This window comes from Okeania sp. SIO3I5 (assembly GCF_010672085.1).
In the GTDB taxonomy this organism is placed as follows: domain Bacteria; phylum Cyanobacteriota; class Cyanobacteriia; order Cyanobacteriales; family Microcoleaceae; genus Trichodesmium.
This window is the reverse complement of record NZ_JAAHHT010000025.1, coordinates 55,200-106,346: the sequence shown is the minus strand read 5'-3', so window position 1 is coordinate 106,346 and position 51,147 is coordinate 55,200. Positions and strand designations below refer to the sequence as shown.

General features: G+C 35.2%; 32 protein-coding genes, 1 tRNA gene and 1 pseudogene. 24 read left to right on the top strand and 10 right to left on the bottom strand.

Annotated elements, in window-relative coordinates:
- Positions 1-947: 947 nt before the first annotated feature.
- The 3 genes from F6K40_RS07945 to dnaK form a co-directional block, all read right to left on the bottom strand.
- On the bottom strand, positions 948-1,088 hold the full coding sequence (locus F6K40_RS07945; RefSeq protein ID WP_293133833.1) for a hypothetical protein: 141 nt from the start codon (positions 1,086-1,088) through the stop codon (positions 948-950).
- 838 nt (positions 1,089-1,926) lie between these two features.
- Positions 1,927-2,928 carry a DnaJ C-terminal domain-containing protein gene (locus F6K40_RS07940; RefSeq protein WP_293133830.1) on the bottom strand — a complete coding sequence of 334 codons (1,002 nt, stop codon included), beginning with the start codon at positions 2,926-2,928 and terminating at the stop codon, positions 1,927-1,929.
- 528 nt (positions 2,929-3,456) lie between these two features.
- Positions 3,457-5,463, bottom strand: coding sequence for a molecular chaperone DnaK (dnaK, locus tag F6K40_RS07935; protein ID WP_293133827.1), 2,007 nt, complete (start codon positions 5,461-5,463; stop codon positions 3,457-3,459).
- A gap of 894 nt (positions 5,464-6,357) precedes the next feature.
- Here dnaK and pds point away from each other — a divergent pair.
- Both pds and crtB read left to right on the top strand, forming a co-directional pair.
- Entirely contained in the window at positions 6,358-7,737 is a 1,380-nt protein-coding gene (pds, locus tag F6K40_RS07930; protein ID WP_293133824.1) for a 15-cis-phytoene desaturase, read from the top strand.
- Positions 7,738-7,799: 62 nt separating this feature from the next.
- Complete coding sequence (gene crtB, locus F6K40_RS07925; protein WP_293133868.1) at positions 7,800-8,738, top strand: 15-cis-phytoene synthase CrtB; 939 nt, start codon at positions 7,800-7,802, stop codon at positions 8,736-8,738.
- 594 nt (positions 8,739-9,332) lie between these two features.
- Here the strand turns inward: crtB and F6K40_RS07920 are convergent.
- The 4 genes from F6K40_RS07920 to F6K40_RS07905 all read right to left on the bottom strand — a co-directional run bounded on the left by F6K40_RS07920 (position 9,333) and on the right by F6K40_RS07905 (position 15,383).
- Entirely contained in the window at positions 9,333-9,809 is a 477-nt protein-coding gene (locus F6K40_RS07920) for an RNA recognition motif domain-containing protein (RefSeq protein WP_293133822.1), read from the bottom strand.
- A gap of 1,271 nt (positions 9,810-11,080) precedes the next feature.
- Positions 11,081-11,314: a hypothetical protein gene (locus tag F6K40_RS07915; protein WP_293133819.1), complete on the bottom strand. Its 234-nt coding sequence runs from the start codon at positions 11,312-11,314 to the stop codon at positions 11,081-11,083.
- 118 nt (positions 11,315-11,432) lie between these two features.
- Positions 11,433-14,183 carry a M48 family metalloprotease gene (locus tag F6K40_RS07910; RefSeq protein ID WP_293133816.1) on the bottom strand — a complete coding sequence of 917 codons (2,751 nt, stop codon included), beginning with the start codon at positions 14,181-14,183 and terminating at the stop codon, positions 11,433-11,435.
- Positions 14,184-14,570: 387 nt separating this feature from the next.
- On the bottom strand, positions 14,571-15,383 hold the full coding sequence (locus tag F6K40_RS07905; RefSeq protein WP_293133813.1) for a sulfotransferase family protein: 813 nt from the start codon (positions 15,381-15,383) through the stop codon (positions 14,571-14,573).
- Positions 15,384-16,214: 831 nt separating this feature from the next.
- On the opposite strand from F6K40_RS07905, the gene cysS reads away from it, so the two are divergent.
- From cysS to F6K40_RS07830, 15 genes are all read left to right on the top strand, one after another.
- The gene (gene cysS / locus F6K40_RS07900; RefSeq protein WP_293133810.1) at positions 16,215-17,684 is read left to right on the top strand and encodes a cysteine--tRNA ligase; all 1,470 of its coding nucleotides are present in this window, start codon (positions 16,215-16,217) and stop codon (positions 17,682-17,684) included.
- 1,421 nt (positions 17,685-19,105) lie between these two features.
- On the top strand, positions 19,106-20,215 hold the full coding sequence (locus F6K40_RS07895) for an AI-2E family transporter (RefSeq protein ID WP_293133807.1): 1,110 nt from the start codon (positions 19,106-19,108) through the stop codon (positions 20,213-20,215).
- A 473-nt stretch (positions 20,216-20,688) separates the two neighbouring features.
- The gene (locus F6K40_RS07890; RefSeq protein ID WP_293133804.1) at positions 20,689-21,066 is read left to right on the top strand and encodes a response regulator; all 378 of its coding nucleotides are present in this window, start codon (positions 20,689-20,691) and stop codon (positions 21,064-21,066) included.
- On the top strand, positions 21,063-22,121 hold the full coding sequence (locus tag F6K40_RS07885; RefSeq protein WP_293133801.1) for an adenylate/guanylate cyclase domain-containing protein: 1,059 nt from the start codon (positions 21,063-21,065) through the stop codon (positions 22,119-22,121). Before F6K40_RS07890 ends, F6K40_RS07885 begins: the two co-directional genes overlap by 4 nt.
- 834 nt (positions 22,122-22,955) lie before the next feature.
- A complete protein-coding gene (locus F6K40_RS07880; protein ID WP_293133798.1) occupies positions 22,956-23,486 on the top strand; it encodes a Ycf51 family protein in 531 nt (176 codons plus the stop codon).
- Between the two features lie 360 nt (positions 23,487-23,846).
- Positions 23,847-24,020, top strand: a complete 174-nt coding sequence (locus tag F6K40_RS07875) for a hypothetical protein (protein WP_293133795.1) — start codon at positions 23,847-23,849, stop codon at positions 24,018-24,020.
- 729 nt (positions 24,021-24,749) lie between these two features.
- Positions 24,750-26,066, top strand: coding sequence for a P-loop NTPase family protein (locus F6K40_RS07870; protein WP_293133792.1), 1,317 nt, complete (start codon positions 24,750-24,752; stop codon positions 26,064-26,066).
- Complete coding sequence (locus tag F6K40_RS07865; RefSeq protein WP_293133789.1) at positions 26,063-27,775, top strand: tetratricopeptide repeat protein; 1,713 nt, start codon at positions 26,063-26,065, stop codon at positions 27,773-27,775. Before F6K40_RS07870 ends, F6K40_RS07865 begins: the two co-directional genes overlap by 4 nt.
- A gap of 250 nt (positions 27,776-28,025) precedes the next feature.
- Entirely contained in the window at positions 28,026-28,205 is a 180-nt protein-coding gene (locus F6K40_RS07860) for a tetratricopeptide repeat protein (protein WP_293133786.1), read from the top strand.
- Positions 28,206-28,457: 252 nt separating this feature from the next.
- On the top strand, positions 28,458-29,123 hold the full coding sequence (locus F6K40_RS07855; RefSeq protein WP_293133784.1) for a tetratricopeptide repeat protein: 666 nt from the start codon (positions 28,458-28,460) through the stop codon (positions 29,121-29,123).
- Positions 29,101-29,457, top strand: coding sequence for a type II toxin-antitoxin system PemK/MazF family toxin (locus F6K40_RS07850; protein WP_293133782.1), 357 nt, complete (start codon positions 29,101-29,103; stop codon positions 29,455-29,457). Before F6K40_RS07855 ends, F6K40_RS07850 begins: the two co-directional genes overlap by 23 nt.
- Positions 29,458-29,642: 185 nt before the next feature.
- On the top strand, positions 29,643-30,323 hold the full coding sequence (locus tag F6K40_RS07845) for a tetratricopeptide repeat protein (protein ID WP_293133780.1): 681 nt from the start codon (positions 29,643-29,645) through the stop codon (positions 30,321-30,323).
- A 1,329-nt stretch (positions 30,324-31,652) separates the two neighbouring features.
- Positions 31,653-33,002, top strand: coding sequence for an ATP-binding protein (locus F6K40_RS07840; protein WP_293133778.1), 1,350 nt, complete (start codon positions 31,653-31,655; stop codon positions 33,000-33,002).
- A 154-nt stretch (positions 33,003-33,156) separates the two neighbouring features.
- The gene (locus F6K40_RS07835; protein ID WP_293133776.1) at positions 33,157-34,014 is read left to right on the top strand and encodes an RNA-guided endonuclease InsQ/TnpB family protein; all 858 of its coding nucleotides are present in this window, start codon (positions 33,157-33,159) and stop codon (positions 34,012-34,014) included.
- Positions 33,908-34,387 carry an RNA-guided endonuclease InsQ/TnpB family protein gene (locus F6K40_RS07830; protein ID WP_365670606.1) on the top strand — a complete coding sequence of 160 codons (480 nt, stop codon included), beginning with the start codon at positions 33,908-33,910 and terminating at the stop codon, positions 34,385-34,387. The genes F6K40_RS07835 and F6K40_RS07830 overlap by 107 nt, the downstream gene beginning before the upstream one ends.
- A 105-nt stretch (positions 34,388-34,492) precedes the next feature.
- Here the strand turns inward: F6K40_RS07830 and F6K40_RS07825 are convergent, their stop codons facing one another.
- Both F6K40_RS07825 and F6K40_RS07820 read right to left on the bottom strand, forming a co-directional pair.
- Positions 34,493-34,933, bottom strand: coding sequence for a hypothetical protein (locus F6K40_RS07825; RefSeq protein ID WP_293133772.1), 441 nt, complete (start codon positions 34,931-34,933; stop codon positions 34,493-34,495).
- 84 nt (positions 34,934-35,017) lie between these two features.
- Positions 35,018-35,173: pseudogene (locus F6K40_RS07820) on the bottom strand (Uma2 family endonuclease); the annotation flags it as partial.
- A gap of 624 nt (positions 35,174-35,797) precedes the next feature.
- Here F6K40_RS07820 and F6K40_RS07815 point away from each other — a divergent pair.
- The 7 genes from F6K40_RS07815 (at position 35,798) to F6K40_RS07785 (ending at position 48,529) form a co-directional block, all read left to right on the top strand.
- Complete coding sequence (locus F6K40_RS07815) at positions 35,798-38,341, top strand: tetratricopeptide repeat protein (RefSeq protein ID WP_293133770.1); 2,544 nt, start codon at positions 35,798-35,800, stop codon at positions 38,339-38,341.
- A 1,160-nt stretch (positions 38,342-39,501) separates the two neighbouring features.
- Positions 39,502-41,040: a carboxypeptidase M32 gene (locus F6K40_RS07810; protein WP_293133769.1), complete on the top strand. Its 1,539-nt coding sequence runs from the start codon at positions 39,502-39,504 to the stop codon at positions 41,038-41,040.
- 908 nt (positions 41,041-41,948) lie between these two features.
- A complete protein-coding gene (locus F6K40_RS07805) occupies positions 41,949-42,773 on the top strand; it encodes a peptidoglycan-binding domain-containing protein (protein ID WP_293133768.1) in 825 nt (274 codons plus the stop codon).
- Between the two features lie 1,093 nt (positions 42,774-43,866).
- The gene (locus F6K40_RS07800; protein WP_293133765.1) at positions 43,867-44,094 is read left to right on the top strand and encodes a hypothetical protein; all 228 of its coding nucleotides are present in this window, start codon (positions 43,867-43,869) and stop codon (positions 44,092-44,094) included.
- Positions 44,095-44,450: 356 nt separating this feature from the next.
- On the top strand, positions 44,451-48,077 hold the full coding sequence (gene amt / locus F6K40_RS07795) for an ammonium transporter (protein WP_293133762.1): 3,627 nt from the start codon (positions 44,451-44,453) through the stop codon (positions 48,075-48,077).
- A 21-nt stretch (positions 48,078-48,098) separates the two neighbouring features.
- Entirely contained in the window at positions 48,099-48,365 is a 267-nt protein-coding gene (locus tag F6K40_RS07790; RefSeq protein WP_293133759.1) for a hypothetical protein, read from the top strand.
- Between the two features lie 82 nt (positions 48,366-48,447).
- A tRNA-Leu gene (locus F6K40_RS07785) sits at positions 48,448-48,529 on the top strand.
- Positions 48,530-49,873: 1,344 nt separating this feature from the next.
- On the opposite strand, the gene F6K40_RS07780 is transcribed toward F6K40_RS07785, so the two are convergent.
- Positions 49,874-50,554: an SDR family oxidoreductase gene (locus F6K40_RS07780; protein WP_293133756.1), complete on the bottom strand. Its 681-nt coding sequence runs from the start codon at positions 50,552-50,554 to the stop codon at positions 49,874-49,876.
- Between the last annotated feature and the right edge of the window lie 593 nt (positions 50,555-51,147).

Below are 51,147 nucleotides of genomic sequence, written 5' to 3'. Positions count from 1 at the left end.
ACAAATTTCTCAATCTGCCAAATTTTTCAAATCTCAAATATCCTCTTTTCAACTTTCCAAATAACTTTGAGTTAGCACCTTGTGGTGAGTCGTGCTTTAGCAGTTTTCAGTGAGAGTCGGGTGCAAAATCTGGATGAGAAAGCAAAGGAAAATATATTCGGCGCTCGTCAGTTTCAGCAGTAATTAACTATTAGTTTTTCTTGGGTGGGTAAGTATTTTTCCACTCTCAAAAATTGTGTAGAGACTTTCCATGAAACTTCTCTACAAATATCATTCAGACTGCTAACTTTTCTCCACACAAATTTCTCAATCTGCCAAATTTTTCAAATCTCAAATATCCTCTTTTCAACTTTCCAAATAACTTTGAGTTAGCACCTTGTGGTGAGTCGTGCTTTAGCAGTTTTCAGTGAGAGTCGGGTGCAAAATCTGGATGAGAAAGCAAAGGAAAATATATTCGGCGCTCGTCAGTTTCAGCAGTAATTAACTATTAGTTTTTCTTGGGTGGGTAAGTATTTTTCCGCCCTCAAAAATTGTGTAGAGACTTTCCATGAAACTTCTCTACAAATATCATTCAGACTGCTAACTTTTCTCCACACAAATTTCTCAATCTACCAAATTTTTCAAATCTCAAATATCATCTTTTCAAATTTCCAAATAAAAGATTGAAAAATACTCCTTACTCCCTTACTCCCCTACTCCCCTACTCCTTGACTTTTAAGATTAGAATCAGATTTTTCCCATCATTAAATCTTTTCATCCATCGCTTCTGTGCAGAAAACCACAAACATTTTCATTCTCTGAAGCTCCTGAAAAAAATTCCCGCGTCACAGGAATTTCTCTTGCATCCTCACTTTAATTGTGATATCGTTAAGATTAACTGGGCTTATTCGCCTATACGCATGACTTTTTATTCAACTAAATTTTCTAGCTCAGAGAGCATCGAAGATTCAGGAATTTTCCCCAGGAGAAATACCAGAAATATTTTCATCAAGCGACGCTCCCATCGTAAATATATATGCGAGTTTTGGCTTCATCAAATCTTTCAATCCATCACTTCTGTGCAGAAAACCACAAACATTAAACCACAAACATTTTCATTCTCTGAAGCTCCTGAAAAAAATTCCCGCGTCACAGGAATTTCTCTTGCATCCTCACTTTAATTGTGATATCGTTAAGATTAACTGGGCTTATTCGCCTATACATATGATTTTTTATTCAACTAAATTTTCTAGCTCAGAGAGCATCGAATATTCAGGAATTTTCCCCAGGAGAAATACCAGAAATATTTTCATCAAAGGCTCCCATCATAAATATATATATGCTGGTTTTTGCTTCATCAAATCTTTCAATCCATCCCTTCTGTGCAGAAAACCACCAACATTTTCATTTTCTGAGAGCTAATGAAAAAATTCCCGCCTCAAAGGAATTTCCCTTGCATCCTCACTTTAATTGTGATATCGTAAATATTAAATGGGGTTACTCCCCTGAATGCATGACTTTTTGTTCAATCCCAAATAAATAGTATAGCTTCGAGAGCGATAGAACTTCTTTTAAAATCTCCCAGCTCCAAAGTAAGCGGATTTGATATTATCCGTAAACGCTTTAGCCTTTTTTCCCAGAAAAAACCCTCGCTCAAGCTCAAAAGGCTGACATTTTCAGCAGACAAAGGCGGAAAAATTTCAGATAATTCTTCATCCTACCTCCTTTGTAATTCCCAATTATCCCAATTACTAATTCCTATCCTGACCAAAATACTTTTTCAGCAAACCCTAGTTAGGTTGCATCCTCAAAAAAATTGTGATACTCTATTGATACGCTGGGGCTTACTCGTATATAAACATGACTTTTTATTCAATCAAGAAAATATAAATTCACAGATAAAGAGATTTATCTACCCTAAAGCAAATCGTGTAACTAGAAGCCAAATCAAACAGACAAATCTTTTCGTGGCTTAAAGCTTTCAAGCTCCCGTAACTTCTGATATATCTCCAACTCATCTTGACTAAGCTCCTTCGGAGTTACAATCTTAATCTCCACCAACTGATCTCCACGATCGCCCATCCCATCAGGATACCCCTTATTAGCAAGTCGTAAACGTTGACCAGAAATAACCCCCGCAGGCAACTTCATCTTCACCCAACCATCCAAAGTCGGGACCTCAATATCCCCGCCCAAAACAGCCTCCACAGGAGTAACAGGCAACTCACAAAAAATGTCCGCCCCCTCCAACTGATAAAAACCATGAGGAGCAACCGTAATCTTCAGATACAAATCTCCCCCAGCAATACCTTGATTTTTCAGACGAATTCTTTGACCACTAATCATAGCTGTAGGCATATTTACCTCTATCGAACGACCATCTTCCAAACGTATTTTCTCAATCCCTCCCACATAAGCCTTTTCCAAAGGCAAAGTCAATCTAGCCTCAATATCCTTTTTTGCTTCCCGTTCCGTTGCTTTATAAACCGCCTTTTTCTGGCCAGGGCGATAAACACTTGATGGCTGAGTTTTTGGTTTTGTTGCCGTTGCCGGAGTTCTAATTTCTCGACGACGACCCAACAATTGGTCTACAAAAGTATTAAAATCTGAAAAATCACTAACATCAACATCTTGCTCTGACTTAGCTCCATTTCCAGAAAAATTATCTGCCCAATTTCTCAGATCGGGAACTCGCACCCCCATCTTATTAGCAATTCCTTTTGGTTTCCAATATCGAATAAACTTATCGTACTCTACCCGTTTCTCTACATCTGATAAAATGTCGTAGGCTTCATTAATATCTTTAAACTTTTCTTCTGCTTCTTTACTGCCTGGATTTACATCTGGATGAAATTGTCGCGCCAGTCTCCTATACGCTTTCTTAATTTCATCCACGGAAGCATCTTTAGAAATATCTAGAATCTGATAATAATTCCGAAAGTTTTGCATCTACTAATTTAAACTTCTAAAAATAGTTTGAACTATAAACTATAAATATTTTATCTGACTCATTCAACCAAAATGGTAACAGATTTTATACCATTTCTCAAAAACTTTTCTACATTTTATTGAGCAGGGGAGTAGGGGAGTAGGGGAGTAAGGGAGAAATAAACAGAACAATAATTGATATTAACTTACTAAATTTAGGTAAAATATTCTTAAGCTAGTTTTAATTACTTAATAATTGAAGTGTTACCTAAGTATAGCATTAATGCATAGGAATTGGTATTAGACTTCTCTCTTGAGAGTCAAAGTATAGCAATCATAGCACTACGCAAATAGCTTAGGATATTGGTTAATCCTGTTTGCAGAGCATTTCAGTAGGAACTACTCACTCAGAGATTACTTTTGTGAATTTTGAATTACCTATAGGAAGACTATAGCAATTCAGTTAAGAATTTCTAAAGTTATAGTTACACCAAGAATTTCACTTCTCAATTCTCAATTCTCAATTCTCACTTCTCACTTCTCAATTACTTACAGCCAATCATCATCATCATCATCCCAATCTTTACTTTGATAATAACGATTAGGTCGGTTAGAACTAACTCGATCAGGAGGACGACTATAAACCCTACTATTATAATCATAACGTTCCCTGGGCCTACGCTCATCGCCAGATATTGTCCGGCGCACAGAGCCAAAGAAATCATCATCATCTTCTTCCGAGGTATAAATTGAAACCTCACGTTTCAGATCGTAGAGAGCATCTTGTAAATCAACCCCTATCTGATCGATACCCCGTTCATCATCCCGTTCCAAACTATCCCGCAACTCCCTAATCAACATCTCAATGCGTTGACGACTTCTAGCCGCAAACTGCATCCCATAATCCAAGGCCACCTCTCGCAGTTGTCGTTCCGCCTGAAAGGCCAAAGCCTCAGCCCGGTTACGCTTATCTACTCGCTGCCGTTTAAGTCGATCTGCCTCAGCAAACTTTTCCGCATCCCGAATCATCTGAGTAATTTCCTGCTGAGTTAAAGTAGAAGCCCCCTGAATCGTAATACTTTGAGACCTACCAGTAGTTTTATCCATTGCCGTCACCTGCAAAATACCATTGGCATCAACATCAAAAGATACTTGTACCTGGGGCACACCTCGTGGTGCAGGCGGAATACCAGTGAGCTTAAACTTTCCGAGAGACTTATTATCAGCAGCTATTTCTCTCTCTCCCTGAATAACATGAATCTCAACCAAAGTCTGATTATTTTCTGAAGTAGAAAAGATATCAGAACGTCGCACCGGAATAGTAGTATTCCGAGGAATGAGTTTTTTCATCACCCCCCCAATAGTTTCTAACCCCACAGACAATGGAGTCACATCCAAAAGTAGCACATCTCGCACATCACCAGCTAAAATACCAGCCTGAATAGCTGCCCCAACTGCTACAACTTCATCAGGATTCACTCCCTGATTTGGTTCTCTATCTATCAGAGAATAAACTAAGTCTTGGACAAAAGGAATCCGAGTTGAACCGCCCACTAATACTATCTCATCAATCATAGAGGGACTAATACCAGCATCTTTCAAAGCCATTTTTACAGGACGTTGGATTCTCGGAATTAAATCTCCACAAAGCCCTTCAAATTGGGATCTAGTCAGCCTAGTGTCCAGATGCTTAGGTCCATCTTCTGTGGCAGTAATAAAAGGAAGGTTAATTTCTGTTACCCCAACCCCAGATAATTCAATTTTGGCTTTTTCTGCAGCTTCAGTCAGCCGTTGTAGAGCTTGACGATCGCTCCTTAAATCTATTCCTTCTGCCTCTAGAAATTGTTCGGCTAACCAGTCAACTACTCGTTGGTCAAAATCGTTACCTCCTAGTTGGGTATCTCCACTGGTAGCCTTGACTTCAAATACTCCATCTCCTACTTCTAAAATTGAAACATCAAATGTACCTCCACCCAAGTCAAAAACCAGAATTACCTGATTTTCTGTATTTTCTAATCCATAAGCAAGAGATGCTGCCGTTGGTTCATTTAAAATACGCTTTACTTCTAAGCCAGCAATAGTCCCCGCATCACGAGTAGCTTGTCTTTGGGAGTCATTAAAATAAGCTGGTACGGTAATTACTGCTCCTGTTACTTCTTCTCCCAGATAGCGACTTGCTTCATCTGCTAGTTTCCGCAGTATCATAGCTGAGACTTCTTCTGGAGCAAAATCTCGTTTCATTCGAGGACATTTGATTTTGACGTTGCCATATTCATCCCGGCGAATCGTATAGGGAACGCGCTTTGACTCTGGGGATAGTTCAGAGTATTTACGTCCAATGTATCGTTTGATTCCGTAGAAAGTGTTCTGGGGATTCAGAACTGTTTGCCTTCTGGCCATTTGTCCAACTATTCGTTCACCTTCCTTAGTAAAGCCAACTACAGATGGTGTTGTCCGCATTCCTTCTGAATTAGCTATCACTATTGGTTTTCCCCCTTCCATGACGGAAACGACGGAATTTGTTGTACCCAGGTCTATGCCGACTACTTTGCCCATGCCTTAGTTTGTTTTTTCTGTCCTTTTATTTATTATTCTATCGTGCGTGTCGAATTCTTTGGTATTTTGAGGATTGCCTCACCATCTCAATAATTAACTCTCAATTGGCCTTTGGTTTGAGCCTATTTCTAGATACTATTAAATACTAATTTATCTACCAAGGCTTACAGAGAATAGGCAGTGGAGTAGGAGAACCGTCATATTGATGATGTCAGGTCAAAGGTACTAGGTGAAAAGTCACTCAAACTTTGAGTTTCATAACCTAAGCCTTCCCCAGAGTCTATCTATACTATCCCTTACTTATAAACATTTTTTTTCTTCTTAACATAAGACTTGACAAAAAATATGAGTTATGTATATTCGATTATGGATATTTTATAATAGTAAATGTATTTTAAAATCAGTTTTTTTTGATTCCTTAATTTGACAATTATTGTCTCCCTACTGCCACAACTTATGATATCCCTTATTATAAAATCGTTTCAGGAGTTCCTAACAATAGGATAGGGTGGATCGTAAGGAGGGAGTTGGGTATCTTTATTAAGTCCTAATTATCGTCACTCACTCTCTATTGCCAATTCTCTATCTTCTTGTTGAAGTTACAAATTTATTTTTTTTTAGAGTATCGCCTCTTTAACCTTTGTCTGTTACTCTTATTCTGTTGTTAATTATTCAACAGCTAACTCAAGCATTCTTACATTTTATTAAGATCCTACAACTCTATTACTAATTTCGCTGTAATATTACCACACTTACACTTTTTTGTCAAAACTAAGGACAGATTAGATAAATCAAAAATAACTTAATCTAGTATTGCTGAATTTTGTAACAAGTTGTAAAGTTATAATAATAAAAAAATAAGTAAATTTAATTTAAGAGGTTTTTACCAAGTAAATGCGAGTAGCGATCGCGGGAGCAGGTTTAGCAGGTCTTTCCTGTGCCAAATATTTGACAGATATGGGTCATACCCCTATAGTCCTGGAAAGAAGGGACGTTCTTGGAGGTAAAGTAGCAGCGTGGAAAGATGAGGAGGGAGACTGGTACGAAACTGGTCTACATATATTCTTTGGAGCCTATCCAAATATGCTGCAGCTATTCAAAGAATTGAATATAGAGGATAGACTGCAATGGAAAGACCATACAATGATTTTTAATCAGCCAGAAAAACCAGGAACATACTCTAGGTTTGATTTTCCCGATATTCCAGCACCAGTGAATGGTGTAGTGGCAATTCTGGGCAATAATGATATGTTAACCTGGCCAGAAAAAATTAGGTTTGGCATAGGTTTAGTTCCAGCTATGATTCAAGGCCAAAAATATGTAGAAAAAATGGACAAATACAGTTTTTCAGAATGGCTGAAAAAACAAAATGTCCCTCCCAGAGTGGAGAAAGAAGTATTCATCGCCATGTCAAAAGCGTTGAATTTTATAGGGCCAGAAGAAATATCTTCAACCGTAATTCTCACGGCTCTAAACCGTTTCCTCCAAGAAAAAAATGGCTCTAAAATGGCATTCTTAGATGGCTCGCCCACGGAGCGATTATGTCAACCCCTAGTAGAATATATTACTAACGGAGGAGGGGAAGTACAGTTAAATGCACCTATAAAGGAATTTTTGCTGAACGATGATGGCACAGTCAGTGGATTCCTAATCAGAGGATTAAATGGAGCAGAAGATCGAGTTCTGAGTGTTGATGCTTATGTGTCAGCAATGCCAGTCGATCCCCTAAAAGTAATGTTACCCAAACCTTGGCAGCAAATGGAATATTTCCAAAAGCTCAACGGTTTGGAAGGGGTACCAGTAATAAATTTACATCTGTGGTTCGATCGCAAGCTTACAGATATAGATCATTTGCTGTTTTCCAGATCGCCCCTACTAAGTGTCTATGCAGACATGAGTAACACTTGTCGCGAATATGCTAATCCCAACCGTTCCATGTTGGAATTGGTATTAGCACCAGCCAAAGATTGGATTAGTAAATCCGAACAAGAAATAGTCGCAGCAACAATGGCAGAGTTGGAAAAATTATTTCCAGCTCACTTTACAGGAGAATCTCCAGCTAAGTTGTTGAAATATCATGTTGTAAAAACGCCCCGCTCTGTATATAAAGCTACTCCTGGTCGCCAAGACTGTCGCCCTTCCCAAGTAACACCAATTAGAAATTTCTTCCTCACGGGAGACTATACAATGCAGCGCTATCTAGCTAGCATGGAAGGAGCCGTACTTTCTGGCAAGCTGACAGCGCAGGCGATCGCTCAACCAAAGCTCCCCTAAAGCTTCTATTCACCCTGAATCTTATGCAAACCTGCAACCAACAACTCCAAGGCCAGCAAAGAATGCTGCAACGGTCTAAATCTTCGCAACGCATGACTCGTTCATCCCTGATATCTTTAGAAGAGTCCTATGATCTCTGTCGTCAAATCACAGCTACCCATTCTAAAACTTTTTACATGGGTACTCAGTTAATGCCAGAGGCTAAAAGTAAGGCGATATGGGCAATTTATGTCTGGTGTCGTCGTACAGATGAACTGGTCGATGGACCTATGTCAAATACTACAACTACAGAAACTCTCCAAGAGTGGGAACAACATCTTGAATCTATATTTGCTGGCTATCCGTTAGAAGATGCAGATGTAGCATTGGTAGATACCTTATCTAAATTCCCCATAGATATACAACCATTCCGGGATATGATTGCAGGTCAACAAATGGATCTGTACCGCAGTCGCTACCAAACATTTGAGGAACTGAAACTTTACTGTTATCGAGTGGCAGGTACAGTTGGTTTAATGACTATGCCAGTTATGGGAGTAGAGACACCAAATTTTGCTGCTCCGTGGAATCGCAACCAACAAGTTCAGTCTCCTGTATCAGAGGCGATCGCCTTGGGAATTGCTAATCAACTTACAAATATTTTAAGAGATGTAGGAGAAGATGCTCGCCGGGGTAGAATTTATCTTCCTTTACAAGAATTAGCTTTATTTGATTATACCGAAGAGGATTTATTGAATGGTGTAATTGATGACCGTTGGCGAGAGTTGATGAAATTTCAGATTCACAGAGCGCGTAAGTTTTTTGTTGATGCAGAGAAAGGTATTAAGCGTTTGAGCACTGATATTCGTTGGCCTGTTTGGTCAGCTGCTATGCTTTATAGTAAGATTTTAGATGCTATTGAGCGTAATCAATATGATGTATTTAATCGTAGAGCTTACGTTTCTACTCCTCGCAAGTTGCTATGTTTGCCCATAGCATTTCTGAGGTCAAAAATCTTATAAGTTCTAGAATATTTGCTCAGAAAAAAACAGTAAGAGTTTAAAATATAAAATTGCTGGTTTGGGCAATTAATAAGATTAAATCCGGTAGCATTGGTATAATTTAGATAGTTAATTTAGTTAATTAGGAGTCAGGATTTAAGAGTTATATAATGTTAGGATAATCACTTATAATAAAGTTTTTCTTTGTAGTAGAGATTGAGCAATATCTACAGTTATTGCTCAATCTCTGCTACGAGCTTTAATTATAATAACTATTTGTTAGCGACAACTCTATTAAATAAAGCCGTCAGCGATCGCCACTCAGTTTCTCAAACGTTTGGAAGGAAATGTTTTACCCAGAAAAAATCATCTGGCAGAAATCAAGTCAGAGATTTAACCTCAGCTAAAAAAAAGCACTCAGACAACAACTTCTTAATAATAATTGCCCATCCCTAAATCCTGGTTACCTCCAGGATAATCTAGGAAAAGCTAATAGCTACTTAACTGTGGATTAAAACCTGCTCGTCGTTATTTAACTAGCGATTGAAACTAGCTACTAACTTCCTTCCATCCGTTTTTAGGTTGAGATTACCTCTTAGTTTATTTTGGTTAATTTTAAGAATTACTGGTAGCTGCCAAACGTTCCTTTAACTCTGTTAAAACATCAGCCCAACGGGGATCGGGTTGAACTGCTTCATTGCCACCAGAGCTATAACTACTCGCAGCTTTAGATGATCCTGCTTTATCCTTATCACGGCGAGATTTTTTACTCTTGCTAGTATTACTCTTGCTAACTGGTTTAGATTCAGCCTCACTATTTTCAGACTCACCCTTATTCTTAGCGCGAGGTAATGCTTTTTCCAGCTTTAAAGGAGTTTCTCTAAACTGATAACCGTTATACTTTTCAATAATTTGGTCAGCTTGTTCATCATTTTTAACTGTTACAAAGCCAAAACCACGACATTTACCAGTTTTACGATCTGTGATCAATTTAGTGGTGACACTATCACCTTCTTCTTCAAAAACTTCTTGTAGTTCTTCACGTTCCATTACGTCTTTAGGCAAATTACCAATATACAAACGAATTGACATAGGAAAATTCCTCCAAATGCTTGATTTTTACTTGTTTAAATTACAAAAAACGAAAACTTAGTCAACTGAGATTGGTTGAACATAAAAGAAGAGCAGACTCAAAAAAAACTGCTCCTGACTTTAAGATGTAAAGAACTTTGACAAATACCTATATTCACCTTTACTACAGATAAAATTATTTCCCATTTCCCATTTTGGTCAATTCTGGCAGATAATTTGATTTTGTCAGGTTCTTCTTTAAATTTTCTGGTCATCATTCAACTAACAAGACTATTAGGTATTGCTCAATTACTTATTTCATTGATATTGATTTAGTAAACTCTTATCGCCCCAACTTTTAAATATAACTTTAAAGCCTGCTAAACTCAAACAACCTAATTGCTAATTATGATATTAATTTCAAGTGTACTGTTTTATAAGACTGATATAAAACGTCACAATTAGTGATATTTTAATGTTGATTTTCTGCTTCTACTGAAATTGTTGCCAGCACTCCGTCCACAGACACCAACGATAAAGTCTACCACATTTTTAAAATTTATACTTGCATTCAGATCAGGTTCTATAGACAAAACTTTCTACTTGGTGAGTGCTCAAACTAATCTTAATATTTGACTTATTTTTCAACCAAACCAGAAATGCTTACAACTTATATTTACTTTGTTAACAGGCTAGTAATTTCTTAACTACTATAAACTTATCATAATCCTAAGTCAATATCTACTACTTTTCTAAAATTTCACTATTTATAGCGCTACGCACTAGGGAATAGGGAACAGGGAACAGGGAACAGGTACTGTCAAAGGGTTTTAGGATTTAGAAATGTCCTCACCTATTTGCGTAGTGCTATACATTTAAGTTGTTCAGTAATCCCTACTTTTTCGATCGCAAAATTTATGAATTGGTAAAAAAAACAGTCGGATATATAGAAATGGCGGAACTTGCTTTCTTGGGAGATTGACACTTGCCAACCAAAAAGTCGGATATGTTATGAGTTAGGTGGAGGTTTATTATATATCAATAAACTATATTTTCTCTGGTGATAGTTACTGTTGGCAGCATAGATTTATATTTTTAAACATCTGCAATCTATCTATATTCTTCATATCAGACTACACTTTTGAGCTAGACAAAACTATGAAGTCGCTTGGGTTAAGCTACTGAGCGTAAACGAGAATAACATAATTTGTTCGGGAATGCAACTTTTCTTGACAATATCTAATAGACTTATCCAAAAATGAAAAATAAAATCAATTATTATCCATAAATTATCAATTACTCCCCTCCTCGGAGCATTGCTCATTCTTTGTCGCCAGAGAATATTTAGGGAGAGGGTGGGGAGGATGGGGAGGATGGGGGGGATGGGGAGGATGAGGAGGATGAGGAGGATGAGGAGGATGGGGAGGATGGGGGGATGGGGAGGACAAGGTCTCGAAGTAAAGCCGCTGCATGAATAAAAGCGGACTTTTCTCCCACACGGACCACACGGACCACACAGACCACACCTCCCCACCCTATCCTACTTTTTTCTCTGATGACAATAAATTGACCCTGCCTCCTCGGAGGGGTTGGGAGTGGGTTACCTCTGTTCCCTGTACCCTATTTTCTGGAGATGTCTGATAATTAAAATCTGCCAGTATATACCATATAAGCTCCCCATATAGCAAGAGTAAAAGCTACAATTGTTGACCAGACAGGATGACCACTATGAATAGATTGACCATTTTCAGATTTTAGAGCATTGATATCTATCCAGGGAGTAGCTCCTCGCCTCCACCAACCAGTGACAGTTATAGACTTACCAACCAAATCGCTAGGACGATCAATCTTAGGCCATAAGTTACCAAGAGGACCAAAGTTATGAGAATAATGCAATCTGACCAGACCTTTTGTTGTTTTTACAACCAAATCTTGTCCCAACCAATTACTCATTCCGCTTTTACCAAGAAGTTTGCCTTTGAACTGAATTATTTGACTATCTAATGGCAAAGCTTTTAGATCGGTTAACAATTCTACCAAGTCAGGGTTTTGCGAAAGTTGAGTCTGTTTTATATCTGGAAAAAAATGATTAATTCTGATTAAAATACCAAGACTAAAACCTATAGTTAAACAACCAACTAAAATGGAAATATCTCCAAATAACCAATCTAAACGCCAAAGACCAATAGCAGATGAAATTACACCTATTAACCACAAAAAAATAGCAAAACCTAGACCTATTAATGTACAAAAAAATGGCGCTCCCTGAAGCAAAAGTTTTTGCCAATCAAGGTTTTGTGGAGTATAAATATTTTCTTCTTGAGTGCCACTTAATTGATTTTTTGCAGTTAAGTCAGCATTTATATTTCCTAAATTTAACTCTGTTTCTATTTTCCAGAAATTAGCGTATAAAGTTAATCTTTTTAAGCGATCGCCAAGCAAAGGATGACTATTATTAATTTCTAACCATTGACGATATGGGTTAACAATATCCCAGTTAAAAATAGATTCAAAACCACTATCTGAAAGAAAACTACCAGTAGTAATAGCTTGGTTTATTCCTACTGGCATTAATATTTCAAAACTCTCTAATAAATTCCTAATTTTGGTTTGATTTTTAACATCATTAGCCATACCAATTGTAATTTTCAGAATAGCTCGTGTGAGACCATTAGGATTACCAGTTAAATTACAAGCTAGGCGATCGCTATAATAAACTCGCCGACGAGATAACCATAAAATCGGCAATTTTAGTAACCAATATAAACCATAACTAAGAGTCGAAATTATTGCAGCGAATGCTCTAAAAACGGATACTAATATAGGCAAAAAAGATTTGATAAATTCTGGTAAAAAATCTGGTAATTGATGATTTATGAAATCTAATATCCAATCAGCCCAAAAAGTTAATTGCCAATAAATAGTGTAGGGAATTTGAAGCATTAAATTAGCCATAGACATTAATCGAAAATCTCCATTTTGAACATGACTAATTTCTCTGGCATAAATAGTAGCAATTTCATCTTCTGCGAGATTATCTAACAATCCTTGACTAACAACTATTCTGTAAAAACGAGGCAAGCATCCATAACTAAATGCTATTGGAACATCTATTGGTAAGATTTTCAATGTAATTCCTCGTATTTTTTGTTTTTTAGAAAAATTACGGAGTAGTTTATTTGCTTCTTTACTGTAATTAATTAGAGTTGTTGTTGGTAGAGTTTGGAGACCATAAGTAAGTATTAATAATCCATCAATTAACCAAGGAGAGAATATAAATAATCCGAGCAGAAAGATTATAAAATTTCGAGTTGGGTCTCGATAAAAAAGTTGAATTGGTCGAAAATGTGGGAGCCAAACTAGAAAATCATTGGTAGCATCTAAGCTAAACTTTAGTATTGTAAGACTTAGCCAAAATAGAGTAATAGCTACCACTATTTGTTCTAACCATAAAAGAGTTAAATTAGGAGATTTAAGGCGACGACCTCCTTTTGCTCTTCCTGCTTCGCGCCATTTTAATTTAGGTAAATTTTCTGGTTTGTCTGAAGTAATTTCTGTTGATGTTTGATGGGATTCATTTGTAGTTTTTGAATCTGAGTTATTTACTGTGCTTGATAAAGCTGGCGAGCTATTTTTATCTGCCTCTATATTATTTTTATTTGCCTGAGAATGCTGTACAATATCTGAAGTTTTACTAGAATTTTCTGGTTCATCTGAAGTAATCTCTGTTGATATTTGATGAGATTCATTTGTGTTTTTTAAATTTGACTTATTAACTATATTTGATAAATCAGGTAATTGATTTTTATTTGCCTCTATATCATTTTTATTTGGCTGAGAATGCTTTAGGGAATTTGAGGTTTGACTAGATTTTATTTCTGAGATATTTGGATTTTCTGCGATTGGTTGAAAACCTGTTTCTACAGATAAATCAATATTTTCTTTAGAGATGTCATTGCTATTTTTGGCAGACTTAGATTGATCTGAATTAGGATTAAAAGGAACAAATCCTGTTTCAATAGGTTGTTGATTTTGGGTAGATGTTTCTGAAGCTTTAGGAGGAGGAATTGTTGATTTTTTCAGATTATTGGGTGGATATTGCTTTAATAATTCCTTGAGATGACGATGAGCAAAACTTTGAACTTCACTATCAGAAATTTTAGTAAGATTACGACACAAAGAAATAGCTCGATCTACTTGTTTCGTTTTTTCATAAGCAATAACTAAACCCATCTGAGCTTTTAATTTTTGCTTGAGAGATTCTTGTTGAGCAATTATTTCTAAGTGAGCGATCGCTTGTGGATAATCTTTTTGCTTAAGAGCAAGTAATCCCGTTTTTAGAGATGGTTTTTCTGGCACATAGTTATCTGTGGCAGAGGATGTTTTATCTATCATTGACTCAATTTTTTATGTTGATATTTTTATGAATTAGTCATATAAAATTTTGTGGAATCAATATTATGAAAATTTAGGAAAAAGGAAGGAAAGGCAATTCGACGAAGGTTATAGAACTACGCTCAAAAAATTATATAATTTATGGTTCAACTCTCATCAATATTATCTGCTAAAATATTGAATCATTTTAATATTTCCTTATTTCCATACATCTTTTTAAATGAGGAATTCAGACTCTATACAGATCGGCATTTAAGTTAATTAAATAAGCTGCATTTTCTATATTAAGGGAAAAGCAATGCAAGATTTTAACAGGTTCAGTAAAAACATTAATAAAGTTAAATTTAGCATTCCATTCACTATGGAAAGGATACAATCTTGACTTTTTTATAGAGCTGTATAGCTATATTTCTGCATTACAGGTTGACAAATTGAATTAATTTTCTGTATTTCTTCAGAATTGAATTCTGCCTGTAAATTGTTAGCTCTTGCTGTATTAATTGCTCTATCTGTTCGCGTACCTCCTGCCAAACATTTACCTGGATTTTTTTTATAAAAATTGAGTAGATCGTCGCTCCATTCAATTTCCAAAAAATTAGTAATTTTCCCTAACATTTCTTTTTGGTTTTGGATTACTTCTTCATATTTAAACTCTAAAGCTTGAAATCCATTATTTTTTAGCCAAGTCGGATATTGGTTTTTATATAACCAATAAATTGCAGCCAACTCAATTTTAGATAACTTAGATAAATTCCTATTTTCTAACTCTTGACCAAAAAAAGGTTTGAGTCTTTCTATTTCTTGTATAACACATCGATCGATCCAATCCCCTTGTGAATTAACAAGACTCAGCATTGAAGAAATAGTGCTATGAGGATTTCTCAGAGGCCAAAGTATTTTGGCATGAGGATAAAATTTCTTTAAAAAATCAAGTTTATGGGAATGCTCTAGCATTTTAAAGCATAAATAATGATTAGTTATTTTATTAATAGCTAATCTTTGAGCGGAGGGAAAAGGATATGGACTAGGAAACTCTGTTTCATCTACACAAGTAATCTGGGGATGTGCATTAAGAATAGATAGTAACAAAGTTGTACCACTTCTTTGACAACCAAAAATAAGAAATAAATTCCCAGAAAATGTAGAGAAATATCTGAAAGTAATTAGATTTCTGAGATGATACTTGAATTGTTCAATCATATTTAACAGGAAGATTTACCAATATAATTTCACCAAGTAATTAAGGTTGAAAACCTATACACTTCAATAGAATAAAAAAGAAAAAAAATCTTTTTAGTCAATCCTCTTATTTTTAAGGAAAGGTAATCATAAAAGGAAGCATTCCGCAGGAAATGCTGAATGCTCTCGCTCATAAGCTTTTGAACGTAATAACTTGACTTCGGTTAGCTAATGACCAATTTCATTGATAATTTTAAATTTTCTTATGCGACTAATTCCTCATTCGGTGTAATAATGAGTTAATAATTTATAGCTGATAGCTGATCAGCTAATAGCTGACCGCTGAATGCTTACCTTCTGACAATTTTCAATATCATTTAATTAGGGATTAGGGAGTAGTATTCTTAGCTATAAATAGTATAACGATCCTAGAATCGTTCCCAACATTTTTATGACTTATTACTTAATAACTTAAGTATTGAATAAGGTCTTAGATTATTTTGGGGAATGATTTACCCAAAAATAATTTGATTTGATAATATCTTTGATTCCATAATAATTTGCTGGCTCAACAATTCTTAGTTGAATATATAGGAAAAAATAGCAATTCTTTTCTTTCTGTTGTTATAATCAAATTATTTAGTATTACTAGAAAAAAATTCAACAGAATTGTGAATATTAAAAGTTGATAATATAGCAATTACCATTACACCTATTGACTTATGGAATAGCTGAAACAATGGAGTATCAATAATCGAAACTTTTCCTTAATGCTATAAAATTAACGCCAAAGTAAAAAAAAACTTTTTTCCCTATAATGAAAATTAGAAAAAACTTGCTGAAATTAACTTTATGACTCTAAAACTGTACAATTCACTGACTCGTCAAGAAGAAAACTTTCAATCCCTAGAGCCTGGTAAAATTAAAATGTATACTTGTGGTGTTACAGTATACGACTATTGCCATTTAGGTCATGCCCGTTCTTATATTGTATGGGATACAATCCGCCGATATCTGATGTGGCAAGGTTATCAAGTACGGTATGTACAAAATTTTACTGATATAGATGATAAAATTCTCAATCGGGCCAGAGAAACAGGCACTTCGATGGAGTCGGTGGCCGAACGTTTCACAGAAACATACTTTGAGGATATGAAACGCTTAAATGTCCTAGAAGCAGATGAATATCCTCGGGCGACTCAGACAATAGATGGGATTAAACAGTTAATCCAGGATTTAGAAAAAAAAGGTTTTGCTTACCCTTCTGGAGGGGATGTTTATTATCAGGTGCGGAAATTTTCAGAATATGGGAAACTTTCAGGCCGTCGTTTGGAAGAAATGCAAGCTGGCGCAAGTGGTAGAGTAGAATCAGAAGATTTAGAGACTGCTAAAAAGAAAGATCCATTTGATTTTGCCCTCTGGAAAGCAGCAAAAACTGGGGAACCTGCATGGGACTCTCCCTGGGGCAAAGGAAGGCCAGGTTGGCATATTGAATGTTCGGCAATGGTAAGAGATTGTTTGGGAGAAACTATAGATATTCATACTGGGGGAGCAGACTTAATTTTTCCTCACCATGAAAATGAAATTGCTCAGTCGGAAGCTGCTACGGGAAAACCTTACGTAAGATATTGGCTCCATAATGGCTTTGTGACTATTAATGGAGAAAAAATGTCAAAGTCCCTAGGGAATTTTACCACAATTCGGGATTTATTGGCTCGACCTGTAGACCCAATGGCTGTCAGAATGTTTGTTTTAACGGCTCAATATCGGAAACCTATTGACTTTACTCAAGAGGCGATCGCTTCTGCCGAAAATGGTTGGAATACTATTAAGGAGGGTATATTATTTCCCAAGCAACATGGTTCTAAATTAGGATGGGAAATGCCAGAAAAAACCTTATTTGAACAGACAAAGTTATTAACTTCTCAAGTCGAAAAATTCCAGAAAGCAATGGATGATGATATTAATACTCCTAGTGCTTTAGCTGTTTTATTTGAATTAGCTAAAGAGTTACGTCGAGAGGGTAATATTTTAGTGCATGAAGGGAAAACTGAAACATCTTTAGAAGAGTTACAAAAACAATGGGTTACTCTGGTAAAGTTGTCACAAGTATTAGGTTTAGAAGTTCAAATAGAAGAAAAAATTAGCAATCAACCTGGAGGTTTAAGTGATGATGAAATAGAGTCTTTAATTCAGCAACGTTTAGAGGCAAAAAAAGCTAAGAATTATTCTGAAGCAGACCGCATTAGAGATGAGCTACAAAATCAAGGTATTAAACTAATAGATCGACCTGGAGGCATAACAAATTGGCATCTTCAATAATGAATAATGAATAATGAATAATGAATAATTGCCTCTTCTTTTGAAAAAGAGGATTGGTTAAAAGGATTTTTTTTATTCTCTTAGTTGATTGGATATGGCAATGAATAATGAATAATGAATAATGAATAATTGCCTCTTTTTTTGAAAAAGAGGATTGGTTAGAAGGATTTTTTTATTCTCTTAGTCGATTGGATATGGCAATGAATAATGAATAATTAATAATTAATAATTGCCTCTTCCTTTTGAAAAAGAGGATTGGTTAAAAGGATTTTTTTATTCTCTTAGTTGATTGGATATGGCAATGAATAATTAATAATGAATAATTAATAATGAATAATTAATAATTAATAATTGCCTCTTCTTTTTAAATTAAAAAGAGGATTGGTTAAAAGGTTTTTTTTATTCTCTTAGTTGATTGGATATGGCAATGAATAATGAATAATGAATAATGAATAATGAATAATGAATAATTAATAATTAATAATTGCCTCTTCTTTTGAAAAAGAGGATTAGTTAAAAGGTTTTTTTATTCTCTTAGTCGATTGGATATGGCAATGAATAATGAATAATTAATAATGAATAATTAATAATTGCCTCTTCTTTTTAAATTAAAAAGATGATTGGTTAAAAGGTTTTTTTTATTCTCTTAGTCGATTGGATATGGCGAGGTTTCCTCGCCCATCCCATCTATCAGGTCATGCTAGCAAACGACCGCTTTTTTCTCCTTGAAAGGAAAAGCTTTAAACCTTGATTTTTAGGTAATTAATGGAGATATTGGATTTATAGTCATTTAACTTTAGATTGAGACAAAGCTTTCTTGCTATGAGAGAGTTTCACACGAAAAAACGTATCATTTTTAAGTTAAACTACTATAATATGTAGATGCAGGGAATAGGGAATATAAAGCCTCTCCAATCATTTATCAATCAGTACCTCTAGCTTTAGCTGGAGACTTGAAATAGATATGGCGAATATTTTTTCATCCTCTTAAAAGATGAGATTAGAGGCTTTATTTTTTGGTAACAAATTTATTACTGATGGTTAGTTTTTTTCTTCATTGCTTGCTCAATACATCTGATTATTTGAATTGTTATAGTTTTTTCTTTTTTCCCTACTCCCTAAAAATATACAATCTTTCATAATTAAAATAAGATAGCTACATATAGCTAAGAAAGCATTGAATATTGACAATTACTAATGATAAATCTCAGACTAGGAAATGTTTTTTCAACTGTTCCCTATTCCCTTAAAATAAGATAGCTACATATAGCTAAGAAAGCATTGAATCTTAAACAATTACTGATGATAAATTTCAGACTAGGAAATGTTTTTTCAACTGTTCCTTGTTCCTTGTTCCTTGTTCCTTGTTCCCTGTTCCCTGTTCCCTGTTCCCTTGCAAATAACTTATTTAAGTGTTCCCTATGAAATCCGAACAAAGGATATCTATTTCCTTATCTAACCTAGTATTAATCATTAGCAGTTTTTTACTACTAATTATTTTATGGCAAGTACAAAATCTAATCGTACTGTTGATGGTTGCGGTAGTTTTAGCTGCATCAATTTCACCATTAGTAGATTTAACAGAAAGGATTAAATTACCTCGCTGGTTAGGAGTAATTATCGTTTATTTAACTCTAATTTCTGGATTGATTAGTGCAGTATTAATTATTGGTCCACCAGTCTTTGAGCAAATTGAAAGACTTTTAAGTCAGTTACCATTATTTTCTGAAAGTATCAGCGATAATTTTGAAGATTTTGTTAATTCCTTAGTTCAAAATCCCCCTGATTGGATTAATCAACTTTTTGATACTAAATCTGTCACAAGTTGGGTAATTCGTTCTAGTCAACAATTATTACTACGTTCTTATAGTTTAACTAAAGGTGTATTAGGAGGCGTAGTTAGTTTAATATTAGCTTTATTTATTTCAGGTTATATGGTATCTGATAGTCAAACTTTGATTAGCGGTATAATCAAATTTTTTCCTCAACCTTGGGATAAACGTTTGGAAAATCAAGTTATTCCTGTAACCCAAAGAATGGGAGGTTATATTAGAGGCAGAATTATAGTTTCTGCTATTTTAGGTCTAGCAACTACCACTGGTTTAGGATTTTTAGGATTGCAAGATTTTTCCCTAGGTTTAGGAGCAATAGCTGCTGTGACAAACTTGATTCCTTTTATTGGTCCAATTTTAGGTGCAGTTCCAGCTTTAATTGTTGCTATTGCTAAAGGCGGATGGTTGTTTTTATGGGTAATAATTTTGTACTATATTATCCAAAATGTAGAGACTTATGTACTCGATCCTTTACTCGTAGGTTCTTCTGTTGGAGTACATCCTCTGTATCAATTACTATCAGTTTTAGTAGGAATTCAGTTATTAGGAATTATTGGTGCTTTGATTATTCCACCTTGGTTTGCTGGTAGTGCTGCTTTGGTAGAAAATTTATATTTAAAACCTAAGTTAGAAGCTGAAAATATGCGATCGATAGTTACAAATAATGGCGATCATAATCCACCACCAATAACCTCTTAATTTTATATTTTATAAACAGTATTGGAGGAATTTTGAGTAATGAAATAAAAGCAATCTTTCCAGCCAAATAAATTATCTCAAATTTATCATATTAAAATATTTATAAAATCAGAAAATTGTCAATCCAAATATTTTAATTATCAAAAATAACAGAATTTAGCAAATACTAAAAATTAACTATAATCCGATAAATAAATTACTTTTATATAGAACTAATAATTCTGTATAATTTAAAGAGTGAAGATTTTTGCTATTAGCCATGAATATAAACTCATCCCATTACCTCAAGCCTTAATATTTTCTTGACAAAAACTCTCTGATAGATTCATCAAGAGCTATAAATAGCACTTGGCACTGCTTCCAGAAATATCTTGGAGTGTGATTCTTTTATATAAAATTTATCTATATAAAATAAAATTTATATAAAAAGATGAAATGCCAAAATTATCTCATTAATAAAGTAGAACAATGGTATGGTTAAGATTCTCTTAGTTGAAGATAATGAGATGAACCGAGATATGTTGTCTAGGCGTCTCATTCGTAAAAAATTTGAAGTAGTTATTGCTATTGATGGTGCTGAGGGGGTGGAAATGTCTATATCAGAAGCACCAGATATAATTCTAATGGATATGAGTTTGCCTGTCCTAGATGGGTGGCAAGCAACTCGGAAAATTAAAGCTGACCCTCAAACTAAGAATATTCCAGTAATAGCAATGACAGCTCATGCTATGACAGGAGACCGAGAGAAATGTTTACAAGCTGGATGTGACGAATATGATACAAAACCAGTAGAATTTCCCAGACTATTAGAGAAGATAAAAAATCTTATAGATATAGAACCAACAAAATGAAACATGACCAGGGCAATGTGCTGGTTGTAGATGATAACCAGGTCAATAGAGACCTTTTAGCTCGCCGAGTCAAAAGGCACGGCCATACGATCGCTTCTGCGTCTGATGGGTTTCAGGCTTTAGAAATGGTGAGAACTCAACCATTTGATTTGGTACTACTAGATATTATGATGCCACAAATGAATGGTTATCAAGTCCTGGAAACCCTGAAAGCTGACCCAGCATTACGCCATATCCCAGTAATAATGATTTCTGCAGTGGATGATATTGACAGTGTAGTTCGTTGCATCGAATTGGGTGCAGAAGATTATTTGTCTAAACCTTTTAATCCTGTATTACTTAAAGCTAGAATTAATGCTTGTCTAGAGAAGAAACGACTTCGGGATCAAGAACAAGCTTATTTAAAACGGTTGGCTGAGGAACAAGAAAAGTCAGAAAGGTTACTATTAAATATTTTACCAGCACCAATCGCTCAACGGTTAAAACAGGGAGAAAAAACTATAGCTGATAGCTTTAGTGAAGTAACTGTTTTATTTGCTGATTTAGTGGGGTTTACTAAACTGTCGGCAAATTTATCTCCTGCTGAACTGGTAGAGTTACTAAACATGATTTTCTCTAGGTTTGATGAGTTGGCAGAAAAATATGGACTTGAGAAAATCAAAACTATTGGTGATGCTTATATGATTGTAGGTGGCCTACCAACGCCCAAGGAGGATCATGCAGAGGCGATCGCGGAAATGGCCTTAGATATGTTAGAGCGAGTCAAGGAAATTTCTGAAAAGCAGGGTAAACTTTTACAAATTCGCATTGGTATTAATACGGGAGCAGTAGAAGCAGGAGTTATTGGGACGAAAAAATTTGCTTATGATCTTTGGGGAGATACGGTAAATACAGCTAATCGTATGGAGTCTCATGGTATTCCTGGAGAGATTCAAGTAACTGAGAATACCTATAATTGTCTAGCTAATAAGTATACATTTCAGGAGCGAGGCACGATCGAGATTAAAGGGAAAGGTAGTATGAGGACTTATTTACTTGTAGGTAGAAAAGAGTGAATTCAAAATTCAAAATTCAAAATTCAAAATTCAAAATTCAAAAGTATCCCTGACTAAGTTTGAGCGGTTTACTAATTCTAACACCTAATCATAGCACTACAAAAAAGTGTTGGGAAATTAATACAATTAAAATCTTTTATAACAAATAGGCTTTGTTGTAATAGCCATAGAAAATCGGTTCCGCTTTTCGGTTGCCAGATCCGACATGAAAGGTGAACCTAGTGGTAGTTATATCACCCTCTTTCAAAGATTGATGTTTGATTCATTTATTGGCCAATAGTTAAATGGCTGAAAGCCTTTACAGGTATAAGTTTTAGCCTTTTTTATCAAAGATTGATGTTTGATTCATTTATTGGCCAATAGTTAAATGGCTGAAAGCCTTTACAGGTATAAGTTTCAGCCTTTTTTTATCAAAGATTGATGTTTGATTCATTTATTGGCCAATAGTTAAATGGCTGAAAGCCTTTACAGGTATAAGTTTCAGCCTTTTTTTTAGTGCCAGAAAGAAAAGATTGATGTTTGATTTATTTATTGGACAATAGTTGTAGAAGTATGAAGTACAAGGATCTTGGATCTTGTGCGGTAGCTATATGCTTTCGTACAACAAAGCCTAACTAATAGTTTTTACTTGAGCTGTTTTGCTGGGGCAAAGCTTTCCTTTCCTGGGGAATTCTATGCAAACGGAAATGCTTAAAGCTATAGCTAAGAAAGAGTTATATCTTGACAATTACTGATGATGAATCTAAGACTAGGAAATATTTTTCTAACTGTTTCGTGTTCCCTGCTATATACTATAAAATTAAAAAGTAAATCTAGATAATCACCAAGGAGAAAATGTTATCTACTACAGAATTATTTATCGCTACTAAATGGTTTGGTATTGCTACAATTGGATTTTTTCTTTTGACAACTCTTGGCTTTATTTTGAATTGGGGATTTAGATTTAGATTGGTGGGAGTAACAGGTTTTATGGGAGTCTTAACTGCTGGTTTATTTGGTTTAAGTTTAGGATTATTTAACCGTGTAGAAATTCCAGGAGCAGTTCCATATACATTAGTTTATGATAATGGTTCAACTCAAACGGTAATAGCTGTTTCTCCGAGTATTTCAGAATCAGAAATAGAGGCAACGATGGAACAAGCAGCGGGGGATTTATTTTCACTAGGTCGTTTAGGTGGAGATAATAAATTAACTATTAGAGTTAGAACTATTATTCATCCAGAGGAAGGTATTTCTGAACCACTTTATTTAGGAGAAGTAAAGCGTTCTTTGTCTCAACGGGAAGATGAAAATATGGATTTTAAAATATTTCCAGAAACTTTGGGTAAGTTGGTAGATTATCAGAGGGAAAATTTGGAAAGTTAAAAGTCTAGTATGGTGCGTTTTGCTGTGCGATATGAAAAGCAAAGCGTAATGCACCGAAATATTGGGATAGCTAAAACTTCATCTAAGATAGTGCTTTGCAATAGCCATTGTGGCAAGAGAAAGTTATCTCTTACAAATTTGCTGAAGTTATGTATCAGTCGTTTGAGAGGCTTTTTCATCAGAAAAGTCTATTTAATCAGACGTTTTTTTGAAGATTTTTACTTCCCACACTCCCCACAAGGTTTTCAGGAGTTCCTAATAAGAGATAGCTTAAAAGGGGAGGCTTGAGACCTTGTTTTTTGGTCAGTATACTACTAGACTAGGATTAAATTAGATCAGAGCTAATAAAGAGGTAATATTATGACTATTATTCTTGATGATTTAGAACCGGAAATCTTGGAAAAGTTACAAAATCAAGCTTTAGATCATGGTCGGAGTTTAACAGAAGAAATTAAAGTTATTTTAGCGAAAGAATTGACAAACCAACCAATCAAAACTCCTGAACAATTAGGATGGAGTAGAGGTTTTTTTTGAAAGAACGGCTGGTTCTTGTGCAGACGACCCAATTATCATTAATAATGAGGGGATTGATGAATCAGTTATCAGTTGGACTCAACTACTCTAAAACCAGATTTTCACCGTAGGGGTTTGGTCTCCAAACCCAAACGTTACAGTTTTTTTGACAAATTATTTAGGATTATTATAATACCAAATCAAAAAATACCAAATAACACAGATTTTCACCGTAGGGGTTTGGTCTCCAAACCCAAACGTTACAGTTTTTTTGACAAATCATTTAGGATTATTATAATACCAAATAAAAAAATACCAAATAACACAGATTTTCACCGTAGGGGTTTGGTCTCCAAACCCAAACGTTACAGTTTTTTTGACAAATCATTTAGGATTATTATAATACCAAATAAAAAAATACCAAATAACACAGATTTTCACCGTAGGGATTTGGTCTCCAAACCCAAACGTTACAGTTTTTTTGACAAATTATTTAGGATTATTATAATACCAAATAAAAAAATACCAAATAACACAGATTTTCACCGTAGGGGTTTGGTCTCCAAACCCAAACGTTACAGTTTTTTTGACAAATTATTTAGGATTATTATAATACCAAATAAAAAAATACCAAATAACACAGATTTTCACCGTAGGGGTTTGGATACCAAACCCAAACGTTACAGTTTTTTTGACAAATTATTTAGAATTATTATAATACCAAACAAAAAAAAGGAGAATTTTTAATAGATGGCAGATCAAAGAGATTTATTGAAAAGATTATTCAATGCTTTTAAACCTTTTGAACCTCTAAAACCTGATAGTCCAGTATATGTTGATTGTCGGGAAGTTCGAGGGGATGGAGATGTTATTCAAGATTTGGCTACGAATATTGAATTCTCTGATAATAATACTTGTCAACTTTATGCCGGACATCGAGGTGCGGGTAAGTCAACTGAACTTTTACGACTGAAAAAACACTTGGAAGATAATGGATATTTTGTGGTTTATTTCGCTGCGGATGAGAAGGATATTAATCTGGAAGATACGGAATATGCTGATATTTTGTTGGCTTGTACTAGAAATTTATTGGAGCAATTAAAACAAGCTAATCCTAAACCATTATTAGATTGGTTAAGATATCGGTGGGAGGATTTAAAAGATTTAGCAAATACAGAAATATCTTTGGAAAGTTTGGCAGTTGAATCACAAATTAGTCAATATGCAAAAATTACGGCAAATATCAGAGCTGAACCTACTTTAAGAAGAAAAATTAGGGAGAAAGTTAATCCTTATACTGAAAGTTTGATTGAGGGGATAAATGCTTTTATTCGTGATGCTACAAACAAACTTGGCTCTGGTTCTAAATTGGTAATGATTGCTGATAGTTTAGACCGCATTACACCAAATGTTCAGCCAGACGGACGTAGTAATCACGATGAAATTTTTATCGATCGTAGCGCTCAATTAAAAGGTTTAGATTGCCATACAATTTATACGATTCCTATTTCAATGGTTTATTCTAATCAAGCTCCTAATCTGAAAATTGAATATGATGAACCTCAAGTTTTACCGATGATTATGGTGGAGACTCCAGAGGGAGAAGTTTATGAATTGGGAGTTGCTAAAATGAGGGAAATTATTGATAGACGGGTTAAGGGAATTAAGTCAGATTTATCTTTAGAAACGGAGTTATTTGAAAGTCGAGAAGTTTTGGATAAGGTTTGCTTAATGAGTGGAGGTCATGTTCGGGATTTAATGTTTTTGATGCAAAGTGTAATTAAACGTTGTGATGATGAATTACCTATTTCTGCGAGGGTTGTACAAAGAGCAATTACGGAGGCAAGACTTTCTTATAGAAGGTCAGTTCAAGCAGAAGAATGGCAAGTATTGGTGGATGTTTTTCGTTCTAAAAATGTCTTAAATAATCAACAGTATCGTGGTTTATTATTTAATCGTTGTTTGCTGGAATATATTTACTTTGATGAAGAGGGAGAAAAGAAAACTTGGTATGATGTTCACCCATTGATTAAGGGGATACAAAATTTTAAGGATATGGTGCGATGAATGGAGAAAAATTTGTTTGGGAAGAGGATTTATCGTTCACGTTTGCAGAGGAATATAAGGCTTTAGTAAATACTATTAGATTTAGTGAGGGTTTTAGTTTATTGTTTGTGGAATGTTCGCCTGCACAGGGAACAAAAATTATGGAGAAAATTCGCCGAGATATTCCACGGGAAAGAGCGGAAGTTTTGGCTTTAGATGAGAGTGTTTATAATTTTTACAATCGAGTCGAAAATTTACCTAATCTGAAAAAAATTGATATTTTGTTTGTGACTGGTTTGGAATATTCTCTCTATGAATATGAGGATGAAATGAGAGCAAGAGGTTTGGATGAGAAAGAGGTTATTTCTATTAGTAAGAGGGGAGTTCCTCGTGTTTTGATTAATTTGAATCAGCAGCGAGAAAGGTTTAGGGATAATTTTGATATTTGCTTTGTGTTTTTGTTGCCCAGGTTTGCGATGGATTATCTGATTAATCGTTCTCCAGATTTTTTTGATTGGCGTTCTGGGGTGTTTCGTTTTCCCATGGATAAGGAAAATTTAGAGTATGAAACTTTCCACACTTATTACAAAAGAATAGGAAAAGAAGATTATGAAACTCTCACACCTCAAGAATGCAAGAAAGAATTAATTGTTATTCAAAGTTTGATTGATGAGGATAATCAAACTCTGGAAAAAAAGGTAGATTTATTAATTGAGCAAGGTAGGTTAAACAATAGTATTGGTAAAAAGTTAGAAGCAATCGCTGCTTATGATAAAGCTCTAGAAATTAAACCAGACTATTACTATGCTTGGAACAATAAAGGGAATACTCTGTCAGATTTAGGCAGATATGAAGAGGCAATTTCTGCTTATGATAAAGCTTTAGGAATTAAACAAAACTCTCACGATTCTTGGATTTTCAAAGGAAACTCACTATCAGATTTAGGCAGATATGAAGAGGCAATTTCTGCTTATGATAAAGCTCTAGAAGTTAAACCAGATGATGACGAAAGCTGGCTATTGAAAGGCAATGCACTGATAAATTTAGAAAAATATGAACAGGCGATTTCTGCTTATGATAAAGCTTTAGAAATTAAACCAGACCAAGACGAAGCCTGTTTTTATAAAGGCAATGCACTGATAAATTTAGGCAAATATGAACAGGCGATCGCTGCTTATGAAAAAGCTATAGAAATTAAATCAGACTCTCACACCGCTTGGTACAATAAAGGCCATGTTCTTTCATCTTTAGGCAGACATGAACAGGCAATTTATGCTTTTGATAAAGCTGTAGAAATTGAACCAAACTGTCACCAAGCTTGGAACAGTAAAGGCTATAGTCTGTCATATTTAGGCAAATATGAAGAGGCTATTTCAGCTTGTGAAAAGGTTCTAGAAATTAAACCAGAGTATCATTATAATACTTGGCAAAATAAGGGAATTTTACTGATAAAATTAGGAATATATGAAGAGGCGATCGCTGCTTTTGATCAAGCTCTAGAAATTAATCCAGACTATTATCAAGCTTGGTATTTCAGGGGTGTTGCGTTGATCAAACTACGCCGTTTTCAAGAAGGTAATGCCAGTGTAATGAAAAGTCTGGAAATTAATCCTGATTTTGATGAGGAAATATATAGTCAAATGATCAAAAATCTTCTCACTAAAATAGGGTGGTATAAATTGAAAGAAATTTTTACTAGACTTTGGAGATTTATGGGTTTAATAAACTAATAACTTTCCTCAACTAGACTCATAACTATTAGTCATCCAGAATAATATCAAGTCTCATTAATTAACCATAATAATCAGCAAATAGACAAAAATATACCAAACTTTTCTCTACTCCCTACTCCCTACTCTCTACTCCCTATTATTATATTTATGGCAATGGAAAATTTAGAATAATATGAACAGGCGATAGATAAAAATCTACCAAACTTTTCCCGATTCCCTATTCCCTACTCCCTAAATATTTATGGCAATGGAAAATTTAGAACAATATGAACAGGCGATCGCTGCTTTTGATAAAGCTCTAGAAATTAATCCAGACTATTATCAAGCTTGGTATTTCAGAGGTGTTGCGTTGATAAAACTACGCCGTTTTAAAGAAGGTTATGCCAGTGCAAAAAATGCGAGGAAATTAATCCTGATTTTCCTGTAGAAATTTTTCATCAAAACATAAAAAATTTTCTCACTAAAATAGGCTGGTATAAATTGAAAGAAATTTTTACTAAAGTTTTGAGAATGATAGTCTAAGAAACCGATAACCTTTCTCAACTAGACTTATAACTATTAGTCATCCAGAATAATATCAAGTCTCATTAATTAACCATAATAATCAGCCAATAGATAAAAATCTACCAAACTATTCCCTACTCCCTACTCCCTATTCCCTATTTTTATATTTATTGCAATGGAAAATTTAGAACAATATGAACAGGCGATCGCTGATTATGAAAAAGCTTTAGAAGTTCAACCAGACTCTCACGAAGCTTGGTTTAGTAAAGGTGTCGCTTTCTCACAGTTAAAACTTTATCAACAAGCAATAGTTGCTTATGAAAGAGCTATTGAAATTAAACCAGACGATAAATTTACCATTATTAATCTTGGCTTAGTTAAATATGAAATGGGAAAAATAGATGAAGCAATAGAACATTGGCAAGCAGCACTTCAAATTAATAACAAACTTGTAGAACCTCAATTAGCTATAGGAGTTGCCCTCTACAATAAAGGTCAAACTCCAGAAGGTTTAACAATAGCTGAAGTAGCACTAAAATTAGATAAAAGTTGGAGATACTTGCAGCGTCTCAAAGAAGAACTTTGGGGTGACAAACTATTAGCAGATGCCACAAAATTATTAGAAAATCTTCAAATAAAAGCCTTACTTTCTCAGACAGATAATTCCAAGGAAACTGCTGTTGAATTTGAACAACCTGAAGATGAATTAGATTGGGAAACAGACGAAATAGACGAACAAGAATGGCTCCACGCAGCAGCTACAAATGCAATATTTGATTTTCTGAAAGACCCGGAAGAGGACATATATACATTAGAAGATGGCAAACCCTTCACTTACTAAAGGCAAAATAGTTTTAGTACCTTTTCCCTTCGATGATTTATCATCAACTAAGATACGTCCTGCTGTTTGCCTTACTAATCCAGTGGGGCAATATAATCGTATTATGATGGCTTTTATCACAAGTAAAGTTCCTACTAAATTGCTAGAAACTGATATTCTATTAGATACTAATCATCCAGATTTTGCTGATTCTGGTTTGCGTAAATCTTCTGTGATTAAGTTAGATTTTATTGTATCTCTTCGTCCTTCTTTAATTAAGCGAGAGATTGGTAAATTATCATCAAATACACAAACTGAAATTGGTGAAAAGCTTTGCAAATTGATGACTGAATAATTTTTATAATACCAAATCAAAAAAGGAGATTTTTCATAGATGGCAACTGTAGAAATTTTTCATCAAAAAATAAAAAATTATGAGTCATCCAGAATAATATCAAGTCTCATTAATTAACCATATAATCAGCCAGTAGATAAAAATCTACTAACTACTCCCTACTCCCTATTATTATATTTATTGCAATGGAAAATTTAGAACAATATGAACAGGCGATCGCTGATTATGAAAAAGCTTTAGAAGTTCAACCAGGCTATTACGAATCTTTGTTCAGTAAAGGTGTTGCTTTCTCACAGTTAAAATTTTATCAACAAGCAATAGTTGCTTATGAAAAAGTTCTAGAAATTAAATCAGACGATAAATTTACTATTATTAATCTTGGCTTAGTTAAATATGAAATAGGAAAAGTAGATGAAGCTATAGAACATTGGCAAGCTGTTATTGAAATTAATAATCAATTTGTAGAACCTCAATTAGCAATAGGAGTTGCTCTCTACAACAAAGGTGAAATTCCAGAAGGTTTAGCAATAGCTGAAGTAGCACTAAAATTAGATAAAAGTTGGGGAAACTTGCAACGCCTGAAAAAAGAACTTTGGGGCGAAAAACTATTAGCAGATGCAGCAAAATTATTAGAAAATCCTCAGATAAAAGCTTTACTCTCTCAGACAGATAATTCCCAAGAAACTGCTGTTGAATTTGAACAATTTGAAGATGAATTAGACTGGGAAAATTCAGAGGAAATAGACGAACAAGAATGGCTTCACGCAGCAGCTACAAATCCAGTATTTGATTTTCTAAAAGACTCGGAAGAAGATATATATCAATTAACAGATGGCAAACCTTTTACCTATTCAATAAAAAACTGAAATTGCTGAAATGCTTTGCAAATTGCTGACTGAATAATGGTTATAATGCCGAATAAAAAAAGTAGTCTAGTAGGGTGCGTTAGACGGCAAAAATTTAGACGATGAAAGGGATTTAACAATCCGTCGTAACGCACCATTAAATATGTGTGAATTCTACTCAATGGTGCGTTACGGCGCTATGTAATTTTTGATAGTTCAACGATAGTTTGTGGTAAGCGCCTAACGCACCCTACTCTCTGAAGAATTTTTATAATACTAATTATGATTAATGCAAAAATAGACATAGAATATGTGTGAATTCTATTCAATGGTGCGTTACGGCGCTATGTAATTTTTGACAGTTCAACGATAGTTTGTGGTAAGCGCCTAACGCACCCTATTCTCTGAAAAATTTTTATAATACTAATTATGATTAATGCAAAAATAGCAAAATTGTAGGGTGCGTTAGACGGCTTAAATTCAGATTATGAAAGAGATTTAGCAATCCGTCGTAACGCACCATTTTAGTTGTGTCAGTCTACTACTCTCTGAATAATTTTGATAATACCAAATAAAAAAAGGAGATTTTTAATAGATGGCAATTGTAGAAATTTTTCATCAGAATATGTGTGAATCCTACTCAACGGTGCGTTACGGCGCTATGTAATTTTTGACAGTTCAACGATAGTTTGTGGTAAGCGCCTTTTCATGTCGCTCCGCGAAACGCACCCTACTCTCTAAATAATTTTGATAATACCAAATAAAAAAAAGGAGATTTTTAATAGATGCCAATTGTAGAAATTTTTCATCAGAATATGTTTGAATCCTACTCAACGATGCGTTACGGCGCTATGTAATTTTTGACAGTTCAACGATAATTTGTGGTAAGCGCCTTTTCATGTCGCTCCGCGAAACGCACCCTACTCTCTAAATAATTTTGATAATACCAAATCAAAAAAAGGAGATTTTTAATAGATGGCAATTGTAGAAATTTTTCATCAGAATATGTTTGAATCCTACTCAATGGTGCGTTACGGCGCTATGTCATTTTTGACAGTTCAACGATAATTTGTGGTAAGCGCCTTTTCATGTCGCTCCGCGAAACGCACCCTACTCTCTAAATAATTTTGATAATACCAAATAAAAAAAAGGAGATTTTTAATAGATGCCAATTGTAGAAATTTTTCATCAGAATATGTTTGAATCCTACTCAATGGTGCGTTACGGCGCTATGTCATTTTTGACAGTTCAACGATAGTTTCTGGTAAGCGCCTTTTCATGTCGCTCCGCGAAACGCACCCTACTCTCTATTCCCTATTCCCTATTCCCTATTCCCTACTCCCTATTATTATGACTAATACAAAAATAGAGATAGAAAAAATACTAACAAATCTCTACAATTCTTTCGATCCTTTTGAACCATTACCGGCAGGAGATCCTCTTTATGTTGACTGTAAAGAAGTGCGGGGAGATGGAGATGTTTTAGTAGATTTAGGCAGAAAAATTAGACGTGCTAAAAGAATGACTTGCCAACTTTATGCGGGTCATCGAGGGGCAGGAAAATCTACAGAATTACTCAGACTTAAACAACATTTAGAATCAGAGAAAATATTTGTGGTTTATTTTGCTGCGGATGAACAGGATATTGATGCGGAGGATGCCGAATATACAGATATTTTACTGGCTTGTACTCGTCATTTATTGCAAGATTTAAAGGATGTTGCTAAACCTAGTCCTCTACTTAATTGGTTGGAGACTCGCTGGCAAGAATTGAAGGATTTAGCTCTGACAGAAATTGACTTTGAGAAGGCAAATGTTGATGTACAAATATCTGCTTTTGCTAAGTTAACGGCAAATTTAAGGGCAGTACCTAGTCTCCGCAATCAAATTCGGCAGAAAATTAATCCCCACACTGTAACTCTGATTAAAGTTTTGAATGAATTTATTGATGATGCTAAAAGTAATTTACCTAATGGTTGTACAGAATTAGCGGTAATAGTTGATAATTTAGACCGGATAGTGCCTGTTCTGCAAGAGGATAAACGGACTAACCACGACCATATTTTTATCGATCGCTCTGAACAATTAAAGGCTTTAAATTGCCACATTATTTATACGGTTCCTATCTCAATGGTTTACTCCCATAGAGCAGCGGACTTGAGAGAATTTTATTCAGCTCCCCAGGTTTTACCGATGATTATGGTGCAGAAACCTGATGGTAGTAAATACGAACCAGGATTTAATAAAATTAAGGAGTTAATTATCAAGCGAGTGGAAAATTTTGCTCCTAATCTTTCCCTGGAAACTGAGATATTTGATAGTGAAGAAACTTTGAATCAACTCTGCATAATGAGTGGAGGTCATGTGCGCAATTTACTATTATTAATTCAGTCGGCTTTTGACTATACGGATGATTTGCCTATTCCGATAAATGCTATCCGCAGATCAATTACAGATGCTAGAGATATTTATCGGAAAACTGTGGATGATAACCAATGGAAAAGGTTAGCTGAAGTGGCGTTTTCTAGGCAAGTACCTAATGATGATAATTACCGCAGTTTAATGTTTAATCGCTGTATTTTGGAATATTGTTATTATGATCAAGGAGAGAGGAAACGTTGGTATGATGTTCATCCTTTGATTAAGGGTATTCCTGAGTTTAAAAAGGCTGTTGAAACTGTTAATAATAAAGTCGAGTAGTAGACTGACACGGCTAAAATTGTGCATTAAAAAATGGAGCCGATTAGCTAGTCTTGATATCCCTGGCAATTGCTGGAAAAATCTAGTAAAATAGCCTTGATATCGAGAAATTTTTCAGCAAATAGCCTATAGTAATAACAAGGAGGTGATAAAAATGTATGCAATTAAGCTGGAGTTAAAGCTCAACAATAAAGAACGATTGTTGATGGCTCAGTGTGCGGGTTATGCCCGCTTTGTGTATAATTATGGCCTTAATATGGTTAATCAAACCAAGGGCATAACCAAAGTAAATAAGCAGGGTAAAGAGGTTAATTTTAGTTATAACCAACGCATAAACGAAGCCAAGAAAGTCTTTACTAATTATGTAAAAAAACAGCCAGAATATGCTTGGACAAATAACTATTCCTCTCGAATTTATCAAAATGCTTTTATTAATTTAGGAAAAGCATTTAAAAGGTACAAAGAAGGAACTAGCAAGCAACCAAAATTTAAGCGCAAAAAAGAGCGACAAAGTTTTGCAGTTGATTATAGCAATGGGAAAATTACAGTTAAAGCTGGTAACAAAGTAAAAATACCAACATTAGGGACTTTTAGATTATTTGAACCAGTGCCTTACACAACAGCTACTCAAACTTTTACTATTAGCAAAACAGGGGAAAGATGGTTTGTAAGTTTTGCTATAGAAGCAGAGAAATTGCCAGCTCATCCGTTATTAGATGAACGTCCTCAAGAATTTTTTGGTATTGATGTAGGTATTAAACAGTTTGGCACAATAGCTTCATCGGCAGAAAACATGGCTATTGCTCTTCCTGAGTCAATTAAAAAAGAGCAATTAAAGTTGGCCAACTTCCAGTGGCATAACCGCAATAAACAATTAGGCGGCCAGGGTAAGCCAGCTTCTAAAAATGCGATTAAATACTGCAAAAAGCTGGCCAAATATCATGCTCATATTGCTAATATTCGCAAGGATTTTACCCTTAAAAACTACCACGAATTTAGCAGACAATATTAAGCACGTTTGCTTGGAAGATTTAAACGTCAAAGGCATGATGCAAAATCGAAAGTTAGCAGCATCAGTAGCCCGCCAAGGTTTTTATAAATTTAAGCAACGATTGACAACCAAAATTGTTGCTAGTGGCGGAAGTGTTGTATTAGCTGACCAGTGGTTTCCATCATCTAAAACTTGTAGTAATTGCGGTCATATTTACTCAGAACTAAAGCTAAGTGACCGCATCTATAAATGTCCTTATTGTGAAACAGTTATAGACCGCGACTTAAACGCGGCAATTGTGTTATCCCAATATGGGGAAGTTAATCAAAAAACTAGGGTGGGCTGCACCCGAAATTACGCCTGCGAACTGGAAGGAGCCGGCTCCCCAGGTTGAAACAGGAAGCAAGCTGCAAAGGCAAAACCCAGGTTTTTCCTAGTTTTGCAGGAATTGTGTAGGTATTGTACAGCAGGTGAATGGGAAAATTTTTCTTCTGTTGCGTCAAGAGAAATAGTCAAGACATTTTCTGAAGCACTCCGCCGTGAGAAAATGAATCGGCAAATTTTTCTTCTGTTGCGTCAAGAGAAATAGTCGATACATTTTATGAAGCACTCCGCCGTGAGAAAATGAATCGGCAAATTTTCCTTTTATTGCGGATAGAGAAATAGTCGATACATTTTCTGAAGCACCCCGCCGTGAGAAAATGAATCGGCAAATTTTCCTTTTATTGCGGATAGAGAAATAGTCGATACATTTTCTGAAGCACTCCGCCGTGAGAAAATGAATCGGCAAATTTTTCTTCTGTTGCGTCAAGAGAAATAGTCGATACATTTTCTGAAGCACTCCGCCGTGAGAAAATGAATCGGCAAATTTTCCTTTTATTGCGGATAGAGAAATAGTCGATACATTTTCTGAAGCACCCAGGCGTGAGGGATTAATCACCTACTATTTAAGATGTGTCAGTCTACTACTACAAATTTTGCACTACCCATTCATGTCAGCAACAACCATTTGTATAGCGTTCCTTTACCAAACTTCTGTTAAATCTAAAATAAATCCAGGTAATACATCTTCCCCAGATAAATTATTAGGATCTTCCAAAATTTCCACTTCTTGATTTTGCCGATAAATCTCTACTTTCCGGTTTTTACTATCAATTAACCAACCTAATCTTGCACCATCTGAATTAAATTAGTTTTAACCATAATTTTTTACCATTGTTGAAGATAAGATTTTCCGAATAATTAATAATTGATAATTAAATCTTTCAGGTTTAGCGATCGCTTAACAATAAGACTAACAAATTAATTCGTGTATCTTTGCCATAATAAGACCAACAAATTAATCCGTGTATCCGTGGCATAATTCGTGTGAGCTATCCGTGGCATAATCGGTGTGAGCTATTCGTGTGAGCTGAACTAAATTATATTTCAAAAGTAATGAAGGAAGCGATCGCTTAAAATTAGAATAAGACTAAGAAATTAATCCGTGTATCCGTGGCAAAATCCGTGTGAGCTATCCGTGACATAATCGGTGTGAGCTATCCGTGGCATAATCCGTGTGAGCTATTCGTGGCATAATCAGTGTGAGCTATCCGTGGCATAATCGGTGTGAGCTATCCGTGGCATAATCGGTGTAAGCTATCCGTGGCATAATCGGTGTGAGCTATCCGTGGCATAATCGGTGTGAGCTATCCATATAAAATAAGCTAAATTGTCTATCAAAAGCAATGAAGCAAATTAGAATAAGACTAACAAATTAATCCGTGTATCTGTGGCATAATCCGTGTGAGCTATTTCAAAAGCTATGAACCAAGATTTAACAGACTGGGATGAGAATTTATTGAAGGACGCAGAAACGGAATATAAAGCTATAGTTAGATGTCTCAAAAGAACGTTTGGTTTTAGGTTATTGTTTGTGGAATCTTCTCCCGCAGAAGGAACAAAATTAATTGAGAAAGTTAAGCAAGATATTCCTCAGAAAAAAGTTGATGTTTTGCGGTTAAATGAACCAATAAAGAATTTATATAATCTTGTTGCTGATTTGCCAAATCGACTGGATATTAATGTTTTGTTTGTGACTGGTTTGGAAGTTTCTCTGTATGAATATGAGTTGAATAAACTGAAAAATGGCTGGAGTAGTTATGAGAGATATAGTTACAGTGAAAAGGGTGTACCTCCGATTTTAAGTCACCTGAATCAACATCGAGAAAGATTCAGGGATGATTTTGATATTTGCTTTGTTTTTATTGTGCCTGTGTATGCTTTGAAATATTTTATTCATCGTTGCCCAGACTTTTTTGATTGGCGTTCTAATACTTTTGAATTTAAGTCTGATCCGGAGTTAGTAGCTCAAGAATCATCTCGAATTATTCAGGAGGGAGATTATCAGAAATATGGGGATTTAACTGCTGAAGAAAGAAGGCAAAAATTTTTGGATATTCAAGATTTAGTAGAAGATGAAAATAATATTGATGAAGAGAAAGGAAAGCTATTGGTTGAACAGGGATTAATCCTAGAATCAGAAAGTAAATATGAAGAGGCGATCGCTGCTTGTGAAAAAGCTTTAGAAATTGAATCGGAATATCACAAAGCTTGGAATGGTAAAGGTAATGCACTGATAAAATTAGAAAGATATGAAGAGGCGATCGCTGCTTATGAAAAGGCTTTAGAAATTCAACCGGACTATTACAAAGCTTGGAATGGTAAAGGTAATGCACTGAGAAAGTTAGAAAGATATGAAGAGGCGATCACTGCTTATGAAAAAGCTTTAGAAATTAAACCAGACTATCATTATGCTTGGAACAATAAAGGTATTGCACTGGAAAAGTTAGAAAGATACGAAGAGGCTCTTGTTGCTTATGAAAAAGCTTTAGAAATTAAACCAGACTATCACTATGCTTGGGACAATAAGGGAGATGCACTGAGAAAATTAGAAAGATATGAAGAGGCGATCGCTGCTTATGATAAAGCTCTAGAAATTAAACCAGACTATTACTATGCTTGGGATAGTAAAGGATATGCACTGGAAAATTTAGAAAGATATGAAGAGGCGCTTGCTGCTTATGAAAAAGCGATAGAAATCAAACCAGACTATCACTATACTTGGGATAGTAAAGGATATGCACTGGAAAATTTAGAAAGATATGAAGAGGCTCTTGCTGCTTATGAAAAGGCTATAGAAATCAAACCAGACTATCACTATGCTTGGAATTTTAAAGGTTTTCTACTAAAAAAAATAGAAAGATATGGAGAGGCGATCGCTGCTTATGAAAAAGCGATAGAAATTCAACCAGATGATGACTATGCTTGGAATGGTAAAGGCATTGTACTGGAAAATTTAGAAAGATATGAAGAGGCGCTCGCTGCTTATGAAAAAGCGATAGAAATTAAATCAGACTATCACTATGCTTGGAAAAATAAGGGAGATTCTCTGAGAAAATTAGAAAGATATGAAGAGGCGATCGCTGCTTATGAAAAAGCGATAGAAATTCAACCAGATTATCACTATGCTTGGAATGGTAAAGGCATTGCACTGGAAAATTTAGAAAGATATAAAGAGGGACTCGCGGCTTATGAAAAAGCGATAGAAATTCAACCAGATTATCACAACGCTTGGGACAATAAGGGAGATGCACTGAGAAAATTAGAAAGATATGAAGAGGCGATCGCTGCTTATGAAAAAGCTTTAGAAATTCAACCAGATTTTCACTATGCTTGGAATGGTAAAGGCATTGCACTGGAAGATTTAGAAAAATATGAAGAGGCTCTTGCTGCTTATGAAAAAGCGATCAAAATTAAATCATACTATCACTATGCTTGGAAAAATAAGGGAGATGCACTGAGAAATTTAGAAAGATATGAAGAGGCGATCGCTGCTTATGAAAAAGCTTTAGAAATTCAGCCAGACTATCACTATGCTTGGTTTGGTAAAGGTAGTGTTTTCTTACAGTTAAAATTTTATCAACAAGCAATATTTGCATATCAAAAGTCTCTAGAAATTAAACCAGATTATAAAGTTGCCATTAGTAATCTTGGCTTAGTTAAATATGAAATGGGAAAAATAGATGAAGCAATAGAACATTGGCAAGCAGCACTTGAAATTAATAACCAATTTGTAGAACCTCAATTAGCAATAGGAGTTGCCCTCTACAACAAACGTGAAATTTCAGAAGGTTTAGCAATAGCCGAAGCAGGATTAAAATTAGACAAAAATTGGGGAAACTTGCAACGCCTGAAAAAAGAACTTTGGGGTGAAAAACTATTAGCAGATGCAGCAAAATTATTAGAAAATCCTCAGATAAAAACCTTACTCTCTCAGACAGATAACTCCCACACAAACACCCAATAATAAATCATCAATATTACTTCGCAAATAATCCAAAAAGTTAGCGATCGCTCTCCAGAAAAACAAATAATCCTATATCAAGTTAATCCTATATTTTGTAGCAAGAAAAGAGTAGTGGAGTGACACATATTCAATGGTGCCGTGCGACAGATTACTTAATCCTTTTCATCGTCTAAATTTAAGTCGTCTAACGCACCCTACTGGACTGTTTCACCTAAAACTGTGCATTAGGGAGAAAGATTATTGTTGGGTTTATCCTGCGGATAAGCTACGCTAACGTTCCTCAACCCAACCTACACTTATTGCTATTAAGTAGTCGTGCAAAATTATTAGAAAATCCTCAGATAAAAACTTTACTCTCTCAGACAGATAACTCCCATACAAACACCCAATAATAAATCATCAATATTACTTCGCAAATAATCCAAAAAGTTAGCGATCGCTCTCCTGAAAAATAAATAATCCTAGATCAAATTAATCCTATATTTTGTAGCAATAAAATAGTAGTGGAGTGACACATATTCAATGGTGCCGTGCGACAGATTACTTAATCCTTTTCATGGTCTAAATTTAAGTCGTCTAACGCACCCTACTGGACTGACACAGCTAAAACTGTGCATTAGGGAGAAAGATTATTGTTGGGTTTCGTTCCTCAACCCAATCTACATTTATTGCTATTAAGTAGTCGTACAAAATTATTAGAAAATCCTCAGATAAAAACTTTACTCTCTCAGACAGATAACTCCCAGACAAACACCCAATAATAAATCATCAATATTACTTCGCAAATAATCCAAAAAGTTAGCGATCGCTCTCCAGAAAAACAAATAATCCTATATCAAATTAATCCTATATTTTGTAGCAAGAAAAGAGTAGTGGAGTGACACATATTCAATGGTGCCGTGCGACAGATTACTGAATTCTTTTCATGGTCTAAATTTAAGTCGTCTAACGCACCCTACTGAACTTCCGTAGAACGGTATGACTTGCGCGTAATATTATACCTGACTGACATCAATATACAGAACCAAAAGTGCAAACTTGCCTATACTTAAATAAAATTAGGCAAGATGCACTCTACTATTGTTAACCTAATGTATTTCACCCCACCTAATAAGCAAAACATTAAAGAAAATCTAACCCAATAACATTCTTTCGTCATTATGTCAATCATCAGTCTTTGTGAACCAAAATACCTGGAACTGAAAAACCGTCTTATCCAAATACAAGACTTAGAAGCTGCCGCCTCCCTGCTAAATTGGGACCAAACTACCTATATGCCCACTGGAGGAACTTATGCCAGAGGCCGACAAATAGCTACCCTCAAAGAATTTGCCCATCAAAAACGTACCGAGCCAATTATAGGTAAACTCCTCGAAGACCTCCGGGCCTATGAAAAAAGCCTCCCCTACGATTCCACCGAAGCTAGTCTAATCCGCGTTACTCGCCGAGACTACGAGCGTGCTGTCCGAGTCCCCCCAGAATTTATGGCTAAATTTTCCCAACATCAGGCTGTATCTTATGAAGCTTGGGTAAAGGCTAAATCACTCGAAGACTTTTCTATAGTAGAACCGTACTTAGAAAAAACATTAGAACTAAGTCGGGAACTAGCTAGCTTTTTCCCCTACAAACATATTGCCGATCCCCTCATCGACTTTATAGACGAAGGCATGACAGTCTCGATCCTCCGGCCTCTATTTAACCAACTGCGCCAAAAATTACGACCTATTGTTGAAGCTATTACCTCCGCGCCTCCCATAGACGACTCTTGTCTTTACCAACATTTCTCAAAAGAAGAACAACTAAAGTTTGGGTATGCCGTCATCCAACGTATTGGTTTTGATTTTCAGCGAGGCCGACAAGATGAGACACCTCACCCTTTTACTTCTAGCTTTTCTATTGGGGATGTTCGTATTACCACCCGTGTCTATGAAGATAATTTTAGCGAGGCCCTATTTAGTACCATCCATGAAGTAGGCCATGCTCTCTATGAACAAGGTATTGGTTTGGAATTAGAGGGTACTCCCCTCGCGGAAGGAAGTTCTAGTGGTATCCATGAAAGCCAATCGAGATTATGGGAAAATATAGTGGGTCGTAGTCGTGGATTTTGGGAATGTTTTTATCCCCAACTACAGGGTATTTTTCTTAAACAACTTAGTCCTGTTTCTGTTTCGGAATTTTATCGGGCTATTAATAAGGTGGCGAGGTCTCCTATTCGTACTGATGCTGATGAGGTGACATATAATCTTCATGTGATGATTCGGTTTGATTTGGAATTGGCTATGTTGGAGGGTAAGTTGGATGTGTCTGACCTTCCTGAAGCTTGGAATGAACGTTATAAAAAAGATTTAGGTATTTTTCCTGCTAATGACAGTGAAGGGGTAATGCAGGATGTACATTGGTATGGTGAGATGATTGGGGGAATGTTTCAAGGATATACTTTGGGTAATTTAATAGCTGCTCAAGTTTATCAAGCTGCGGTTAAGTATAACCCAGAAATTACTGTTGCTATTGAGCGGGGTAATTTTACTCTTTTACACACATGGTTGAAACAAAATATTCATCAACATGGTCGCAAATATACTGCTAATGAATTAATTCATCGGGTAACAGGTAAACCTTTAAGTATTGAGCCATTTATTAATTATATTCAAGATAAATATAGCAATATATATCATCTGAAAGTTCCGCTTTCTGCTTGAATAAAATTTTTTTTCAAAACAGGTAATCAGAGCTTCAGTTAATGTTTGGGCTGATTTAAGTGTCTATGCTAAATTTATTCAAAACTATCAACCCTTCACAATTATTAGATCGGAAGGATATTCTCTGTTCAGCAAAAAATCAAGTCAGCTAATGTCTCAAATTTTTTTCAAAATAATCCGGATAATCAGATAAATTTAAGATGAAAAAAACAGGTTCAATATTTCAATCCCAATGCTTTCCTAGGTGATGCTGCGCAAACAGGCAGAGGAGAGGTACTGATAACTGTTAAAAAAGTTCCTCTATGCTTATGCTAACTGAATAACTGATAATTGAAATGACTCCTAGAAATTCTCTAATTGTAGCCATCTATAAAATTAGGATAAATGCACTGCAAAAAAATATACAAATAGTTGCATCTATTTATAGAAATGGAAGATGATAATATTAACTGTATAGCTATAGTGAGTTTTTAGCCTTGAGCAATTGCATCTCAAGTCCTAATTACAAACATCAGAAAAGCTATCTAAAATAAGTGGTCAACACTCAAGGATCGGCGATCGCTCTCTTGATGTATAGAAAAAGACTTAAATCCCTCCTAAACGATCCGGTGCTTGGGGTTGTGGAGGACTTTGATTCCAGCTCAAAAAACCTGTTTTGCTACCCGACATATTTGCAGAGCATTCTGTCAGGTTAAATGCAATAGAATAGGTAATAGGGAAAGTATAATGATGGGTTTCCCCATTAATACCTGTTACCCATCAAGTATCTAACTCCAAAATTTGCTAAAACAATCAATTTTTATCGTCAAAAATCAATTATTATCCCTTGCCTCTTGCCAAGGAAATTGATGAAGAGTTAGGGTTATTTCCCCAAAAAAAAAAGAAGTAATCATCACAACAAAATTATTATGATGCGTATTCCTACTATTACTACTCTATTAAGTTTAGTCGCCCTGTTTAACTTTACCCCCGCTAGGGCAATTGCTTCTAATAAAACAGAACCTTTGATAACAGAAAAAGAAGGAAGTTTAATTCCTAAATTAAATTCCAATAATTTTATCTTTGAGCAACTAGATAGAATCAAAACTAAGTTGCCACAAAAACAAGAAAATCAAAATTTTCTAATACCTTTTATTCCTGAAAATTCGAGATTTTCAAGTAAACCTGCTGAACCTGAATTATTCTCTGAACCTTTTTATCCGGGTGTTCCTCAAAAACAAAAAAATCAAAAGAATATATCAGAGGGTTCCCGAGGTGCAGAAGTCTGGGCAGTACAAAGACGTTTGCAAGCTAGAGGTTTTAACCCAGGCGCCATAGATAGTCTATTTGGTGCCCGGACTACAAAAGCAGTTAGAGCTTTTCAAAAGTCTGTGGGATTTACTGTTACAGGTATCGTTGATGAAGCTACTTGGACAGCTTTAGCTAAACCATCATTTGCCTCTCGCTCAACTGTTCAAAGAGAAAAGTTATCTCAAACAGAAAAGTTATCAATCCCAAAGCAAAATCAAGTAGTTGAAGTAGAAAAGATATTAGCTAAAGGAGACAGGGGATCTAAAGTTAAAACCTTACAAATGCGTCTGGAAACGATGGGTTTTAATCCAGGACCAATTGATGGAATTTTTGGCAAGAAAACTATAGGAGCAGTCAAGGAATTTCAAAAATCTAAAGGAATTAAAGCTGATGGAATAGTTAATCAAAAAACTTGGGCAGCTTTCAGTCAGAAGTCAAAGTAAACTGAACTCAATGCAGAATTGAGAATTCAGAATGGCAGATTTGAACGGCGAAAAACTTGGAAATTTTTACTGAATTTAGAATTCAAAATTGAGAATTCAGAATGGCAGATTTGAAGGGCGAAAAACTTGGAAACTTACAAAAGTTTCCGGCAATTATTTGACATTTTCTCTGAATTGAGAATTCAGAATTTAGAATTCAGAATGGCAGATTTGAACGGCGAAAAACTTGGAAATTTTTACTGAATTTAGAATTCAAAATTTAGAATTCAGAATGGCAGATTTTAAGGGCGAAAAACTTGGAAATTTACAACAGTTTCCGGCAATTATTTGACATTTTTACTGAATTTAGAATTCAAAATTGAGAATTCAGAATGGCAGATTTGAAGGGCGAAAAACTTGGAAATTTACAACAGTTTCCGGCAATTATTTGACATTTTTACTGAATTTAGAATTCAAAATTGAGAATTCAGAATGGCAGATTTGAAGGGCGAAAAACTTGGAAATTTTCACTGAATTGAGAATTCAAAATTGAGAATTCAGAATTTAGAATTCAGAATGGCAGATTTGAACGGCTAAAAACTTTGATACTCACAACAGTTTCCGGCAATGATTTGACATTTTCTCTGAATTGAGAATTCAGAATGGCAGATTTGAACGGCTAAAAACTTTGACATTGACAACAGTTTCAGACAATTATTTGAAATTTTCTCAGAATTGAGAATTCCGAATTGAGAATTCAGAATGCTAGATTTGCTCGGCTAAAAACTTGGAAATTTACAACAGTTTCCGGCAATTATTTGAGATTTTCTCAGAATTGAGAATTCCGAATTGAGAATTCAGAATGCTAGATTTGCTCGGCTAAAAACTTGGAAATTTACAACAGTTTCCGGCAATTATTTGACATTTAAAGTTTGAAACTATTTGTGACCAAAAAATAAGGTCTCAAACCTCCCCAATAAAGGGGATGAAAAAAACAGGTTCAATATTTCAATCCCAATACTTTCCTAGGTCATGCGGAGCAAACAGGCAGAGGTACTGATAACTGAAATGACATTCTTAAAGTGAATTAGTACAAACTTTTACTCTTTGAGAATTGACTGCTAATTGCACCATAATTCCAGCAAAAATACGTCAACTTTATCAAGAGCGATCGGCGATTTTTATATTTTTCGCCGATCGCTTTGTTCTATCTATAAATATAGCAATTCCCCAAGAAGGGTTAAATATAAAATTCCTTAATTTTAGGTCAGAAATAGAGACATTGTATGCAACGCCCGTAAAAAATAGTAATACCATTTCTAAAAAAGAATGCTATACCTGATGGGGTGGGAAAGTGTGGGAAGTGTGGGATGTATAGGGATATGTTAAAAGTAGGAAAAGTCTATATTAACCGACTAATAATTGTCGAAAACAGACTTTGAATCTTGGTAACTATTTAACTGTTGAAGTATTGCTGAAGTATAGCATCACTTTGGGAATTAGTATAACTCAGGTTCAGTCAGAATACTAAAAAAGAAAAACAACCGTACTTCAGTCACTTGAGAAACGCTATACTAATTACAACTACTTATATTTATGCTATTAACTCATAGCTAATAACTGATAGCTGTTAGCTATGCATTCCAAAGGAAATGCTTAGTAGAAAAACAACCAAATAAAGGTCTAAGACCAGAATCCATGCGTCGAAAATCTACCTTAGGGATTATTTTATTCTTACTTACCCTAACATTAATAATTCTACACGGTTCAGTAATCAATAAATATACACATAATTACCAACCATCAAATCAAATAAAAAAAGCTAAAATCTGGGAAAATTATGATTTAGAAAAAGCAAAAAATAACTTTTCTAAATCTTCAGTAGAAGATTTTCTTGAACCCCAAAAATTATATAATTATCAAACTGTTATTAACAGAAAAAATACACCCAGATTTAACAATATATCAACCTCACAATCTCAGCTAACCTACGAATCAATTGATATTTTGTGGCTCTTACTTTGCTCTGGATTAGTATTTATAATGCAGCCTGGATTTATGTGTTTAGAATCCGGACTTACCAGGTCAAAAAATAATATTAATGTTGCTATTAAAAACTTAACTGATTTTGGTATTTCAGTGGGTTGCTTTTGGGGTTTTGGGTTTGCCTTTATGTTTGGAACTTCTGCTGCTGGAATAATTGGCCATAGCAACTTCTTCTTAGCAACCGATCTGCAACCTTTTGATGCGGCCTTCTTTTTATTCCAAGCTATGTTTTGTGGCACAGCTACAACCATCGTTTCTGGTGCCGTAGCTGAACGGATGAAATTTGCTGCCTATCTATTTGTTGCCTTCATAGTTTCAGGTTTTATTTATCCCTTATGTGGCCATTGGGTTTGGAATGGAGTTGATACAGGTATATTAACAGGTTGGCTTGGACAACGTGGTTTTATTGACTTTGCAGGTTCAACCGTTGTTCATAGTATTGGTGGCTGGGTTTCTTTAGCAGTTTTATTAGTCATTGGGCCTCGTACTGGCAGATTTCCTAGCGATCGCCCACCAGAAAAAATTCATGGTTCTAATTTGCCCCTATCAGTATTAGGAGCAATGCTAATTTGGTTTGGTTGGTTTGGATTTAACGGCGGAAGTACCCTAGCATTAAATGGACAAGTAGCAAGTATTTTTGTCAATACTATTCTTGGGAGTGTGGCAGGAATGCTGACTAATCTTGGCATTAGTTGGTATATCAGAGGCATTCCTAGTGTTGAGTTACTTATCAATGGAACTTTAGCAGGTTTAGTTGCTATTACAGCAAGTTGTCATGCAGTTACACCTTTTTCTGCCGTGGCCATTGGTGCTATTGGTGGAGTAGTTACTATTTTAGTAGAGCAAGCTTTAGAGAAAATTAGTGTGGATGATGCTGTTGGAGCTATTCCAGTTCACCTCGGTGCAGGTATTTGGGGAACTTTAGCAGTAGCTTTATTTGGAAAGGTAGAGGTATTAGGTACTGGTCTTAATTTTAGCCAACAATTGAGAGTTCAGTTATTAGGAGTTTGTGCAGCTTTTCTATTAGGATTTTGTGTTGTATACCCAATTTTATTAATTACAAATAAGTTTGTTTTATTGCGAGTTTCTAGAGAAGATGAACATATCGGTTTAAATGTTTCTGAACACCATGCGAAAACAGAAATATTAGATTTATTTCGAGTAATGAATTCTCAAGCTCGGACAAAAGATTTAAGTTTACGAGTGCCTGTAGAACCTTTCACTTCGGTTGGTCAAATTGCTGAAAGATATAATCAGGTTATGGATGCTTTAGAGGAAGTTACTGCTAGAAATGATGCCATTATTAAAGTCGCTACAGATGCAATTATTACTTTTACTAAACCAGGACTGGAAATTATTAGTGTAAATCCTAGTGCGCAGAAAATTTTTGGCTACAAAGATCAAGATTTAGTAGGAACTTCTATTCATGGAATACTTGATTTTACTATTAATCCATTAACGATGGAAAAAATGGATAGTGATGAATTATTTACGGAAGTAAAAAAGTTAATAGTAGAACCATTAAAATTCTGGCTTAATCCAAATTTGATATTCTCTCCCACTAGGGAAATTATAGATGCTTATTATAGATTTGATATTCAGGATATTCAACCTAAAAATTGGCAATCTTATTTTCCTAATTTTCTTAATTTATTAGAGGAAAATTTAGCAAGTATCCAAACATATTTAAAGACCAAAAACAAAATTCAGAAAAAAAAATATTATACAGAAATACTGATATCTAAAATTGCTGAAACTGCAAATATATACGAATTAGTTGGTATTCGTAGTGATGGTTCCTTATTTCCTATGGAATTTGCTGTCAGGGAAGCTAAATTAAATCAAAACAAATTCTACATCGGCACTTTTAGAGATATTTCTGAAAGAAAGGAATCAGAAGTAAAGCTGAAAGAAAATGAACAAAGATTTCGGAGTTTATCTAGAGCAACTTTTGAAGGAATTATTATTCATCAACAAGGACAAATTGTCGAAGCCAATACATCAGCAACTAAAATGTTTCAATATAAATTATCAGAAATGATTGGGATGAATGGATTGGAACTAATTGACTCCAAATATCGAGATTTAGTATGGGAAAATCTGAATTCTGGATATGAAAAACCTTATGAGGTAATTGCACTTAGAAAAGATGGTTCTACCTTTCCTCTAGAAATAGAGGCAAAAGCATTTTTTTATAATGGTAATCAACATAGAGTCAGTGCTATACGAGATATAACTGAGCGGAAATTAGCAGAGGCAGCTTTGCGAGAAAGTGAAGAAAGATTTAGAGGTATTATGGAACAAGCAGCAGATGCTTTTATTATTCATAATTTGCAAGGAAAAATTGTTGATGTAAATCAAAGTACCTGTCAAGGTTTAGGATATAATCGCGAAGAGTTATTGAATCTTTATGTAGAAGATATTGAGGTAAATTTTGCATCAGAAGAAATTTATAAACAGTGGCAAGAACTAATTCCTGGTTTACCTATAACTGTACAAGGAACTCACAGACGCAAAGATGGTACAACTTTTCCAGTAGAGATACGTCTCGGTTTATTAAAAGCAGGCAATGGTAACTTAATCTTGGCTCTTTGTCGTGATATAACTGAAAGGAAAAAAGCAGAAGAAGCTTTACTTTTAGAACAGGAAAAGTCAGAGAAATTATTGTTAAATATTCTGCCTAAACCTATTGCTGATAAATTGAAAGAAAATCAAGACATAATTGCAGAAGGGTTTCCTGAAGTTACAGTTTTATTTGCAGATTTAGTAGGGTTTACTGAGTTGGCAAGTTGTACTCATCCAGAGAGATTAGTTTATTGGTTAAATGAGATTTTTTCTAGGTTTGATTTATTAGCAGAAAAGTATGGTTTGGAAAAAATTAAGACTATTGGGGATGCTTATATGGTTGTGGGAGGGTTGCCTAAACCAATGGAAAATCATGCTGAGGCGATCGCTCTCATGGCTATTGATATGTTGGAGGAAGTTGCCCATTTTGCTAATGAACATGAACAAGATTTTCGTATCCGGATTGGTATTAATACTGGCCCAGTAGTAGCTGGTGTGATTGGACGTAAAAAGTTTATCTATGATCTATGGGGTGATACTGTAAATGTTGCTAGTCGTATGGAGTCTCATGGTATACCAGATGTTATCCAAGTGACAGAGGCAACTTATCTGATATTGCAGCAGAAATTTTTGTTTACAGAACGGGAACCAACTATTTATATTAAGGGTAAGGGGTACATGAAGGCTTATTTTTTGGAGAGAGTGAGGGAGTAGGGGGAGGCGCTCACACGGATTATGCCACGGATACGCGGATTAAGAGGTATGGGAGGTGTGGGGAGTGGGGTAGGCGCTCACACGGATTATGCCACGGATATACGGATTAAGAGGTATGGGAGGTGCGGGATGTGTGAGAAGTGCGGGAAGTGCGGGGAGCGTGGGAAGTGTGGGGAGATCGAATCTTGTCTGCTCAAAATGCTAACTTTTTGCAGCTCTAAAGGCCGAAAACCAGGAACTTTTGCCAAGCATCAAAAAGGCTATAATCTTTATGTATCAATACTTTGATATTTAATCAGTAGAGCAATATGTATAAAAAACTGAGGGTAACTGTAAAAAATTTTGATTTGTGTGTTATAGTTAAATTCATGCGGATGTGGCGGAATTGGTAGACGCGCTAGATTTAGGTTCTAGTTTCTTCGGAAGTGGGGGTTCAAGTCCCTTTATCCGCACTATTATTACAAGCTATATAATATATAGCTTTCGATTTTTTCTATAAGATGATGTCCAATAGCTTCTCTCTAAAATCCCTCATATAGCAAGAATTACAGAGGATAACGAGAGAACTTCTTTTCAACTATCTATACAAATAAATCATCAAAGATTTATTCCCTATAAAAAATTTAGTCAGGTTCAACTCCCTTCATCTACATTAGAATTCAAAAGTCAAAAGTCAAAAGTTAAAAGTAAGAATTTTCAAGTTAAAAGCTAATCCACAGTTTTAGCTGTGTCAATCCAATACTTCTATTGTCTGGAGAGTACAAAGTTCTTCTAAAAAAAGATTTACTTTCATTCTTGAAAGTATTACTGATAAAAGCTTACAGCACATACCGCTCAGTCTCGCGAGTTTCTAACTTTGGGATTGCTGATAGCCATTGCTAGCAATGGTTATTCCAAGAACTTTGTACTGTCTAGTTCTATTGTGTATAGAGCAATAATAGTTTCATTTTCTGAAGCACCCGTCAGAGGAGATGGGTAGTGAAATTTTCCGACTATTGCGTATGGAGCAATAATAGATTCATTTTTGAAAGCACCCCATCAGAGGAGATGGGTAGTGAAATTTCCCGACTATTGCGTATGGAGCAATAATAGATTCATTTTTGAAAGCACCCGTCAGAGGAGATGGGTAGTGAAATTTTCCGACTATTGTGTATGGAGCAATAATAGATTCATTTCCTGAAGCACCCCACCAGAGGAGATGGATAGTGAAATTTCCCGACTATTGCGTATGGAGCAATAATAGATTCATTTTCTGAAGCACCCCGCCAGAGGAGATGGGTAGTGAAATTTCCCGACTATTGCGTATGGAGCAATAATAGATTCATTTTCTGAAGCACCCCGCCAGAGGAGATGGATAGTGAAATTTCCCGACTATTGCGTATGGAGCAATAATAGATTCATTTTCTGAAGCACCCCGCCAGAGGAGATGGGTAGTGAAATTTCCCGACTATTGCGTATGGAGCAATAATAGATTCATTTTCTGAAGCACCCCGCCAGAGGAGATGGGTAGTGGAATTTTCCGACTATTGTGTATAGAGCAATAATAGATTCATTTTCTGAAGCACTCCACCAGAGGAGATGGATAGTGAAATTTCCCGACTATTGCGTATGGAGCAATAATAGATTCATTTTCTGAAGCACCCCGCCAGAGGAGATGGGTAGTGGAATTTTCCTACTGAACTAATACACCTTAAATGTTGCATTAGAAAAAATCCTCAAACCTTGCTATAAGAGGAACTATACGAAAAAAGCGCTATGCAAAGTTTTAGCTTTGCCAGTCCAGTAGATATCAGATTTCAAGATATAGTCAAAGGTATCCCATTATCCTTTGGTTTCAAATTCAACAAAAAAGGAACAGCTTTTTTTACCCAAGACTCAACAGGGGTAAAAGACTTTGCCTCCTCTCCAAAACAAATATCTAACATATCAGTATAAATAATTCCTGGGTTAAGAGGAATAGCTGCTATTCCTGACGGTAACTCCTGAGCTAAAGCACCAGTCAAACCTTCAATCGCCCACTTTGAAGCACAATAAGGCCCTACTTGTGGAGAAGTCGAACGTCCCCAGCCAGAACTAAAATTAATAATAATACCACTTCCCTTAGAAATCATAGCAGGCACAAAATGACGTATCACATTTGCCACACCCTTAATATTAATATCAATTAATTGGGAAAAATCCTTACTATCAACTTTCCAGACAGGTGCTGGTTGATTAATTATGGCTGCATTATTTATTAACAAATCTGGCGGTGAGTAATTAGTTAGAGTTTTACTTGCCCACTCTTGCACAGAATTTTCATCTGCTACATTCACACAAGTAAACTGATGTGGATTAGCATATTTATTAGTTAAATTTTCTACAGCAGATTTAGAACGAGCGCAACCTATAACAGTATGACCTAACCGAATAAATTCATCAGTCATCGCTTTACCTAAACCCCGACTTACCCCTGTAATTACAATTACCTTTTTCATTGGAAATCAATAGATATTAAATAAATAAATCGCATTTTCCGAGTTAGGAAAATTGATAACTCTTGTATCTTAACTAATTTATTTTACTTTCAGTTTAAAAAGATATCTATTAAGTAGTGATGGCAAATAAATTTCCTAGTCGATCAAAGCAATAGACAAGAAGCAATAGATATTTGGCGATGAAAAATCTCCTACTAGAAAATTTTCCAACTTTGTAGACAAACAAATAGAGTAATCAGGAATTAGATGTGAGAATTCTACTATTCCTGAAAATAAATCTAGAATAGAGCAGTTATCTTTTTCAGAAAATACAGTTTTTTAATTCTTCTCTATTTCTTATTCCCTATTCCCTACTATCTATTTAGATAGATATTTGACGATGAAAAATCTCCTACTAGAAAATTTTCCAACTTTGTAGACAAACAAATAGAGCAATCAGGAATCAGATGTGATAATTTTACTCTTCCTGAAAATCAACATAGAATAGAGCAGTTATCTTTTTCAGAAAATACAGTTTTTTAATTCTTCTCTATTCCTTATTCCCTATTCCCTACTCCCTAATATCTATTTAGATAGATATTTGACGATGAAAA

Bases quoted from the DNA above. Each gene is read 5' to 3' on its own strand.
- F6K40_RS07920 (WP_293133822.1), bottom strand. From the start codon at position 9,809: ATGTCAATTCGTTTGTATATTGGTAATTTGCCTAAAGACGTAATGGAA.
- F6K40_RS07890 (WP_293133804.1), top strand. From the start codon at position 20,689: ATGGTTAAGATTCTCTTAGTTGAAGATAATGAGATGAACCGAGATATG.
- F6K40_RS07885 (WP_293133801.1), top strand. From the start codon at position 21,063: ATGAAACATGACCAGGGCAATGTGCTGGTTGTAGATGATAACCAGGTC.
- amt (WP_293133762.1), top strand. From the start codon at position 44,451: ATGCGTCGAAAATCTACCTTAGGGATTATTTTATTCTTACTTACCCTA.
- F6K40_RS07845 (WP_293133780.1), top strand. From the start codon at position 29,643: ATGGAAAATTTAGAACAATATGAACAGGCGATCGCTGATTATGAAAAA.
- F6K40_RS07790 (WP_293133759.1), top strand. From the start codon at position 48,099: ATGCCACGGATACGCGGATTAAGAGGTATGGGAGGTGTGGGGAGTGGG.
- F6K40_RS07860 (WP_293133786.1), top strand. From the start codon at position 28,026: ATGGAAAATTTAGAACAATATGAACAGGCGATCGCTGCTTTTGATAAA.
- crtB (WP_293133868.1), top strand. From the start codon at position 7,800: ATGCTGCAACGGTCTAAATCTTCGCAACGCATGACTCGTTCATCCCTG.
- F6K40_RS07810 (WP_293133769.1), top strand. From the start codon at position 39,502: ATGTCAATCATCAGTCTTTGTGAACCAAAATACCTGGAACTGAAAAAC.
- F6K40_RS07805 (WP_293133768.1), top strand. From the start codon at position 41,949: ATGATGCGTATTCCTACTATTACTACTCTATTAAGTTTAGTCGCCCTG.
- F6K40_RS07870 (WP_293133792.1), top strand. From the start codon at position 24,750: ATGGCAGATCAAAGAGATTTATTGAAAAGATTATTCAATGCTTTTAAA.
- pds (WP_293133824.1), top strand. From the start codon at position 6,358: ATGCGAGTAGCGATCGCGGGAGCAGGTTTAGCAGGTCTTTCCTGTGCC.
- F6K40_RS07830 (WP_365670606.1), top strand. From the start codon at position 33,908: ATGCGATTAAATACTGCAAAAAGCTGGCCAAATATCATGCTCATATTG.
- F6K40_RS07850 (WP_293133782.1), top strand. From the start codon at position 29,101: ATGGCAAACCCTTCACTTACTAAAGGCAAAATAGTTTTAGTACCTTTT.
- F6K40_RS07780 (WP_293133756.1), bottom strand. From the start codon at position 50,554: ATGAAAAAGGTAATTGTAATTACAGGGGTAAGTCGGGGTTTAGGTAAA.
- F6K40_RS07905 (WP_293133813.1), bottom strand. From the start codon at position 15,383: ATGATTGAACAATTCAAGTATCATCTCAGAAATCTAATTACTTTCAGA.
- F6K40_RS07895 (WP_293133807.1), top strand. From the start codon at position 19,106: ATGAAATCCGAACAAAGGATATCTATTTCCTTATCTAACCTAGTATTA.
- cysS (WP_293133810.1), top strand. From the start codon at position 16,215: ATGACTCTAAAACTGTACAATTCACTGACTCGTCAAGAAGAAAACTTT.
- F6K40_RS07815 (WP_293133770.1), top strand. From the start codon at position 35,798: ATGAACCAAGATTTAACAGACTGGGATGAGAATTTATTGAAGGACGCA.
- F6K40_RS07940 (WP_293133830.1), bottom strand. From the start codon at position 2,928: ATGCAAAACTTTCGGAATTATTATCAGATTCTAGATATTTCTAAAGAT.
- F6K40_RS07875 (WP_293133795.1), top strand. From the start codon at position 23,847: ATGACTATTATTCTTGATGATTTAGAACCGGAAATCTTGGAAAAGTTA.
- dnaK (WP_293133827.1), bottom strand. From the start codon at position 5,463: ATGGGCAAAGTAGTCGGCATAGACCTGGGTACAACAAATTCCGTCGTT.
- F6K40_RS07855 (WP_293133784.1), top strand. From the start codon at position 28,458: ATGGAAAATTTAGAACAATATGAACAGGCGATCGCTGATTATGAAAAA.
- F6K40_RS07865 (WP_293133789.1), top strand. From the start codon at position 26,063: ATGAATGGAGAAAAATTTGTTTGGGAAGAGGATTTATCGTTCACGTTT.
- F6K40_RS07835 (WP_293133776.1), top strand. From the start codon at position 33,157: ATGTATGCAATTAAGCTGGAGTTAAAGCTCAACAATAAAGAACGATTG.
- F6K40_RS07880 (WP_293133798.1), top strand. From the start codon at position 22,956: ATGTTATCTACTACAGAATTATTTATCGCTACTAAATGGTTTGGTATT.
- F6K40_RS07910 (WP_293133816.1), bottom strand. From the start codon at position 14,183: ATGATAGATAAAACATCCTCTGCCACAGATAACTATGTGCCAGAAAAA.
- F6K40_RS07840 (WP_293133778.1), top strand. From the start codon at position 31,653: ATGACTAATACAAAAATAGAGATAGAAAAAATACTAACAAATCTCTAC.